The 57,671-nt window shown below is 39.4% G+C and carries 57 protein-coding genes and 1 pseudogene (2 of these 58 cut by a window edge); 29 read left to right on the top strand and 29 right to left on the bottom strand.

Going from position 1 to position 57,671, the window contains the following annotated elements; genetic code table 11:
* Nucleotides 1-1,109: the 5' portion of a Re/Si-specific NAD(P)(+) transhydrogenase subunit alpha gene (locus IMO47_RS14655; RefSeq protein ID WP_196076457.1), read on the bottom strand. It extends 19 nt beyond the left edge of the window; 1,109 of the gene's 1,128 nt are visible here — the first part of the coding sequence; the start codon lies at nt 1,107-1,109; its stop codon lies off the left edge, out of view.
* Nucleotides 1,110-2,038: 929 nt separating this feature from the next.
* Between IMO47_RS14655 and IMO47_RS14650 the strand changes: the two genes are divergently transcribed.
* The 4 genes from IMO47_RS14650 to IMO47_RS14635 all read left to right on the top strand — a co-directional run bounded on the left by IMO47_RS14650 (nt 2,039) and on the right by IMO47_RS14635 (nt 5,855).
* The gene (locus IMO47_RS14650) at nt 2,039-2,965 is read left to right on the top strand and encodes a DMT family transporter (protein WP_196076458.1); all 927 of its coding nucleotides are present in this window, start codon (nt 2,039-2,041) and stop codon (nt 2,963-2,965) included.
* A 24-nt stretch (nt 2,966-2,989) separates the two neighbouring features.
* Nucleotides 2,990-3,862, top strand: a complete 873-nt coding sequence (locus IMO47_RS14645) for an LD-carboxypeptidase (protein ID WP_196076459.1) — start codon at nt 2,990-2,992, stop codon at nt 3,860-3,862.
* A 348-nt stretch (nt 3,863-4,210) separates the two neighbouring features.
* The gene (locus tag IMO47_RS14640; RefSeq protein ID WP_004827725.1) at nt 4,211-4,642 is read left to right on the top strand and encodes a RidA family protein; all 432 of its coding nucleotides are present in this window, start codon (nt 4,211-4,213) and stop codon (nt 4,640-4,642) included.
* A gap of 22 nt (nt 4,643-4,664) precedes the next feature.
* Nucleotides 4,665-5,855 (top strand): MFS transporter, encoded by a 1,191-nt coding sequence (locus IMO47_RS14635; protein ID WP_196076460.1) that lies wholly within the window; start codon nt 4,665-4,667, stop codon nt 5,853-5,855.
* 277 nt (nt 5,856-6,132) lie between these two features.
* On the opposite strand, the gene IMO47_RS14630 is transcribed toward IMO47_RS14635, so the two are convergent.
* Nucleotides 6,133-6,312 carry a hypothetical protein gene (locus IMO47_RS14630; protein WP_227552231.1) on the bottom strand — a complete coding sequence of 60 codons (180 nt, stop codon included), beginning with the start codon at nt 6,310-6,312 and terminating at the stop codon, nt 6,133-6,135.
* A gap of 37 nt (nt 6,313-6,349) precedes the next feature.
* Between IMO47_RS14630 and IMO47_RS14625 the strand changes: the two genes are divergently transcribed.
* Both IMO47_RS14625 and IMO47_RS14620 read left to right on the top strand, forming a co-directional pair.
* Nucleotides 6,350-6,769 (top strand): lysozyme inhibitor LprI family protein, encoded by a 420-nt coding sequence (locus tag IMO47_RS14625; protein ID WP_196076461.1) that lies wholly within the window; start codon nt 6,350-6,352, stop codon nt 6,767-6,769.
* A gap of 68 nt (nt 6,770-6,837) precedes the next feature.
* Nucleotides 6,838-7,257, top strand: a complete 420-nt coding sequence (locus tag IMO47_RS14620; RefSeq protein WP_196076462.1) for a hypothetical protein — start codon at nt 6,838-6,840, stop codon at nt 7,255-7,257.
* Nucleotides 7,258-7,273: 16 nt separating this feature from the next.
* On the opposite strand, the pseudogene IMO47_RS19720 reads toward IMO47_RS14620, so the two are convergent.
* Nucleotides 7,274-7,493 (bottom strand): annotated as a pseudogene (locus IMO47_RS19720) (IS3 family transposase); the annotation flags it as partial.
* 153 nt (nt 7,494-7,646) lie between these two features.
* Entirely contained in the window at nt 7,647-8,291 is a 645-nt protein-coding gene (locus IMO47_RS14615) for a HEPN domain-containing protein (protein ID WP_196076463.1), read from the bottom strand.
* A gap of 454 nt (nt 8,292-8,745) precedes the next feature.
* On the opposite strand from IMO47_RS14615, the gene IMO47_RS14610 reads away from it, so the two are divergent.
* The 9 genes from IMO47_RS14610 (at nt 8,746) to IMO47_RS14570 (ending at nt 18,258) form a co-directional block, all read left to right on the top strand.
* Nucleotides 8,746-10,092 carry an amidase gene (locus IMO47_RS14610; protein ID WP_196075195.1) on the top strand — a complete coding sequence of 449 codons (1,347 nt, stop codon included), beginning with the start codon at nt 8,746-8,748 and terminating at the stop codon, nt 10,090-10,092.
* A gap of 56 nt (nt 10,093-10,148) precedes the next feature.
* On the top strand, nt 10,149-11,033 hold the full coding sequence (locus IMO47_RS14605; protein ID WP_196075194.1) for a polysaccharide deacetylase: 885 nt from the start codon (nt 10,149-10,151) through the stop codon (nt 11,031-11,033).
* A 22-nt stretch (nt 11,034-11,055) separates the two neighbouring features.
* A complete protein-coding gene (locus IMO47_RS14600) occupies nt 11,056-12,435 on the top strand; it encodes an MFS transporter (protein WP_242052672.1) in 1,380 nt (459 codons plus the stop codon).
* Between the two features lie 10 nt (nt 12,436-12,445).
* Complete coding sequence (locus tag IMO47_RS14595) at nt 12,446-13,216, top strand: SDR family NAD(P)-dependent oxidoreductase (protein ID WP_196075193.1); 771 nt, start codon at nt 12,446-12,448, stop codon at nt 13,214-13,216.
* A gap of 86 nt (nt 13,217-13,302) precedes the next feature.
* A complete protein-coding gene (locus tag IMO47_RS14590; protein WP_196075192.1) occupies nt 13,303-14,052 on the top strand; it encodes an SDR family NAD(P)-dependent oxidoreductase in 750 nt (249 codons plus the stop codon).
* A gap of 19 nt (nt 14,053-14,071) precedes the next feature.
* On the top strand, nt 14,072-14,368 hold the full coding sequence (locus IMO47_RS14585) for a hypothetical protein (protein WP_196075191.1): 297 nt from the start codon (nt 14,072-14,074) through the stop codon (nt 14,366-14,368).
* A gap of 2 nt (nt 14,369-14,370) precedes the next feature.
* Nucleotides 14,371-15,339, top strand: coding sequence for a GTP-binding protein (locus IMO47_RS14580; protein ID WP_196075190.1), 969 nt, complete (start codon nt 14,371-14,373; stop codon nt 15,337-15,339).
* 268 nt (nt 15,340-15,607) lie between these two features.
* Complete coding sequence (locus IMO47_RS14575; protein ID WP_196075189.1) at nt 15,608-16,837, top strand: carbohydrate porin; 1,230 nt, start codon at nt 15,608-15,610, stop codon at nt 16,835-16,837.
* 230 nt (nt 16,838-17,067) lie between these two features.
* Nucleotides 17,068-18,258: an extracellular solute-binding protein gene (locus IMO47_RS14570; protein ID WP_196075188.1), complete on the top strand. Its 1,191-nt coding sequence runs from the start codon at nt 17,068-17,070 to the stop codon at nt 18,256-18,258.
* Nucleotides 18,259-18,285: 27 nt separating this feature from the next.
* Here the strand turns inward: IMO47_RS14570 and IMO47_RS14565 are convergent, their stop codons facing one another.
* The 9 genes from IMO47_RS14565 to IMO47_RS14525 all read right to left on the bottom strand — a co-directional run bounded on the left by IMO47_RS14565 (nt 18,286) and on the right by IMO47_RS14525 (nt 27,499).
* A complete protein-coding gene (locus IMO47_RS14565) occupies nt 18,286-19,290 on the bottom strand; it encodes a GntR family transcriptional regulator (protein ID WP_196075187.1) in 1,005 nt (334 codons plus the stop codon).
* Between the two features lie 293 nt (nt 19,291-19,583).
* Nucleotides 19,584-20,900, bottom strand: coding sequence for a carbohydrate porin (locus tag IMO47_RS14560; RefSeq protein WP_196075186.1), 1,317 nt, complete (start codon nt 20,898-20,900; stop codon nt 19,584-19,586).
* 87 nt (nt 20,901-20,987) lie between these two features.
* Nucleotides 20,988-22,220: an L-fucose:H+ symporter permease gene (gene fucP, locus IMO47_RS14555; RefSeq protein ID WP_196075185.1), complete on the bottom strand. Its 1,233-nt coding sequence runs from the start codon at nt 22,218-22,220 to the stop codon at nt 20,988-20,990.
* Nucleotides 22,221-22,245: 25 nt separating this feature from the next.
* Nucleotides 22,246-22,581 (bottom strand): L-rhamnose mutarotase, encoded by a 336-nt coding sequence (locus IMO47_RS14550; protein ID WP_196075184.1) that lies wholly within the window; start codon nt 22,579-22,581, stop codon nt 22,246-22,248.
* A gap of 29 nt (nt 22,582-22,610) precedes the next feature.
* A complete protein-coding gene (locus tag IMO47_RS14545) occupies nt 22,611-23,393 on the bottom strand; it encodes an SDR family oxidoreductase (RefSeq protein ID WP_196075183.1) in 783 nt (260 codons plus the stop codon).
* A gap of 36 nt (nt 23,394-23,429) precedes the next feature.
* Entirely contained in the window at nt 23,430-24,254 is an 825-nt protein-coding gene (locus IMO47_RS14540; protein WP_196075182.1) for an amidohydrolase family protein, read from the bottom strand.
* Between the two features lie 232 nt (nt 24,255-24,486).
* Nucleotides 24,487-25,764, bottom strand: a complete 1,278-nt coding sequence (locus tag IMO47_RS14535; RefSeq protein ID WP_196075181.1) for an L-fuconate dehydratase — start codon at nt 25,762-25,764, stop codon at nt 24,487-24,489.
* A gap of 113 nt (nt 25,765-25,877) precedes the next feature.
* Nucleotides 25,878-26,720, bottom strand: a complete 843-nt coding sequence (locus tag IMO47_RS14530) for a fumarylacetoacetate hydrolase family protein (RefSeq protein WP_196075180.1) — start codon at nt 26,718-26,720, stop codon at nt 25,878-25,880.
* A gap of 26 nt (nt 26,721-26,746) precedes the next feature.
* Nucleotides 26,747-27,499, bottom strand: coding sequence for an SDR family oxidoreductase (locus tag IMO47_RS14525; RefSeq protein WP_196075179.1), 753 nt, complete (start codon nt 27,497-27,499; stop codon nt 26,747-26,749).
* 128 nt (nt 27,500-27,627) lie between these two features.
* On the opposite strand from IMO47_RS14525, the gene IMO47_RS14520 reads away from it, so the two are divergent.
* Entirely contained in the window at nt 27,628-28,350 is a 723-nt protein-coding gene (locus IMO47_RS14520) for a FadR/GntR family transcriptional regulator (RefSeq protein ID WP_196075178.1), read from the top strand.
* A gap of 444 nt (nt 28,351-28,794) precedes the next feature.
* Here IMO47_RS14520 and IMO47_RS14515 read toward each other — a convergent pair whose 3' ends face one another.
* The gene (locus IMO47_RS14515) at nt 28,795-29,499 is read right to left on the bottom strand and encodes an SDR family oxidoreductase (RefSeq protein ID WP_196075177.1); all 705 of its coding nucleotides are present in this window, start codon (nt 29,497-29,499) and stop codon (nt 28,795-28,797) included.
* Nucleotides 29,500-30,505: 1,006 nt separating this feature from the next.
* Here IMO47_RS14515 and IMO47_RS14510 point away from each other — a divergent pair.
* The 8 genes from IMO47_RS14510 (at nt 30,506) to chrA (ending at nt 40,396) form a co-directional block, all read left to right on the top strand.
* Nucleotides 30,506-32,026: an aromatic amino acid ammonia-lyase gene (locus IMO47_RS14510; RefSeq protein WP_196075760.1), complete on the top strand. Its 1,521-nt coding sequence runs from the start codon at nt 30,506-30,508 to the stop codon at nt 32,024-32,026.
* A gap of 295 nt (nt 32,027-32,321) precedes the next feature.
* On the top strand, nt 32,322-33,878 hold the full coding sequence (locus tag IMO47_RS14505) for a BCCT family transporter (protein WP_196075761.1): 1,557 nt from the start codon (nt 32,322-32,324) through the stop codon (nt 33,876-33,878).
* Nucleotides 33,879-34,021: 143 nt separating this feature from the next.
* A complete protein-coding gene (locus tag IMO47_RS19715) occupies nt 34,022-34,291 on the top strand; it encodes a hypothetical protein (RefSeq protein WP_227552250.1) in 270 nt (89 codons plus the stop codon).
* A 107-nt stretch (nt 34,292-34,398) separates the two neighbouring features.
* Nucleotides 34,399-35,223 carry a hypothetical protein gene (locus IMO47_RS14500; protein ID WP_227552251.1) on the top strand — a complete coding sequence of 275 codons (825 nt, stop codon included), beginning with the start codon at nt 34,399-34,401 and terminating at the stop codon, nt 35,221-35,223.
* An 824-nt stretch (nt 35,224-36,047) separates the two neighbouring features.
* Complete coding sequence (locus tag IMO47_RS14495; protein WP_101237090.1) at nt 36,048-36,731, top strand: hypothetical protein; 684 nt, start codon at nt 36,048-36,050, stop codon at nt 36,729-36,731.
* 11 nt (nt 36,732-36,742) lie between these two features.
* Nucleotides 36,743-37,888 carry an XRE family transcriptional regulator gene (locus IMO47_RS14490; protein ID WP_101237089.1) on the top strand — a complete coding sequence of 382 codons (1,146 nt, stop codon included), beginning with the start codon at nt 36,743-36,745 and terminating at the stop codon, nt 37,886-37,888.
* Between the two features lie 232 nt (nt 37,889-38,120).
* Nucleotides 38,121-39,041 carry a chromate resistance protein ChrB domain-containing protein gene (locus IMO47_RS14485; protein WP_190977869.1) on the top strand — a complete coding sequence of 307 codons (921 nt, stop codon included), beginning with the start codon at nt 38,121-38,123 and terminating at the stop codon, nt 39,039-39,041.
* Between the two features lie 2 nt (nt 39,042-39,043).
* A complete protein-coding gene (gene chrA / locus IMO47_RS14480) occupies nt 39,044-40,396 on the top strand; it encodes a chromate efflux transporter (RefSeq protein WP_190977868.1) in 1,353 nt (450 codons plus the stop codon).
* Between the two features lie 36 nt (nt 40,397-40,432).
* On the opposite strand, the gene dmeF is transcribed toward chrA, so the two are convergent.
* Nucleotides 40,433-41,368: a CDF family Co(II)/Ni(II) efflux transporter DmeF gene (dmeF, locus tag IMO47_RS14475; protein ID WP_144583001.1), complete on the bottom strand. Its 936-nt coding sequence runs from the start codon at nt 41,366-41,368 to the stop codon at nt 40,433-40,435.
* Between the two features lie 55 nt (nt 41,369-41,423).
* Here dmeF and IMO47_RS14470 point away from each other — a divergent pair, with 55 nt between their 5' ends.
* Nucleotides 41,424-41,693: a metal/formaldehyde-sensitive transcriptional repressor gene (locus tag IMO47_RS14470; RefSeq protein WP_144582998.1), complete on the top strand. Its 270-nt coding sequence runs from the start codon at nt 41,424-41,426 to the stop codon at nt 41,691-41,693.
* A 31-nt stretch (nt 41,694-41,724) separates the two neighbouring features.
* On the opposite strand, the gene IMO47_RS14465 is transcribed toward IMO47_RS14470, so the two are convergent.
* From IMO47_RS14465 to IMO47_RS14405, 13 genes are all read right to left on the bottom strand, one after another.
* Nucleotides 41,725-41,850 (bottom strand): YHYH domain-containing protein, encoded by a 126-nt coding sequence (locus IMO47_RS14465; protein WP_000733641.1) that lies wholly within the window; start codon nt 41,848-41,850, stop codon nt 41,725-41,727.
* A gap of 91 nt (nt 41,851-41,941) precedes the next feature.
* Nucleotides 41,942-43,249, bottom strand: a complete 1,308-nt coding sequence (locus IMO47_RS14460) for an MFS transporter (protein WP_101237085.1) — start codon at nt 43,247-43,249, stop codon at nt 41,942-41,944.
* An 80-nt stretch (nt 43,250-43,329) separates the two neighbouring features.
* On the bottom strand, nt 43,330-43,968 hold the full coding sequence (locus tag IMO47_RS14455; protein WP_190981866.1) for a transmembrane anchor protein: 639 nt from the start codon (nt 43,966-43,968) through the stop codon (nt 43,330-43,332).
* 11 nt (nt 43,969-43,979) lie between these two features.
* Nucleotides 43,980-44,693 (bottom strand): HupE/UreJ family protein, encoded by a 714-nt coding sequence (locus IMO47_RS14450; RefSeq protein ID WP_004828379.1) that lies wholly within the window; start codon nt 44,691-44,693, stop codon nt 43,980-43,982.
* A 5-nt stretch (nt 44,694-44,698) separates the two neighbouring features.
* Complete coding sequence (locus IMO47_RS14445; protein WP_101237084.1) at nt 44,699-45,070, bottom strand: hypothetical protein; 372 nt, start codon at nt 45,068-45,070, stop codon at nt 44,699-44,701.
* Between the two features lie 11 nt (nt 45,071-45,081).
* Complete coding sequence (locus IMO47_RS14440; protein ID WP_190977865.1) at nt 45,082-48,210, bottom strand: CusA/CzcA family heavy metal efflux RND transporter; 3,129 nt, start codon at nt 48,208-48,210, stop codon at nt 45,082-45,084.
* Nucleotides 48,211-48,224: 14 nt separating this feature from the next.
* Nucleotides 48,225-49,700, bottom strand: a complete 1,476-nt coding sequence (locus IMO47_RS14435) for an efflux RND transporter periplasmic adaptor subunit (protein ID WP_101237082.1) — start codon at nt 49,698-49,700, stop codon at nt 48,225-48,227.
* A gap of 10 nt (nt 49,701-49,710) precedes the next feature.
* Nucleotides 49,711-50,910, bottom strand: coding sequence for a TolC family protein (locus tag IMO47_RS14430; protein WP_190977864.1), 1,200 nt, complete (start codon nt 50,908-50,910; stop codon nt 49,711-49,713).
* Nucleotides 50,911-50,957: 47 nt separating this feature from the next.
* The gene (locus IMO47_RS14425) at nt 50,958-51,413 is read right to left on the bottom strand and encodes a hypothetical protein (RefSeq protein ID WP_101237125.1); all 456 of its coding nucleotides are present in this window, start codon (nt 51,411-51,413) and stop codon (nt 50,958-50,960) included.
* A gap of 154 nt (nt 51,414-51,567) precedes the next feature.
* Nucleotides 51,568-52,458, bottom strand: coding sequence for a hydrolase or metal-binding protein (locus IMO47_RS14420; protein WP_190977863.1), 891 nt, complete (start codon nt 52,456-52,458; stop codon nt 51,568-51,570).
* Between the two features lie 225 nt (nt 52,459-52,683).
* Entirely contained in the window at nt 52,684-53,796 is a 1,113-nt protein-coding gene (locus tag IMO47_RS14415) for a lambda-exonuclease family protein (protein WP_190977862.1), read from the bottom strand.
* A 164-nt stretch (nt 53,797-53,960) separates the two neighbouring features.
* A complete protein-coding gene (locus IMO47_RS14410) occupies nt 53,961-55,010 on the bottom strand; it encodes a DUF932 domain-containing protein (RefSeq protein WP_190977861.1) in 1,050 nt (349 codons plus the stop codon).
* 36 nt (nt 55,011-55,046) lie between these two features.
* Nucleotides 55,047-55,280: a hypothetical protein gene (locus tag IMO47_RS14405; protein ID WP_005193976.1), complete on the bottom strand. Its 234-nt coding sequence runs from the start codon at nt 55,278-55,280 to the stop codon at nt 55,047-55,049.
* A 723-nt stretch (nt 55,281-56,003) separates the two neighbouring features.
* Between IMO47_RS14405 and IMO47_RS14400 the strand changes: the two genes are divergently transcribed.
* From IMO47_RS14400 to IMO47_RS14385, 4 genes are all read left to right on the top strand, one after another.
* Nucleotides 56,004-56,282: a hypothetical protein gene (locus IMO47_RS14400; RefSeq protein WP_190977860.1), complete on the top strand. Its 279-nt coding sequence runs from the start codon at nt 56,004-56,006 to the stop codon at nt 56,280-56,282.
* Nucleotides 56,283-56,291: 9 nt separating this feature from the next.
* Nucleotides 56,292-56,441 carry a hypothetical protein gene (locus IMO47_RS14395; protein WP_005258418.1) on the top strand — a complete coding sequence of 50 codons (150 nt, stop codon included), beginning with the start codon at nt 56,292-56,294 and terminating at the stop codon, nt 56,439-56,441.
* Between the two features lie 51 nt (nt 56,442-56,492).
* Nucleotides 56,493-56,918 (top strand): hypothetical protein, encoded by a 426-nt coding sequence (locus tag IMO47_RS14390; protein WP_190977859.1) that lies wholly within the window; start codon nt 56,493-56,495, stop codon nt 56,916-56,918.
* 111 nt (nt 56,919-57,029) lie between these two features.
* On the top strand, nt 57,030-57,551 hold the full coding sequence (locus IMO47_RS14385; RefSeq protein WP_190977858.1) for a hypothetical protein: 522 nt from the start codon (nt 57,030-57,032) through the stop codon (nt 57,549-57,551).
* Between the two features lie 105 nt (nt 57,552-57,656).
* Here IMO47_RS14385 and IMO47_RS14380 read toward each other — a convergent pair whose 3' ends face one another.
* On the bottom strand, nt 57,657-57,671 hold the end of the coding sequence (locus IMO47_RS14380) for a hypothetical protein (RefSeq protein WP_190977857.1). The gene runs 1,410 nt beyond the window's last position; only the last 15 of its 1,425 coding nucleotides appear in the window; its start codon lies beyond the right edge, outside the window — the gene reads right to left on this strand; its stop codon occupies nt 57,657-57,659.

Here is a 57,671-nt window from a genome sequence, read left to right as displayed (position 1 = left end):
ACTTGACCGCCATGAGTTACTAGAAGTGCTTTTTGAATTTCGTCTTCCTGATTGATCGCAAAATTTTTCTCTTTATCAAACAGGGTTTCAACAAAATTAAATACGTTACGTGCATACAAAGCTGAAGCTTCTGTTGAAACTGTAGAAGGAATATTTGGAATGCCCAAAATGGTCACACCATTATCCGTGACAACATTTTCACCATTTTTGGAGCCTTCAACGTTTCCACCCGTTTCCACTGCCATGTCCAGAATGATTGAACCTGGTTTCATTTTGGCAACGGTTTCAGCCTTAATTAAACGTGGAGCATCACGACCTGGCAGCAACGCAGTTGTAATCACGATGTCTGCATTTGATACCGCTTTATCTACGATGACAGCTTGATCTTGAATATATTGCTCACCCGGCATCCAGCCATAACCATTTTTAGCAGCATCGGCAGCCTTTTGCTTCTCTTCGTCAGACATCGGAACATCCAGCCACTTGCCGCCCAACGATTCAACTTGATCACGCGCAGTTGGTCGTAGATCTGTGGCTTCAACCACAGCGCCCAAACGTTTTGCTGTTGCAATTGCTTGAAGACCTGCAACCCCAACCCCCATAATGACGACACGTGCTGGTTTAACTGTACCAGCAGCAGTCATGAGCATAGGGAACATTCGTTGATATTCCGCAGCGGCAAGAAGCACTGACTTATAACCTGCAAGGTTGGCTTGAGAGGACAATACATCCATATTCTGCGCACGTGAAAGTGTACGAGGCAAAAGCTCTAACGCAAATGCAGACACTTGTTGTGACGCAAATTGGTCAAGTTCAGTATTGCGATACGGGTCAAACATTGCGACAACGGTTGTACCCGCAGCAAGTTTTTGAATTTCGTCTCCTTGCGGTGAGCGAACTTTCAGAATCATTTGACTGCCCGTATAGGCATCATCCGTGATCTTGGCGCCCACTTGTTCATAAGCACTGTCAATATATGCAGCTTTTTTACCGGCTCCACGTTCAATGACAATGCTATGACCAGCACCAATCAACTTTTTTACTGTCTCTGGCGTTGCAGCTACACGGTTTTCACCGACGACAGTTTCTTTTGGGATTCCAATCTGCATGAGCGTTCCTCAAGCTAATTTTTCTTTAAGTCAACATCGTCGATAAACGATGCTTCCCCCAGATGCGTTTGTTATGAATTTTTGGATTCTAATTGAACTTTTTTAAAATACCACCCAATATTTATTTAATAAATACCCATATTTTGAACTGATGATTCATAAATATCATTACAAGATATACCTACTATTCAATTTATTGTATTTTTCCTGTAATACTCAGCGTGCATTTTTGGTCCTCGATTGACTCCTGTTCGTATAATTGATGTTTTTTCCACCACTTCCTTGCTTTTTTTCAGCGAAACCCACTGTAATGGATTGGCATTTATGGCATTTTTTTCCCTATTTCCAGCATTTAATTTGCCGCTCAAATACACTATAAAACAATAGATTTAAGCTAGATTTCATTCCCAGTATTGGCATTTCTGACAATTTATAACTGTTTCAATCCAGCTTGAATTGGCTTTTTATGACATTTTTTTAGTCAATAATGTAAGTCTATTTTCATTCCATTTTTTAATTTCATTAATAAAAAAAAGTACTTGGAATAAATGATCTCATTAACCTAACTCTCAACCAAAACCACTTACAAAAATTTTTACTGTTTTTCGATTTGCCATTTTGTCAATTAATAGTACTGAATAGCATTCAAATGAACTGTATATAAATTGCACCACTTTTGTGCAAAAAACAATATCCCCTCCTCAAGTGCATTAAAACTAATTACTCTGCGTTGATTTTGATCAATTTTTCTATTTAATCCATGCCGATCGCCCAGTAAAAAATTGCACAGCGCATTATCTCCCTGCCGTATATTCCTTTTATTATGCTGATTGATTGCTTTTTTGCATTTCACCTGATGAAAAACAGCATTTATACTGCTTGTTCAAACATACATGTCGAATGACGACATCGTTAATGCAGTCAAATTCATGAAACTTTCTATCTCCAGCACACAGCTTGGTTCAATATTTGCTCTGGGTGCAGCGTTCTTGTTTAGTACTAAAGCTATTTTTATTAAACAAGCCTATGCCTTATCTCCATTAGTAGATAGCACAGTCCTTATGGCTCTACGAATGGCTAGTGCATTGCCCTTCTTTCTTCTATTATGTTGGTTCAATCGCCACCATAACAGAAACATCACCAACAAAGACTGGCTATTGTTAATGGCTGCCGGTCTGATGGGATATTATTTTTCCAGCTGGTTAGATTTCGCAGGCTTAATGTATATCAGCGCCTCACTTGAACGAATTATTTTATTCCTCTATCCAACACTCACTGTAATTGCCACAAGTTTTATTTATAAACAGAAGTTAAATTTTAGAACCATCATCGCAATTGCTCTAAGTTATGGTGGAACAGTCATTGTGATGTTACAGGAACAGAGCACGGTTCCACATGAAGGTGATTTCTGGTTAGGCGTGAGTTTAGTCTTTGCCAGTGCTGTATCCTTTGCCACCTATTTATTGATGACACCACGCTTGATCCAAAAATTCGGCTCATGGAATTACACAGGTTTGGCTTTGAGCATCGCCTGTTTTGGTACTTTAACTCATTTTGCTGTTGCGACCCCCCAGCCCATACAACTGCTTAAGCAATTGCCTATATCCGTGATTTGGTATGGTATTGCACTGGGTGTATTGGTTACTGTATTACCTACAATTTTAGTGGCTCAAAGTATTTCTCGCTTAGGCGCAGCTCAAGCCGCGATGATTGGTTCAATTGGTCCCATTCTCACCATTATTTTGGCAGTTGCTTTGCTGGGTGAACATATGAATGCGATACAATGGTTTGGTTGCTTGTTGAATATCATCGGTGTCATGATGATCACCTTGTCTAAAAAGAAACTGACACATTAAGTTTTGCAAAAGTTTGGAAGAAATATGCATTTTAAAATTGTATCGCCAAGTGCGTGCGTAGATATTGAAAATATCCTATTGGCTCAAACCCATTTACAACGCTTAGGTCATCAAGTCAGTTTAGGACCGCATGTTTTTGCACAATACCGTTATTTGGCTGGTACCATTGAGCAGCGTGTGGAAGATTTAAAACAAGCGAGTTTAGATCCCACTGTTGATGCCATTTGGTGTGGTCGTGGTGGCACAGGCGCCGCGATGTTATTGCCCTTTTTAGGTGAATGGATTTTAAATAAGCCGATTATTGGATATTCAGATACGACGGTATTGTTGAATTATGTTGCCATGCATGGTGGTCAAGCTTTACATGCACCTGTATTTCAAGAAATTGCGGTTAAAAACCTCGATAGCTCATCCATATCTTATGATGCATTAAAAACCATCAGCCTATTAACAGCAGATTCAAATAAACAAAATCTCTACGCGCTATCTGCTATAAATAGTTTTACTCAAAATCAAGTGCTTGAGAACCTGCAAGTATTAGGAGGTAATTTAACGGTACTCTGTAGTTTACAAGGAACACCTGATCGTTTGACACTTGATCAACCCAGTACCTTGCTGATCGAAGATGTTGGGGAGCCATATTACCGCATTGAACGCGCTTTCACTCAACTTTTACAAAGTATTGATACATCTCAGCTCAAAGCTGTGATGTTAGGTGATTTTTATCAGTGTCCACAGAAAAACGTCCCTCAGAGCATTACAGAAATTTTGGCAGAACACTTAGAACCGCTCCAGATCCCACTCTACCAATGCAATTGGTTTGGTCATGGTGCAGTCAACCGTCCTTTTTGGATCGGTAAAACAGCAAAAATTGTAGATTCACAACTCATTATTTAACCAATAGCTTATTTAAGTTCAGGACTATTTCAATAGATTGAATATAAAAATAGCCAATCGCTTGCTCAAGATATGTCCCTACGAAATTCTAGTCAGTACTGACTTACTGGAGTTTCATAAGATCATCAAAGCAAAGATAAGCAACCTATAGACTTGTTATATGCTGAACAATACTGCAATTATCTCCCTTTTCTGTTTATGACGATTTTCGTGGTCTAACAAGCTATTGATTGTTCATTGATAAATACGATCATTTACTTCGGTTTTTTCTTAGTCTTTTTACTTGACCTACAGTTAACTTGAGCTTTGATACTAGCAAAAGTTTCCCTTTGATAGAATGTAGCCAGTATGAATTCCAAATCAGATCTTCCACAAATCAAATCATTTCAAATGACCAACCCGAATACGCTTTATAATCCCACAGCATTTGCGTATAGTCATGTGGCTGAAGTACGTCATTACTTGCGTATTTTGCACATATCTGGACAAGGTGGTGAAAACCAACAAGGACAATTATCCAAAGATTTTGCTCAACAAGTTCATCAAGCTTTTATCAATCTGCAACATGCTTTACATGCAGTAGATGCATCATTAATGGATATTGCTGTTTTAAGAATACTCGTGGTCGATCATAGCCCTAAAAAACATCAGTTTTTAATTCAGGAAATGCAACAGCTTTGGAAAAATCAAAATTTTCCAGCCTGCACATTAATTCCTGTCCCGTGTCTTGCCTTACAAGGGATGCTCATTGAAATTGAAGCAACCGCTTATTGTATGTAACTTCAAGAACTAGGAAATTTTTATGAATGCTCAACTCGATATTAGCCAGAATAAAGCATTACTTTGGCTGATGGCGATTGCCTGTGGTTTATGTGCAGGAGCAAACTACTATAGCCAACCTTTAATTCACTCCATTCAACAATATTTTAATATGCCTGAGTCACAAGTTGCGCTTACTGTGACTTTTGCACAAGTATCTTATGCACTTGGGCTGTTATTTATTGTGCCTATGGGTGATATCGTCAATAAAATCAAATTCATTCCTTGGCTGATGTTTTGTGCTGCCCTTGGTTTATTGATGTGTGCTTTTGCCATTAATCTTCCCATGCTTTGGGCAGGAACCATCATTACAGGCCTATTTTCTGTTGCTGCACAAGTCCTCATTCCTCTTGCAACCATGGCCGTAAAACCTGAGAAAACAGGCGAAGTCGTTGGTTTCCTGATGAGCGGGCTCTTGGTTGGATTATTACTATCAACCAGTCTAGCAGGCTTGTTATCAAATTTATTTAACTGGAAACTGATTTATTTTGTCAGTGCCGTACTGATGCTGATTCTGGCTTATTTACTGAAAACCCGCCTACCGCATGTGCCTATTTTAAAAATGAGTTATGCCCGAATTTTTCATTCGATGGCATTGCTGCTTAAACAAGAGCGACGTTTAGTTTACCGCGCCATTATTGGTGGTTTTGTTTTCGCAGCCATGAGTATTTTGTTTTCTACTATTGCTGTTTTGCTGACCTCAAAACCCTTTAACCTGCCAGATGTATTGGTTGGTGTAGCCACATTGATTGGTGTCTTCGGTGCACTAGCGACTGCAAAAATTGGAAAAATCGCTGACCGGGGACACACCGCAGTTCTGACTTGGATTGGAATTGTTGTCATGATTTTAAGTTGGGGGCTACTCTATCTAGGGGGGACCTACTTAACCGCATATATTCTCGGTTATGGTTTGATTAGCTTTGGATTGGCTGTGGTACATACCAGCAATCAAAACATCATTTTCCGCCTACGCCCAGATGCAAAATCCCGCATTAATTCTATCTACATGACCGCCTACTTCACTGGAGGTGCCTGTGGTTCGGCATTGGGCGTTTATGCTTGGCATCACGGAGGTTGGACCATGACCTGTGTGGTTGGACTCAGCTTGGTATTTGGAGCTGCCCTGTTTTCTCTTTTAGATCGCCTATATCTCAATAGAGCACAGACCATTTAAAGTATTCTAAAATCAAAATCCTTCAAAATTTGAGGGATTTTGATTTTTTAAGAGACTTATTATTTTAATGAAAATACGCACACTGAAATCATTCTATTTGAATAATATTCACTATAACTATTGTGTGAAAAAATCGATCATAATATATTCACATTAATAGTCTGCGATAAAATTCCAAAAAAATGCGATGTACACAATTTAAATGGATATGCAGGTTACTATCTTGAAGCTATATGAATAAACAGTTGAGGAACAGTAATTATACGGAAGATAAATCTCAGACCTTTAAAGAAATTTGTACAGGACGATCAATATTTTTGAGAAAAACATCCACATATCCATGATTATTCAAATTTAAAGTTGGTACACTTTGTTCAAAATGATAACCCTGTCCTGTTTTTGTTAAAGCGTGATTGATGACATTCAACCAAGTTTTTTCAACTCGCACAATAACCAATATTCATCCTCATTGATCAACCAAGAGTTTATCCTTTATGAACAAAATACGATTAGCATACTTACCGATCAGTTTTTTATGTACTTTTTCAAGCTTGGTCTTCGCTGCACCAATAGGAAATGAAAACTTATTATTAAGCCAAGCTTTTATAAACTGTGACAACAGTGCCCAAGGCATTATTGAACAGGCAGCTTGTCTAAAAGATGAGGAGGAACGTCAAGATAAGCAATTGAATAATATCTATAAAAAATTACAATCGCATTTGAATGCTACCCAGAAAACGAAACTGGTTGCATCACAGCGTATTTGGCTACAATCACGTCAAAGTGATGCTGGACTGGAAACAACCTTGTATGGTCAATCACAGCCAGACAACTTGCAAATTTTACTTAATGATATACAACGTACAGCAGCCCGTACTGCACAATTGCAACGCTATCTGATTTTATTGCAATAATGCAAATCAAAGCATAGAAATACTCAAGAACGAACATCAAGATCAAGATAAAACTAAAGGTTAAACATATGAAAAAATTTAAAGGTACTACATTATTGTTTATCTCTTTTCTTCCTTTTGCAGCTTTTGCCGATGATGAAATAGCTCACCCTCTTCCAGATGATTCTTATATTCATGCCAAATTAAGCAGCAGTTATGGTCAATGCATCAAGCAAAGTGGTGCTGTAACATTTGAGATGCAAAGCTGTATGGACCAAGAATATGCTCAACATAAGAACCGCGTTGAACAGGCCGTTGCCAAAATTATCAGTCGTCCAGACAGTGTAAAAAAAGACCAGCAGATGGATGAGATCGCAGCATGGTGGGAAAACACCAGTAAGTATTGTAATTGGGAGCCTAAAACCGAAGGACAGGGACAAATGTTAGATGCACAGTCTTGCCGTCTGAACCGTATAGCTAATCTTGCGGATAAACTCAGCCACTATTGAGTCTCATAAATTAAAACTAATACCAACCAGTATTGTAGACAGGATTTCCCTTTAAACTCTTAAAATATTTTTGCTCAAATACTTCTGAGCTTAAGCAACCGTTTGCAGAATGCTTTCTGATTTGATTGAAATAAACTTCAATCTATTCAAACAAGACTGAATTGGTTTGTTGTAGCAAATATGCTGTCATGTACAGCATGTCTCTTTAGTGTATAAAATATGCTTGGCGTCACGGAGGCTGGACCATGACCTGTTTGGTTGGACTCAGCTTGGTATTTGGAGCAGCACTGTTTTCTCTTTTAGATCGCCTCTATATCAATAAAATAAAATCTGCTTAAAACAGTCTACACAACAAGCCCTCACCTGATGGAGGCTTGTTCACTTTTAATTCATGATACTTGTAATAATGGATAAAACGGCGTATCAAAATCAAAATTTTGAGGATTTTCCAAAATAATATGCATACATGCAGGGATGACTGCAATCAGGATATTACAACCATCTTGCAGCAATTTACGATTCATTGAGCTGTTACAGGTTGCTCCACCCAGTATAATTTGATGTTGTAAAGTCAATAAACGTTGAAAAACAATCCCCAATAAGCAGATTGAATCCTGTGCTTGTCGTGCTTCAGACACATGCTTTTTTTCTGCAAGAAATGCCTGTTTCCATACTTTCTGATTTATTTTTTGATTTTGATCATCCCAAAAATTTTGAAATGTATAGGGACTTTCAATCAGCCGAGTAATCGCATCATGATATCTGTCCCAAACAATATGCTGAATTTTTTGTTCTCGATCTAATCGCACTAGGGAACCGAAAAACTGGCTAAAATCTTGCTCGCCGTTATGGGTTTTAACCGGTTGCGGATTGATTGCACTTAAGGCGATCCATAAACTGAGGAATTTCAAATCAAGATCACTTTGCAGAATTACCGCTTTTTTGAGCCAGCTTAAGCCGCGATGTATACGTAAATTGAATTGCTCAGAATTTTCTGCTTTTTTACTTTTATAAACTTCTTCTAAAACCAACATCCCCAATACCTTAGATTATTTTTTTGATGATTTACCTTACGCAACGACAGTGCTGTGAGCAAGTTATTTATCTTAATTTTAAAACCATTGAGATAAATTTATCTTTATCACAAAAACATTCAACAAGAGAATCACTGGAAAAATCTTCAAAATTTCAAAGCCGTTAAATGATTCGTAAAAAAAATATCCACTTCGTCAAATTCAATCGTCTTATTTGGAATAGCAATAAATTGAGTGAAATTTTGAGTCACTTTTAATTAATGATTATTTTATTAAAGAATACATCTTAAAATAAATACTTTAATTTATTGATATTATTAAACATTAAATAAAAAATCAAAAATAAATTATTTTTTAATCGTACATTATTTACTCTTTACAAGTTTTGATTTAAGATTAAATTCAATTTAAAAATGTATTTATTATTAAAATATACAATTATCAGGAGTATAGCATGGATGATGCGATTTCCTTATCAAAGCAATATGCACAAGGAATAACCGACCCACTCCAAGAATTGGAAAGAGCATGTGATGTCATACAACAGGTCAATGACAGCACTTTTATTTCCTTGAGCTTGGAACGTGCTTATCGAGAAGCACGCGCTTCTACAGCGCGTTGGAAAGCCCATGTACCGCTATCTTTGTTTGATGGTATTCCCATTACTTGGAAAGACCTTTTTGATGTGCAGGGAACGATAACTACTGCAGGTTCAAAAACGCGAGAGCATCATGCCATTGCTCAGCATGATGCAGATGTCGTCATGCAATTGACTCGTATGGGCATGATCAATCTTGGAAAAACCAATTTGACAGAGTTTGCTTACTCTGGTCTAGGTTTGAACCCACACTTTGGTACACCCAAGAATGTAGCCGATCCACTATGCATTCCTGGGGGGTCGTCATCAGGCGCCGCAACATCTGTAGGACAAAAAATTGTGCCTATTTCTATGGGAACGGATACTGCAGGTTCAATTCGGATTCCTGCATCCTTTAATGGCTTAGTGGGTTATCGGAGTAGTGGTTCACGTTATAGTAAAAAAGGAGTCTTTCCTCTTGCAGCAAGCTTGGATAGCTTAGGTCCAATCAGTCGCAGTGTTCGTGATTGTATGGTCCTGGATCAGTTATTACTCGAGCAATATCACGCAAATATTCCTTCTGTGCCTAAGTCAAAGAACATTCAAATCCATATTGATTTAAAACTGCTTGAGCATCCAAACATTCAAGACGCTGTGAAGCAAAATTTCATACAAACAATTGAAATACTTCAACAGGCTGAGATACAGGTTGTGCATCAACGCATAGATGCTTTTGATCAGGCACAAACCTTGATTGACTCAGGTCAATGGTTAGGTGCTGCTGAGGCATATACCTTACATGAAGCCCTGTTACAAAGTAATCAAGCAGAATTCATGGATCCACGGGTACGAAAACGTCTGCTTTCGGCAAAAAATACATTGGCTTCTAGTCAAATCCATCTTTATCAGATGGCACAGCACTTAAAAGCAAAGTTAAAAATGGAACTGGCTGAAGGATTTTTACTGACGCCGACAACTGCACATACCGCCCCAGAACTTGCATCTTTAGAGTCAGATGAAGCCTTATTTACCCAAATAAATCTCAAGACACTCAGATTAACCATGCCAGGCAGTTATTTAGATATGCCAAGCATCTCACTTCCGAATGGAACCGACTCAAATGGGCGTCCTACAGGAATTCTACTCTCAAGCTACAGTGGCAATGATCAAAGTCTTTTATCCGCTGCTCTAGCTATTGAACATATTCTTAACAACACTGATTAGCGCAATCATTTTAATTCAATCAAACACTTAACCGTTTTTTTATCGAGGATGACGACATGGCTAAAAAGGAAATCTTAGTTTCATTTGGAATTGACGTTGATGCAGTCGCGGGTTGGCTGGGGTCTTATGGCGGTGAAGACTCGCCTGATGACATCTCACGAGGCTTATTTGCTGGTGAAGTCGGGGCAATACGTTTACTGAATCTATTTAAAAAGTATGGTTTAAAAACCACCTGGTTTATTCCGGGGCACTCTGTAGAAACATTCCCGGAACAAATGAAAGCAGTTGTAGATGCTGGACATGAAATTGGTATGCATGGATATAGCCATGAAAATCCGATTGCCATGACGCCTGAACAGGAGGAAGCCGTACTGGATAAAGCCATTGCGCTCATTACTGAATTATCGGGAAAACGTCCAACAGGATATGTCGCACCCTGGTGGGAGTTCAGTAATGTCACCAATGAACTTTTGTTAAAAAAAGGCATCAAATATGACCACAGTTTGATGCATAACGATTTCACCCCCTATTACGTACGAGTCGGGGATTCGTGGACCAAAATCGATTATAGCCAACAACCCGAAACATGGATGAAACCATTGATTCGTGGTGAAGAAACAGCATTGATTGAGATTCCAGCCAATTGGTATCTCGATGATCTGCCCCCAATGATGTTTATTAAAAAATCTCCAAATAGCCATGGTTTTGTCAATCCTCGTGACATCGAGCAAATGTGGAAAGATCAATTCGATTGGGTCTATCGAGAAATGGATTATGCCGTTTTCCCAATCACACTGCATCCAGACGTATCCGGTCGACCACAAGTTTTATTGATGTTGGAACGTCTGATTGAACACTTCAAAGCCCACGATGGGGTGAAATTCGTCACCATGGATGAAATTGCAAACGACTTCGCACAGCGCTGTCCTCGCAAAGGTTAAAAATTCCATAGAAGGAAAAGGAATGATGAGCGAAAACATAGATGTTAAAGGCAGCATTGATGTGAATCAGGCTGCTTCGCCAGACAAAACCATCAACTGGCAGCCTGAACAAATTCAGCAAAAAGATATCACTTATGCATCTTGGATTGCTTTTTTTGCATGGGTATTTGCAGTTTATGACTTTATTTTATTTGGCACCTTGCTGCCTGTTATGGGAGGACATTTCAACTGGAATGAGGCAGAACAAGCCAGTCTGGTGACTTGGATTGCAATTGGTGGAGCAATTGTCGCGTTTGCAATTGGACCAATTGTAGATCGTATTGGTCGACGCAAAGGGATTATTTTCACCATGACGGGTACAGCAATCGCTACTGCGATGACTGCAATGGCAGGGGTTGGAAAAAGTTCACTGGTTGCCATTCGGTCGATTGCCGGACTGGGCTATGCAGAAGAAGGGGTAAATGCAACGTACCTCACTGAAATGTATGCCACTTCAAAAGATAAACAGTTTCAAAAACGTAAAGGCTTTATCTACTCTTTAGTGCAAAGTGGTTGGCCTGTGGGAGCATTACTTGCAGCAGCATTGACTGCAATTTTACTTCCTTATGTGGGTTGGCAGGGTTGTTTCATCTTTGCCGCTATTCCTGCATTTATCATTGCTTTTCTAGCCAGAAATTTAAAAGAAAGTCCCCAGTTTCAAGTCGTGCAAAAAATTAATCAACTTAAACAGTCTGGAGAAAATGAACAAGCAGATCAATTGGCACGTCAGTACCATTTAGACGATCCCGAACAACAGAAAGTGGGCGTGATGGCTGCTTTTAAAGGTGCGGCATTACGTCCAACATTGGTTCTCAGTTTAGCGATCTTGCTGAACTGGTCTGCCATTCAAGTCTTTAGCGTATTGGGAACATCTGTGTTGGTGAATGTTCACAATTTGTCTTTTCAGAACTCATTAATCATTTTAATTCTCTCAAATCTGATCGGTTTTGTGGGCTATTTGGTTCACGGTTGGCTGGGAGATCGCATTGGTCGTCGCAATACTGTTGCCATGGGCTGGATGTGTGGCGGTGTTGCATTCTATACCATGATCGTTGCCTCTCATGACCTTGTCACAGTGGTCGCCCTTTATAGTGTCGGTTTATTTTTCTTGACAGGTCCTTACTCTGCAATGTTGTTTTTTATGGGGGAATCCTTTCCAACACGCATACGTGCAACAGGTGGCGCGATTGTACATGCGATGGGACCGATCGGTGCAATTCTAGCTGGTGCGGGTATCACCAGTATTCTTACTGGTGGTGGAGCCTGGGCAAGTGCCGCAATTTGGTTTGGCGCCCTACCTTGCTTCTTGTCTGGTTTGGTGATGCTTATGGCGCGCCACGTTAAACCTGAAGATGTGAAATAAGGAGATGATCATGACTTTAAGCAATACTCCAGTAGCATTTATTACCGGAGCTGCCAGTGGAATTGGACAAGCTTTGGCTGTTGCCTATGCAAAAACGAATGTTCGAGTGGTTGGTGGTTATTTTGAGCAAGATCCACATGATCCAAACATCACCAAACAACTGGTCGAAGAGGCAGGCGGACAATGTGTCATGATTAACGTAGATGTTAGCGATACGGAGTCTATGCAAAGCGCAGTACAAAGCACGATAACGCATTTTGGACGCTTGGATTATGCGATTGCCAATGCAGGTTTGTTACGCCAAAGCACAATTACAGACATGACAGATGAAGCATGGAATGAAATGTTGAATGTTGATTTAACAGGTGTAATGCGTACCTTCCGTGCAGCAAGTCAGTATATGCAAAGTTCAGGTGTAATGGTTGCCATTTCCTCTATCGCAGGAGGGGTTTATGGTTGGCAAGCACACAGCCATTATGCTGCGGCCAAAGCAGGTATCCCTGGCTTGTGTAGATCTTTGGCTGTTGAGCTTGCACCTAGAGGAATTCGTTGTAACGCAGTTATTCCTGGTTTGATTGAAACACCACAATCCCTGGATGCTCAAAACTCCCTTGGTCCTGAAGGTTTGAAACGTGCAGGACAAAAAATTCCGTTAGGCCGTGTGGGACGCGCAGATGAGGTGGCCAAACTGATTCGCTTCTTAACCAGTGATGATGCAAGTTACATTACGGGACAGAGCATTACTGTTGATGGTGGTCTAACCATTCGCTGGCCAGATTAATCAATAATCCCCTACACATATGTTGGACAGGCTTGATTTTGAAAATTGTAAATGAGGTCAAGCTGCTCTTTTCTTAGGAAGAAAACATGAAATTATTAAATGAATGTCGGGTTGTCGTGACGGGAGCCGCCAGCGGTATTGGTGCTGCGATTGCACAAGCATTTGCTAAACAAAACAGTCGTTTGCTATTAAGTGATTTAAATGCTGATGGTCTGGAACAAATTGCCCAGCTCTGTCGCCAATTGGGTACGCAAGTGACCACTATCGTCGCTGATCTGGGCACTGAACAAGGTGCGCATCAAACTGTGGATTGCTGTGTTGAAACATATGGTGGAATAGATGTTTTAGTGAATAACGCAGGCATTTTAACCCAAGCCCCATGTACAGAACTCAGCAAGAAAATGTGGGATGACATGCTGCGTATTGACTTGACCAGTGTATTTTTAACCAGTCAACGGGCATTGCCTCATATGATCAACCAAAATTGGGGACGAATTATCAATATTTCTTCTCAACTTGGGATTAAAGGTGGGATTGAACTGGCACATTATTGTGCAGCCAAAGCCGGTGTACTTGGTTTTACCAAGTCTTTAGCCCAAGAAGTGGCTAAAGACAATGTGTTGGTCAATGCGATTGCGCCGGGTCCAATTGCAACACCACTGGTCGATGGGATTAGTCAAAGCTGGAAAGATGAAAAAGCCAAACAGTTGCCTTTGGGACGTTTTGGGACTGCTGAAGAAATTGCTCCGACTGTAATTTTATTGGCGTCGGATCCCGGTGGCAATTTATATGTGGGTCAGACACTCGGACCAAACAGTGGCGATGTGATGCCTTAATCAATGGAGCAATCGTGCAATGTGTGGATTATGTGGATTAATGGGTGAACAACAGGATTGGACAGACAGCCTAAGATCTGATCTGCCTAGACGGCGAGAACGTTTACGTAAAATTAAACTGCTTAATCAGCTTACTGCACCCTATCGCTTATCAATTGCTGACTTTCAGGGTGTGAACTATCTGATCCAGACACCTACCGGCAAACAAAGTATTGCCAATGGGCTTGATCAATTATGGAACGAAATCCAGTACTTAACGGGACAAAAAATAGATGTTCTTGATCCTCGACTGTTATCACATTTAGAGGCTTTATAAATATGACGATCCCCGTGCATATTGTGACTGGTTTTTTAGGCAGTGGAAAAACCACGTTGATAAAAAAACTACTGACACAAACACAAAATGACAGCACGATTGTTTTGATTAATGAATTGGGTGAAGTCGGCATCGATCATCTGTTGGTACAAACCGTTGCTGATAATACCTATTTACTGGCCAATGGCTGTATGTGTTGCAGCGTTTTAACCGACTTAAAAGACAGTTTATTGAAGTTATTACAACAACGTAAACAGGGAAACATTCCTGATTTTAAGCGCGTCATTATTGAAACGACAGGTTTAGCCAATCCAGCAGCAATTTTGAATACAATTCATCATGATACACATCTTAAAAATCAGTTTTATGTGCAGGGATTAAGTACGGTGGTGGATGCTGAGTTAGGTCATTTACAAGCTGACTTGCATCCTGAATGGTTAACTCAAGTTGTTGCTGCGCATCAGATCATTTTGAGTAAGACTGATCGGGTTGACCTTTCAACACAACAGCTTCTGTCTGAGAAAATACAACAGGTTCATCCTGAAGTGAATATTCTCTCCCTCGACCAAGTGGCTTCCATTGATGATCTCTTTTGCCGTGATCTAGCCCAACAGCAGCATATTTCACGTCCGCAATTTTTTCTAAGAACACAACAAAAAGAACATGCAATGACTCAAAGTTGTGTATTGGAATGCAGAGAAAAACTGGATTGGATGGTATTGGGGCTATGGCTCAATCTATTACTCAAGCAATATGGGGAAAATATTCTACGTGTAAAAGGAATTTTAAACTTAACTGAATTTGACCAGCCTGTTCTGATTCACGGCGTACAACACTGTTTATATCCTCCAGAACATTTAACCCAGTGGCCCTGGGAGGATCACTATTCACGTATTGTCATGATTGTGAGGCATGTTGATCTTGAGCAGATACAAAAATCATTTCAAATTTTTATGGAAAAGTTGAACTAAGTTAATCACGAAAGCCTTCAAACTTCGATGTTTTTAAAAAACATGGAATAGGATTTCTACGCCTTGATTTAACAACTAAAAATACTTTCTTGGCTCTCAACTTTTAAGTTTTCATAAGGAGTTATCACCGCCTGCAAAGATAAATACAGCAATAATCAAGGAGTCATCATGAACTAGAACAATTCCAAAAGTAGGGATACTGAGGTTTTAAATTTTATGTTTTTTTATAGAGAAAAGAACATGAATCATCAAAAATATGGAGTAAAAAATGAGAAAAATAGTATGCATGATTGCAATATCAGGGTTATCTTCAACATCATCAATTTATGCAAAAAATGCTTTTTCAAATGACAGCCTATGGATGTTGGGTGATGGACAGGGTCAACGCAGATCTTTGATTGAAAAGGGTTATGATTTTGGCATAAGTTATACTGGTCAAGGTGCAACTGTACTTGACACCCAAATTAGCAGTGAGAAAGATTCAGCCTATGCGGATCAATGGAGTTTTTTAGGAAATTTTGATTTAAATAAAATTTTGGATTGGAATGATAATGAAGCGTTGATCAATATTACTTATCGAACAGGTAATCAAGTTGAAAATAAGTCACAGGTGCTGTCTCCACATATCAGTCAAGTTCAAGAAGTGTATGGTCGAGGGCAGACTTGGCGTCTAACGGACTTATGGATTAAAAAGAAATTCTTCGATCAAAAGTTAGACGTAAAAATCGGACGATTGGGTATCGGTGAAGACTTTGCCAGTTTTGATTGCGAATTTCAAAATCTTGCCCTATGCGCAGGTCAAATTGGGCATTGGTCGGGAGATCAATGGTATAACGGTCCTGTGAGTCAGTGGGCAACTCGCGTTAAATGGAATATTTCTCCAAATTTATCGGCACAAGTAGGTGCATATGAATACAATCCTGAAAATCTAAAAAGAAGTAAAGGCTTTAACCTCAGTACAGATGGTTCCAAGGGTGCACTGATTCCGATAGAGCTGATCTGGAAGCCTCAAAATTTAATTCAAAACTTGGCTGGTGAATATCGTTTAGGTCATTATTACAGCACTGCGGATGCAACAAACGTCCAAATCAAAGACGATCGTAAAGAACATAAGAATGGGACTTGGATTTCAGCCAAACAGCAGATCACCACCCATTCAGGTGATGTAAATCGCGGTTTAACATTGATGGGACAATTTGCTCTTTATGACAATAAAACCAGTATTTTTAATGATGTAGAAACACTTGCTGTGACTTATAAAGGTCTATTTGATCAGCGAAAACAAGATGAAATTGGGCTTGGTATATCACGAATTGCTGTCGACAGCCGGCAAAATCCTCAGTTGAATAACGAGATCAATGCTGAACTGTATTATAGTTTGCTTGCAACACCGTGGCTTAAAGTTCGTCCCAATCTTCAATATATTGACCATATTGGCGCAAATGAAAATCAGGGTGATGCTTGGGTGGCTGGGCTAAAGTTTAACCTTAATTTTTAAAATGCCTTTGATCTTATATCCGATCAGTTAGAAACGTAGTAACTGCAATACGCTACGTTTCACTCAAACTAAAGTGAGTAGTCAAAAAATCATGACATTTACAAAATAAACAAATCAGCATATACAATACTCAAGTTAGATCATGATGATCAGTTCTAAGGGTTTGGATCATGATTTTAGTTTAGAGTCAGCGTCTGTAATAAACGATTGTTCCCTAAAAAAGCAGGATAATGCATACTTTGAAAACATCATCTAAACCGACTTTAAGGGTCTTAGGTACTTCAGTCACCTTAATTGAAGCGATACGACAACAAGCTGAAAAAGAGCTTGGTTTTGATATTGAATATCAAATTCATGACCCGCAAACCGCACAACGTATTGCCGTATTAAATCCAGATCAATATGACCTTTACGATCAATGGTTTCATAATATTGATTTTGTTTGGCCAGTGAGATCCATTCAACCGATTGAAATAAAAAAAATTCACCGATGGAATGAAATTAATGATTTAGCAAAAAAGGGAACCTTGGTTGCCGATCAAAAACTGGCGAAAGGTGGCGTTCCAAGTCAACGATTATATGTACAAAAAGATGGTACGCTCGGTCGTCAGGAATCTGAACATATCAGCATGCTTCCCCTGACCCACAATGTAGACAGTTTTATTTATTTTCCAGAATTTTTACCTAAAAGCCTACATGATCAAGCTGAAAGTTGGGCATGGCTGTTAGAGCCAAATTGGAATGGTTGTGTCACCGTACAAAACGATGCCGCCATTGGTGCACTCGATTTGGCAATGGCGGTACAAGGTTCGGGACAATTACAGTTTAAAGATATCGGGAATTTATCTTTATCTGAAATTGATCAATTAACTTCAATTTTGCTTGAACTTAAACAGCAACAGCATTTTAAAGATTTTTGGGCAGACGATGAGCATGCCTATAATTTAATTGTTGATCAAAACATTCATATCGGCAGTTTATGGTATCCAGCACTGATCAAATTATTAAAAGCAAAACGGGACTTTAAAATTGCCAAACCCGTAGAAGGCTACCGTGCCTGGTTTGGAGGATTGGCATTATCTCGAAATTTACAGGGGCAAATGAAAGAACAGGCTTATGCATATCTCAACTGGTGGCTTGATGGTTGGGCAGGTGCCATGATGGCAAGACAAGGCATGTATATTTCCAATCCACTGCGAGCACGAGAATATTTAAGCTCGGCTGAATGGGATTTTTGGTACATGGGTAAACCTGCTGCAGAAGCATTGATGGGAATTGATCAGCAACCTTTAATTAAAAAAGGGATGTCGCGCCAAGGTGGATCATACATGGAAAGAATGGGACATATCGGGGTTTGGAATTCAGTCATGGATGAACACAACTACTTGGTCAGAAAATGGAAAAACCTGATGCAGCACTAAGTTACGACCATTATTCCATTCAAATGATTAGGAAATTCTTTCAAGGTAAGGAGGAATATTCGGTTCAGGAATAATTGAAAAGACCTTTAAATATTCAATCGAACGCTTTTTGGCATTGATGAGATGCTTTTCTAAATACTCTACGCCTTGATCAATCGAACCACACAACAAAGCTTCTAAAATGGCGCTATGTTCTTCTAACATCAACTCATAATTACTCAAATGAATTGCCTCATGAATTACTCGACTAATCAGAATAGAGCTTTGAGCATTGTATAAAATATTTGCCATTTTCTGATTATGCCATTTGATATTGCATAACGTTTGATGCAAATCTGCCTCAATCTGTTGAATCAATGAGGCATTCACGTCCTGTTTATGGGTTTGTGCATGGATAATACGATTTAACATCTGCTGAATATCATCATAAGAAACATGATGAATATTGGCTTTTAACGCCAATGGTTCAAGAATTAAGCGCAGTTCATAGTTTTCGATTACACTTTGTGCGGTTAATGGACCTGCAAGCCAATCGCCGTACGCTTCTTTTTCTACTAAGCCCTGTAAATGCAGGCTTTTTAATGCTTCACGAACAACATTTCGTCCCACATTAAAATGCTCAGCAATCCGTTGTTCATCGAGTCGATAATGTCCATGTAAAACGATATGGGAAATACATTGATAAAGCTCATCATAGACTTTGTCGCTTAATAAACGGGTATCAATAATTTCTTCATCAGATGCCAATCCCAATAACTCTCGTGTAATCTCCAGTCTGATCGGTTCAATATCTTTTAATTGTTTTGGGTTAACCAAATAACCACGACCTTCAAAACGCGAAATTAACTGTTGATCAAATAAAAGTTGTAGTGCTTTACGCACAGGAACACGGCTGGTGTTAAAAATATTGGAAAGAGGTCCTTCCAGTAAGACAACGCCTGTGGACAGCGTATGGCTGCCGATCACATTTTGCAAAGTCTCAAAAATACTCTGATAACGTGAATTTGCTTGAGAAAATGTTTGAGCCGTCATAACAGGATATACATTTAGGAAAGGACTGGAATCAAGTAAATCATAATTTACACCAATATTGACCAAGCTAAGCGATCTGATCGAAATAAATTAAGAAAAATCAATAATACAGCTTGTATACTGTCCCTTAGCTTAACGTTAAAGTAAAAAAAAGATCAATATAATCAAATATAAAAATTCATACCGGGTAGAAAAAGAAAAAGTTGCCTATTGTAATCACAGTGCGAAAACACCATGATTCAAGGCAACTTTTCTTTTTCGTCAAACAATAAAGTTTTTTAAATACGCTGGATTTAGAAATTCATATTAAATTTCACACCGCCTACCCATGCATCGCCATAGGCTTTATTGGCGCCAATATTTTTGACATATTGAATATTTGGACGCACTGTTAACCAAGGAGCTGCTTTTAAGCCATAATAAATTTCTGCATCCAATTCATCATCAAACTTTTCATTGTTGACTTTTCCTTTAAACTTTATAGCATCTGTATTTACACCGATCCTCGCTAAACCGATTCCAATTTCATCGCTTGGACGAGCATCAAATAGTCCCATGTAGACCAGTGCAATATTTTGCGCATCACTATAGGCACTGGTTTTATCATCATAAAAAGTAGCCTGCCCCATTAGAGTCAATCCACGAAATTCATCGCCATGGTGACGAGTCAATTGCTGTTTTGCTGAAAGCCAAGCTGCCCATTTATGATGATCGGCATCAAACTTTTGGGAAATTCCCGGAACGGAATAATCCACTTGAACATTCTGAGTATCTACGGTGCTGGCGAAATACCCCAGTCGGTACTCCCCCGGTAAACTCAAACCTGCACTGGTTTTTTTCGGTTGCCAGACGATTTCCAATGGAATCACTGCACCATCTGAACCATCTGTACTTAAGTTAAAACCATCACTGGCAGTCGTTGCATTGGCGTTGACCGTATTGCGTTCATATATTCCCATTTGGACTGCCAATTCAGGATGAATATTGTATTTGACGCGACCTGCCCATTGGCTGACTGGTCCGTTGTACCATTGGTCTCCTGCCCAATTCGCCACCTGTCCACCACATAAGGCTAGGTTTTGAAATTCGCAATCAAAACCGGCAAAGTCTTCACCGATACCAAAACGTCCCAGTTTCACATCTAAACGCTGATCTAGAAATTTCTTTTTAATCCATAAGTCAGTTAACCGCCAAGTTTGTCCTCGCCCATATACTTCTTGCGTTTGGTTAAATTGAGGAGCCATAACACCTGCTTCAGTATTCAGTGCTTTTCCACCACGATGGGTAATCACAATTTTTGCTTCTGTATCGCGCCAGCCGAGTATTTTATTTAAATCAAAGTTTGCACCAAAAGCCCACTGATCAGCATAAGCATTGCCTTTACCATCCCGATCAGCATTAACCACACCTGCAAACTCCCCGGTGTAACCGATATTAAAGTCATACCCCTGATCTTTTAATTCGCTTCTTTTACCATTCCAATCTCCCAGCATCCATGGACTGTCTCCACGGAAAGCATCGGATGCCATTGCAGTATTCATTGTTAAGCCACTGGATAGCGCAATAATTGCGAGTTGTACCTTTCTACTGTTTCCATTTTGAATTTTCATAATATTGTCCTTAATCATTTGATCTTCGCCCTTATGACTACATGGCGGTTTTTTATGGGTTATCGCGCTCGCTGCGATAAAATATAGCTATTCATCGACCTGTGCCAAGGTGATTTTTTGATCGCTTTTCGCATAGAGAATCACGATCACAAAACAGATCAATGGCAGTACGTAGGCAATATGGGTCCCGTAGTGATCAGCCAATTTCCCCATGAAAAATGGCATGATGGCCCCGCCGACAATCGCCATGATCATAAATGAGCTGCCAATTTTTGTTTTAGACCCTAAATTTTTTACTCCCATCGCAAAAATGGTTGGGAACATAATCGACATAAAGAAGAAGATCCCAATCGCTGCAATCACTGAAATATATTGAGCACCAGTTAAAATCAGCAAACATAATGCACTGTTAATCACGGCATAAATCAACAACAAATGATTCGCAGAAATTTTCGACATGATGCCCGTACTGACAAATCGTCCGATGAGGAATGCAAGCATAGCGATCGACAAGAAATATGCACCTTGTTGGCTTGAACTCTGTGGCCAAGTCTCAACCACCAAGTTGATGAAAAATGCACCTACACCCACCTGCGCTGCGACATAGAAAAACAGTGTGATGACACCAAATTTAAATTCTGAGTGTGACCACATCGACGCATTGTTATTTTGAAGATTTGCAGCATCCAGTTTCGCCTCATTTTCACGCAGATCAGGCAGCTTGGCTTTAGCAAAAAATACAATCAAAACAATGACGATTGCAGCAATACCGACATAGGTATAGGTTACAGCATCAAAACTTGCAGCACTGTCACCTTCTACTGAGTTAAAGAAAAATAAGCCGCCGATTAATGGACCAAAGAATTGCCCCAGGCCATTAAACGATTGAGATAGATTGAGCCGTTGTTCAGCAGTCGAAGGATGTCCCAACGCTGATGAATAAGGATTGGCGGCCGTTTCCAAACAGCCTAGTCCCAAAGCAAGCACAAATAATGCAAATAAGAAAAAGCCAAATGTCATCATATTTGCAGCAGGGACAAAAAGGAGCGCCCCGATTGCATAAAGGGAAAGACCGAGAATAATCCCCGCTTTATAGCCTCTTTTTTCGATAAATAACCCTGCTGGTAAAGCAATCACAAAATAGGCGCCAAAATACGCAGCCTGAATCAACCCGGATTGGGCTTTAGAGATATGTAAAGCTTCCTGAAAATGTTTATTTAAAACATCGACCAAACCATACGACAATCCCCACATAAAAAAGAGTGTCGTAACCAATATCAACCCCATCCTAAATTGGGGTTCTGTAATTTTTGCTTTCATGATTGAATTCCTTATCTCATTCAGATTATTGTTTTAGATCAAATATTTTTTCCATTTCGATCCATTTTTCACCACGTTTTGCACTGCCTAACACTTGTTGGTATTGCGACATCAAATGTTCCCACTCAAGATTTTTGGGCTCTGAATCTGCAATACTTTTTGCATGGTTGGGGTCATAGTCGTCTGTGGTATCCATGATCATAAAAAGACGATTTTCGACTTGCCAAATCTGCATATCCAATACGCCCCGATTACGAATATTGGTGATAATTTCGGGCCATACTTGTTGATGATACTGCTGATATTGTTGAATCTTTTCAGCATCATCCACGAGGTCTAAAGCCAAACAATAGCGTTTCATCTTCCACTCCATTTTGTGGCATTTCGGTCTTAGTCTGGATCTAAAGCTCGATCTAAATGGGTATAACCGCCATCGACAAATAAAAGCTGTCCTGTAGTATGTGAAGAGCGATCAGACAGTAAAAATACCGTGGTATCTGCAATTTCATTGACCGTCGTCATACGATGACCAAACGGAATATTTCGGGTAATTTGTGCTAACTTTTGGTTTGGATTGTCAAAGCTATCCACCCAACGCTGATAAAGCGGTGTCATGACCTCAGCAGGTAAAACCGCATTGACCCTCACCCCGTCATCTTTAAATTGCGCAGCCCATTCTCGTGTTAAGGCCAGTCGCCCACCATTTGCTGCTGCATAACCACTGGTATGCCCTTGCCCTGTAACTGCGACTTTAGAGCCAATATTGACGATGCTGCCTCTGCTCTGTTTAAGATGCGGTATACAAAAGTGAGCCATGGTAAAATAATGAATCAGGTTTTTATCTAAAGACTGTTTAAACGCTTCAATACTGTCTTCAAGTCCAACATTGTCATTTATTCCAGCGTTGTTGACCAAGCCATCCAGATGCCCATATAAATCAATCACCTCCTGAATTTTTTCTTGACAGGCCTTTTCATCAGTCAAGTCCAGTTGATGAAAGGAATAGTTTGCTTGTATTTCCTGTAAAGAAGCTTCAAATGCAGCACTCAGTGCTGAACGACCAAAAATGGCAACGGTAGCCCCTTCTTGTGCAAGCAGGAGAGAAATCGCTCCTCCAATTCCAGCTCCCCCACCTGTAACAATAAAGACTTTATTTTTAAGGTGTAAATCCATCTTGCTGCTCTCCTATATTTAAAAATCTTTTAAATCTCATAGCTTATATAAGCGTTTAGGTGTATCCGTTTCGACTTGTTTACGTTCCGAGGCACTCCAGTTGCGTGTCCATTCATCCCAAAATGCCAACAATGTTTCATAACGATGTGTCGCCAGAGACACGGGCCAGTCCGCCCCCCAAAGTAAGCGTTCAGGACCAAAGAGCTCTAATGCAGTATCAAGATAAGCTTGGAAATCCTGTGCTTTGCAGTGTGCGCCCGCCTCTGTCACCAAACCTGAAATTTTGCAGTTTACATGCGCTAACCCTGCTAACTCTCTCATCCTCTTTTTCCACACATTAAAACCATCACTGGAATACATCTGGGGTTTGGCTAAATGATCAATCACAAGCGCATATTGATCATGTCGTTGGGAAAATTTTACGGCTGCATGCAAATCTTTCTGATGAATTAAAACCCCATAAAGCAACTCAGCTTGCTGAATTTTTTCTACACCGACATTAAATTGATGATTGTTCAACATATAGGCGGTTGGATCAGGCTCATCTTGAATCATGTGGCGAAAGCCTTTTATCCGCTTATTTTGTTTGAATTTTTCCAGCTGCATCTGTACATCTTTTTCAAAATCAAACCATGCCACAATGCCTTTGATGATAGAATGTTGTTCTGCAAGTCCATTCAGATATTCATTTTCTTGCCAAGACGGTCGTGCCTGAACAGCAATTAACCCCTCTATTTTGGCAGGTAATTGTGGCAACAGATCTTCAGGTGACATATCTTTGGCAATAACACTTAAATCACCCGTCATCCAAGGGAATTCAATTGAATTGTATTTCCAAAAATGAATATGGCTATCAATCACTTATATACTCCTTGTGGCTTTATGCACGTTCATTCTTTCCAGACTGGATGAACTTTAAAAATCATCCCTAAAAACTCATCCACGATAAAACCACAAATCATCTCTATTTACTTTGTGAATCATGCCTTGTCATACTAGAGTCTAAATATCGTCTATCAGGCTGATCTCACAGTATTTGCCATGCGATATCCCTTGAGCACGAATAACTTTTTTGATCAAAGAAATCAGCGAATCAACCCTTAAATCTATATTTCTCAATAGATGCTTGTTTCATTTCAATTGAAAAACCTGCGAGCTTTGGAGGCATATAGGCTGCATTTTGAATCACACAGGGGTCGATAAAGTGCTCATGCAAATGGTCCACATATTCAGTGACACGATCTTCTTTAGACGCTGAAAACCATAAGTAATCAATCATGGAAAGATGCTGCACATATTCACACAAACCGACCCCACCTGCATGTGGACAGACTTTGAGTTTGTATTTTGCGGCCATCAACAATACTGCAAGCACTTCATTGATTCCCCCCATGCGACAAGCATCAATCTGAACAATATCAATCGCTTCACGCATAATGAATTGTTTAAACATGATACGATTCTGGCACATTTCACCTGTCGCCACTTGAATCGGCTGAATCGCAAATCGGATTGCACGATGTGCTTCGACATCATCGGGAGATGTCGGTTCTTCAATAAACCATGGGTTTGAAAATGCCAGCTGTTTCACCCAGTCAATGGCTTGTTCACGTTCCCAAATCTGGTTGGCATCAATCATCAAATGACGATCAGGTCCAATGATTTCACGCGCAATCTTGACACGACGTTTATCTTCATCAACATCGCGACCCACTTTTAATTTGATATAGTTAAAGCCTTCATCTACCGCCTCTTGGCAAAGTCGCGCAAGCTTTTCATCACTATATCCCAACCATCCTGCTGAGGTGGTATAGCAAGGATAACCTTCTGCAAGTAAAGTTTTCTCACGTTGTGCTTTACCGATTTCATTCGACTTTAATAAGTCCAACGCTTCATCCGGCGTAATACAATCGGTTAAATAACGAAAATCAATACAGTTCACTAACTGTTCAGGGGTCATATCTGCAACCAGTTTCCACACTGGTTTAGCTTCACTTTTTGCCCACAAATCCCAAATTGCATTCACTACTGCGCCAGTCGCGAGATGCATCGCGCCTTTGTCTGGACCAATCCAACGCAGTTGACTATCTGAAGTTAAATGTCGCCACATTAGCGCAGGATTTTTCTTGATCTCATCAATATCCAAATCTACCACCAGATGGCGCATCGCTTCGATTGCTGCACAGCAAATTTCATTACCACGACCAATGGTAAATGTGAGACCATGTCCAGTCAGCGCAGGATGATCGGTTTTTAAGATGACATATGCAGCTGAATAATCTGGATCTGGATTCATCGCATCTGAACCATCCAATTGCTGCGAGGTAGGGAAACGAATATCCAGTACTTCTAAATCCGTTATCTTTAACATTCCTATTCCTTTTTAAATGCTGAGCTTTTTTTAAAGACAAGCCTTCCTAAGACATCGACGTTGAATGCCTTTTTGAGTTACTTAAAAATTAAATCTATCGAGATAAAGCTGGCTTATTCAGCATTCACAACTTTTTGTTGTTGCTCGCCCAAGCCCTCAATACCTAACCGCATCACTTGCCCTGCTTTTAAATACACAGGGGGTTTTTGCCCAAGTCCTACTCCTGGTGGCGTGCCTGTAGAAATCACATCACCAGCCTGTAAACTCATAAACTGACTTAAATAGCTCACAATAGTCGGTATATCAAAAATCATGGTATTGGTATTGCCATCCTGATAGCGGTGACCATCCACTTCCAACCAGATGTTTAAATGATGCGGATCTTCGATTTCATCCTTGGTGACGAGCCATGGACCTGTTGGACCAAAAGTGTCGCAACCTTTGCCTTTGTCCCAAGTCCCTGTGCCTTCAAGTTGGAATGTGCGTTCAGAAACATCATTGATCACACAGTATCCTGCAACATAATCCATTGCCTGCTCTTTAGTGATATAACGCCCATCTTTGCCAATCACGACCCCCAATTCAACTTCCCAGTCTGTCTTAGATGAATTTTTTGGAATTTCCACATCATCATTTGGTCCAACCACTGCACTGGTCCATTTATTGAAAACTACTGGTTCGGCAGGCACTTCAGCACCTGTTTCTGCGGCATGATCAGAATAATTCAAGCCGATACAGATAAATTTACCGATGTTACCCACACATGCGCCAAGACGGACACCCTCGGCAACCAGCGGCAAACTCGATACCTCCAGATTGCGAATTTTTTCCAATTCTGTTGCGATCACTTGCCCATTGATATCCTGCACCACTGAAGACAAATCACGAATTTGTCCATGTTGGTCCAATGTCCCTGGCTTTTCCTGCCCTTTAATGCCATATCTTAATAACTTCATTGTTCTGTCCTAGATCTTTTCAAATTTTAATTTGACCAACCACCATCGATCATGTTGATGGTCCCGGTAGTAAATGCAGATTCATCACTGGCGAGATAGAGAGCCAATGCTGCTATTTCTTCTGCTTTACCAACTCTTCCCATCGGTTGACGAGCAACGAACTGGGCATAAACTTCATCGATGGTTTTATTCTGTTCCTTTGCTTGAGTTTCAATACGATCATGTAAGGATGGAGAGTCTACAGTTCCCGGACAGATCGCATTGCAACGAATTCCCTGACCAATAAAATCTGCTGCAATAGATTTGGTCATACCAATGACAGCAGCTTTCGTCACGCTGTAAGAAAAACGGTTCGGCACACCTTTAATACTGGAAGCTGCTGATGACATATTGATAATCGAGGCATTCGCTCTTTTCAGCATTGTGGGTAAGAAAGCTTGAATCATGTGGTACATCGAATCAACATTCATCGTAAAAGCACGTTGCCACTGTATTTCATCGCATTCTAGGATTGAACCTGCTGGAACCCAGCCTGCACAATTAAACAGCACATCGACTTGCTGATATTTTTTAGAAAATTCAATAATTTGATGACGATTGGTGATATCTAGATATTCCACTTGAATATTGTCGGAATGACTCTTGAGTTCTTCAAGCAGTTCTAAATTAATATCCGTTGCAATGACCTTTGCACCTTCCTTGGCAAAGCTTAATGCAGTGGCTCTACCAATTCCCTGAGCAGCCGCTGTAATCACACACGTTTTATTTATCAATCTCATTCCTTCGTCCCTGCTTTTTACTTTATACTATGGTAAATGCTAAATTGACTAGACCAATTAATTGGTCTAGTCAATTTAATGGATCAAACATGTTTTGGCAAGACCAATTTTTGTAAAAGTTAAAATTTATGACTCAGACTCGTCTCTATCAAAATATCTTCAATAAAATTCAAGAGGATATAAAAAATGGAATTTATCAGGTAGGTTCCAAGTTACCGCCTGAACGAGACCTTGCGCAGCAGTTAGGGGTAAGTCGTACCTCAGTGCGTGAAGCAATCATTGCACTTGAAGTCAATGGAATTGTTGAAGTGAAACTTGGAAGCGGTGTCTACGTCATTAAGGATCAACAAGATCAGGGTTTAGAACAAACGGGGTTCAATACCAATATTCATCCTTTATTGATTCCTCATTTAAAAGAAGATTCAGCAGTTACACCCTTTGAAGTTTTAGAAGCACGTCTGCACATTGAACCCTATCTCGCAGAACTGGCAGCAAAGCATCGGACTGATGAGCAATTAGAAGAGATTAAAGAAGCATTTTTTATGAATGTTCGAGATAATTTAGAACATTCCAGCGAGCATATTGGTGATCGTTTATTCCATATTCGTATTGCTGAAGCGAGCCAGAACAGTGCTTTTTGTTTTTTTCTCAAATACTTGCTAGGAAAACAATATACCGAGCTGTTCAGTCGTATGCGAAGTCTATACACCCCTGAAGATATGCCTTTAAGATCTCAGCATGAACATCAGGAAATCATGGCCGCGATCCAGAGTCAAGATGGGGATGCGGCGTATAAAGCCATGCAGAAACATCTACAGAATGTGATCAATATCTTTTCAAGAAAGGTTTAATTCAAGCACTGATTATTTGTTCAGAAGCGTATTTGCGATGGCTAAATCGTTCTTTAAAACAGAAAACACTAGCGAAATATTGATTCATGATATTTGAAAAAACTGCATGGAATCAGTAAAAGTAAAGCAATCAAATATTTCGCTAACACATACGGAGGGACTGTTCACGATCAATAAACAGAGCCGTATGGATCAATGACTGTAGTTTTAGACCACTTCTGATACATGACTCCATTCAATTTAAGTTTTTTTTATGACCTTGAAAAGAATAACTGAAAATACATGATTTCCTCAAATCACTCTAAAATGCTGTAACGAATGCTTCCCATATAAGAATAATGATTATGTTGCAAACTCTTTGAAAAAAACTACGTTTAAATCAAATCCTGAATCAAGGTACTTTTTCTAAAAACCGTCATCCATGGCATACCCGAATCGAAAAAATTAAATGTGTCTAGCTAGTCCGCCATCCACCCGGATATTTTGCCCAGTGATATAGCCTGCATCCGTTGATGCTAAAAAAGCCACAACGGATGCAACTTCTTGAGTATATCCATAACGCTTCATTGGCACGCTCTCGAGTCTATCTGCGACTGTAGGTAAGCTGTCAATCCAGCCACACAAGATATTATTCATTCTAATATTACGGGAGGCATAAGTATCTGAAAAAATCTTGGTGTATGCTGCAAGTCCCGCCCTAAACACTGCTGATGCGGGAAAACCTTGATAAGGTTCTAATGCAGCTATAGAGGAAAAGTTGATGATTGAACCTGATTCCTGCATCTCCATTATCGGTACAACCAGTCTCGTAGCACGTATAACATTCATCAGATAAATGTCCATACCCGCATGCCAATCTTCGTTTGAGAGTTCTAATATCTGCCCTCTTGGTCCATGACCACCACTGTTTACAAGTACATCGATACGTCCCCAGGTCGAAGTGACCTGATCAACAAATTGTTTTAAATCTTGATCAGACTGATTAGACCCAGTAAATCCAATCCCACCCAACTCCATTGCAAGCTTTTCACCTTTGCCTGATGATGAAAGAATCGCGATATTATAGCCATCGTTCGCTAAACGTTTTGCAGCTGCGGCACCTAATCCACTTCCACCTGCTGTGATTATCGCTACTTTCTGTTCTGACATCATTGAACTCCTGATCATGGATGAGTATGGTTATATCTGTGGTTATACATTTAAGTTATAGACGTGGTTTAAAAATCGCGACTGTTTTTGCATGGCATCGAATTTATTCAAATGGTCTGTTCATTGAACAAATTCGAGTATATTGAAAAAATGAATAGAATAAGCATTTGCTATCCTCAGCTGATTTTTCTCAAATAATTCATTGATTAAATAATTTAAAGCTGCCTTTAACTTGGCGTTTTGTTCCTTTAAATCACACTTGCCTTAACTCCATAGAACTCAAAACATCCAACCCTTCATAAAAAAATATGAAAACACTATAAATAAAAATTAAACAATGTTGTGTTATAGAAATATTAACTTTCAGCTAAGTTATTGTTTAGTTAAAAAACATGTTAATCATCTATTTAAAATACGGACGTTCAAATGCAGGATTTGAACTTTGCACATAGATATGCTTATCTGCACATGAAGGATATCAACTCATTCTAATTTATAATTATGCATCAATCTTGTTTCTGCATCCTGGAAAATAATATTAAATAGTTATATATGAGTTTATCGTTTTAGAACAAACAAAAGCTGAGTTTTGCTGCGCTATCCACAAGTGCATCCCCCCCTCTAACTAAACTATATGCCGTCCTATCAATACCAGAGTCTCGTTTGAAATCTACTCCCCCGTTTATGATCAAAATATTTTTGAGGGGGATAGGGTTCAATAAACTTGTATCAAAAAATAAAAAAGTGTTTGAAATTTAACTATGATTGAGTATAAATATGTATATACAAGTAAATACATATTCATTTATGGACAGGCGTCTCTCAAAAATCTTGACTTACACAGTGTAAGCATGTGGTGCTCTCAGTAAGCACTCGAAGATTTAAAACACGGCGTCAGGCAGTAAATTCAAATAATGAAAAGCGATGGAAATGCTTTTCTTATGGAATTTCAAAAAGAAAATACATCAACGCTCATATGCAAAAAGCAACGTATCAGGATGAAACGATGAATATTCAATTAGGCGACAATATTGATATCAATACCTTTATTCAAATTGCACGCTTTAAGACCCCAATCGAATTCTCAGAGAACTATGTTGCAAGAGTAAAAAAATCACGTGCTGTCCTCGAAGATATGATGACACGTGACGAACCAATGTATGGGATCACAACAGGATTTGGTTCCCTATGTTCAGAAAAAATATCACAACAACAGACAGCAGAATTACAAGAAAATTTAATTTTATCTCATGCCGTTTCTGTGGGGGAGCCATTAAATGAAGAACAGGCTCGTGCCTGTATGCTGATGATTCTACAAAACTTAGGTCAGGGTTATAGTGGTGTACGTTTTGAAGTACTGGATCAAATTCGTCAATTTTTAAACTTAAATTTAATCCCATGGATGCCGAAAGAAGGCTCTGTTGGCTATTTGGCTCCTGAAGCACATTTGGCACTTACACTAACAGGACGAGGGCAGCTTTATAAAAATGGAGAATTGCGTTCGGCTCAAGAAGTTTTGGCTGAAGAAAATATCACTTCTGTTAAACTGCAAGCCAAAGAAGGCTTAGCATTAATTTCTGGCACAACTTCAACCACCGCACTTGCAGCATTAGCATTGTATGATCTGCAAAATGCAGCCAAATCTGCTGATATTATTGCAGCTTTAAGCCTGGAATCCCTTGAAGGAATTCTAATCGCCTTTGATGAGCGTGTGATGAATGTACGACCTCATCCTGAACAAGCAAAAACAGCATCTAATATTCGACGTTTGCTTAAAAATTCAGAACTAGCTCAATCAAGACATCCTACAAAATTACAAGATGCACTTTCACTCAGGTGCATACCGCAACTTCATGGCGCTGTAAAAAAAGTTTTGAATGATGCATTGCTGACCATCGAAATTGAAATGAACGCTTGTTGCGACAATCCTATTGTTTGGCATGATCACAACCACCAAGAAATCATTTCTGCCTGTAATCCAGACTCATCCTATGTTGGTTTAGCAATGGATACAGCCGCAATTGCCGCAACAAATTTAGCAAAAATGTCTGAGCGCAGAAATAACCGTTTAATTGATGGAAGTCTTTCGGGGTTTTCATATTTTCTGATTCAAAAACCTGGCTTAAACTCAGGATTAATGATTCCACAATATACACAGGCAGGGCTTTTAAATGACATGCGCATTTTATCCCACCCTGCAACAATTGATAATACACCGACATGTGGCAACCAAGAAGATTATGTCGCAATGGGCTACAATGCTGCCAAAAAAGCACTATCGGTTGCCGAAAAGTTAGAATATATTCTGGCCATTGAACTATTATCAGGTTATTACGCTGATCAGTTCTTACCCAAAAATAAAAAACGAAGTCCTGCCATGCAAGCCGTTATCTCTGGGTTAAAAAAGCGTATCAAAATCTCAGACCAAGATACTTACTTATATAGCTTTATCAATGAAATCAAAGGAATGATCCATGATGGCATACTTTTAAAAATGATCGAACATGAAATTGAAAAATTAGATTAAATAGCAATGACGTTTAAATTTTATAAATCTAAACGTCATTTTTATTCTGTTTTCAATCTGAAGTCTAGCATTACAACTCATTTCATTTGATCCATTTATTCATTAAATTTGGATACAAACCCATTCAATCACATTATTTTAATTCCATTAAAAAACATTGGGTTAATATGCAATTCATAGTTGTATATACATGCTAAAACAGGTAAGGTTTAATTCGAGCAAAAAACAATCGCCACATGGATGAACAAATGGCATGTGCTGCGCTTATTTCCACCACATACATAAGGATGAGTATATGGAAGGTGTTTCAAAAGAGGTAAAGACCGTACGTTTGGGGGTTTTCATTCCCTTATTCTTATTAATTTCTTCCGCAGTTGTTTTAGGCATTTCACATAGCAAATCTCTCATCGATCTAACCAAAGATTTCTTTAATTGGTCATTACAAAATTTTGGTTGGCTATATCAATGGATTTCAATGATTTCATTGATCTTGGTTGGCATCTTGTTGGTATCACGTTATGGACATATCCGTATCGGAGGAAAAGACGCCAAAGCAAGTACCAGTTTTGGAAGATGGTTTGCAATGGCACTGAGCAGTGGTGTTGCGACAGGATTAATTACTTATGGTGTTAATGAACCGATTATTTATTTTGGTAATATCTATGGAGAACTCAACCAGGTTGGTGTTGAACCACTTACACATGGTGCAGCGATTTGGAGTCTTGGTCGGGTATTCTACAATTGGGGTTTTATTCCTTATTCAATGTATACATTATCAGGTTTGATCGCTGCGTATATGTATTACAACAAGAAAAAGGGCTTATCTGTTGCAGCAACTCTGGAACCATTACTGGGAAAATACGCACAGAATCGGATTATTGCAGATTTCATTGATGTCCTCGCAACGATGGCGATTGTTTTAAGCCTGGCATCAGGCTTGGGTACAGGTTTAACTGTTGTTGTGACAGGGCTCAAAGTCGCTTATGGGTATCATGCCACCACGATTCTATGGGTATTCCTTGGTGCATTGACCACCTTTTTATTTACCTTTTCTTCTTATCTGGGTTTAGACAAAGGTTTTAAAATCTTAGCGAGCATTAAATCCAAAGTTTTATATTTCTTGCTGATTCTTTTATTCATTACAGGACCTACATTTTACATTCTTCGATCATCCACCGCAGGCATGGCAATTTGGTTAGACAACTTCTTTCTCTGGGGGCTTGATCCAATTGATATTGGCGGTCCTGCCTTAACACAATGGTGGACTTTATTCGATTGGGCAGTATGGGTTGCTTATGCGCCATTGATGGGAATGTTCCTCGCGCTGATTGCATATGGTCGTACTTTAAAAGAATTCATTATCGTCAACTGGATTCTACCTTCTTGCTTTGCCCTCATCTGGTTTTCAGTTTGGGGTGGCACATCACTTTACTTACAACAAAGTGGCGCATTAGATTTAGTTCAAATCATTAAAGACAATGGTGCAGTTTCTGGACTATGGGCTTTCTTACAACACCTTCCATTTAAATTAGGTATTGTCATTGTACCGCTGATCCTTGTTTTAACATTGTTTTCTTCAGCCGTGGCTGCAAACAGCATCACCACCACAATTGCAGGTATGTGCAGCAAGAATGTACCTATTGGTGAAGAAGCTCCATCGTATCAACGTATTATCTGGGGTGTACTGATTGGTTCAATTGCAATCATCATGAGTGCATTCGGCGGTGGTAGCCAAGGGATTGATGGCATTAAATATTTAGCGGTTTGTGGCGGCTTCTGTGTGCTGTTTATTTTTATGCTGCAACTGCTTGCAATTATTAAAACCTTTTTTTATGACAAACCTGTTGAGTAACAAGCGACTCCCCCTCCCGATTAAACTGGATTTAGTCGGGAAAATTGCACTGAAAATTAAAAATACAATTTAAAAAAACTCGATTTATTAAGTAGATATGTCTTGTCATTTAAAGGCATATCCAACATATTTAAGGACGAAATATGCCAACTTTATTCAATACATCAGCATGGATGAGCTGTGCTTTACCGACGCAAACATTTCAATTTAAAACTTTTTCTGCCCTATTCTTGCTTTGTACATGCACACTGATGAGTACGCCGAGTGATGCTGATGAAATAGCGGATAACACTCAAAGCGTCCAAAACCGTATAGAACTTGGCAGAGCTGTACGTATGCGCTTTGATTATGATCCAGATCGAGATATCCGGAAGTTAAGTTTTGATACTGCCATAGTCAACCTTGATTTTTAGGTGGCGCATATCCCTATGACTATACCCAGCATATTGGCGATATTAACTTCACTAAAAAAGCCTATCTTGAATATGCGGTAGATTCACGGCAATCCGTTCAAGTCGGTTTGAATCAAGTTCCTATTGGTCTTCAGCCCTATTACACCAGTACCATTATTGAGTCGCTGGCTTATATCGCAGGAATTGAAGATTTATATCGTGTCGGCGCCAAATATCATTATAAACAAGACCGTTACGAAATTTATGCGGCTTACTATGCAAGCAATCCCTGGAAAGGGAAAGGAACAAGTCAGGGTACCTACTATTCCAATCAAATCATTCCTGCCGATGAAAACCTAGACAATGGTACATCTTATAAAGAACAAGATGCTTTGGCTTTACAGCTTAACTATTCTCAACAGTATGAAAATTGGTCATCCAACTATGGGGTCTCTGGATACTATTCTCGGTTAAAGTCAAAACTGGCTGAAGATAAAGATGGGTATAGAGAAATCTACGCTTTGCACTATGGTATAAATAAAGATCGCCTAGGGCTGAAGTTCGTCAGCTTGTTCAATCATATTGATACTCCCTATGATCAGACTACTTTTGGCGCCTATGATGGAACCTTCAATGTCGCCAATAAAGGCATACTCTACAGTTTAGATTTAAACTACAAAATCCCCGCATTTAATATAAATGATGTTAATGATTTCAATGTATATATGCATTACAGCCTATATGACAAATCAAAAAAAGCATTTTTAGATTCCAGCCAATTGGTATTCGGTTCAGCATTTACCTATAAGAAAAATCTATATATTGCAGCCGAATGGTTATTTGGAAAAAATAGTCCGTATATCGGCGGAAGTAGTTATAGCCAGAGTCTTGCAGCAGGTGGAAGCAACCAGTGGGAAAATCAAGTCAATGTTAATATTGGTTATTATTTTTAAGTTTATATAATGAGAGAGTTATGGGGAAGAGACATGATACTCCATATGCAAGAATTGGAACCTAATAAAAAATCATCTTTTCTTCATAATTTTCAAAATCTTGAAAATATGCTGTGACAATCCGTATCTAAATACAGGCTTTAATTCTATATGGCGACTATTTGCTCATTGTTCTACTGTTAAATACTCCTCACTTTTTCTAAGACAAACAGCATTCGTTTTCTTCAGGCGATCTTCTTATTCAAGGTACCATTTTATTTTATCAGTTTGGTAAAACAGATAACTCTTTAATGAGTATAAATAAATCATTTTCTACTTCTCTAAAATATTCCCCAGCAACAAACTGTTAATTTATTTTACAAACGCTATCTTTGGGGATCACTATTGATTTTAAAATAAAGTACGTATAATCCATTCTTCGTTTTTTTATTTTTTTCAGGTTTACTTTATGTCTGAGCTCCAATCTCTAACGCCTCGTATTTCGGTTGCCCCGATGATGGATTGGACAACAAAATTATAAATAACAATAAAAATCAAAATATTAAGATTAAAAAAATTAATTTCGGTGTAAAATTGGTGTAGAGTTTTCTAATAGATAACTTTTAATCAATCGCTCTTTTGAATATAAAAAACACCTCTTCAGATGCTAACAACCTCATGAATTATCCACAATTATGTCCTAGCTTTCAAAAGTCCTTACTACTCTATATAAATCTTGATACAATTTAATTTCTATTTTTCCAACCAAAAACTATGATCATTTCTATTTTTTCAACCCCAAAATATGTATTATAAATAAACGATAATTTATTAGAGCTAACTTGATGCAACCATTATACTTAACAATTGATGATCCACTTCACGCCCAAAATAGATTAAAGGAAGTGTTTAACTGTGACTCGAAAGTGTTACTTGGAGTTATAGAAGATGGTTTTTCCGCTAGAAACGAAACAACGGGCAATCACCCTAAAATTTATGGCGGCTATAGACATTTTGCTGAAGGAACAGCTTTTCTAAGAGAGCGATTATTGTCTAAAGGTTATTCAAAATATACTCAAGGTAACTCTGAATGGGTCCGTAATGAAAAGTTAGGCATTTTAATTAGCTTTATGGCAGGAAATGCGTGTGTTGGATTGAAGGGACAAGTTCCATCTAATACAGACAGTTTAAAAATAGAAAAAGTTGCTAGGAACAGAAACCCTAAAGGAAGCATGTTTTCAAGAATTGCCAATGCCCAATTACATGGTGATATGTTAACTGTACATTCAGCTATAGATACGTGGTGTTGGGTTTTGATGTACTATATTGATTATAAAAATAAAATTATTAGAAGTGAGCTATCATGTCCATCAAAGCTTACTGATAACGGTAAATTCTTTGCCGAATATCATGAAAGAATTATTCTAAAAGAAATTAGTTTCGATCCTGAGTCTGAATTTGATAGTATTCGTTCCCCTGCACCAACTTCGCCGTCGATTGACTTTGAAATCAGACGCAAAAATGCTTAAGAGGCAACATTATGTTTAATATGGGTCGTTTCGATCTCGCTCGTCAACGTCGAGGTTTGACTAAGAGAGATTTGGCTCATCGTTTAAAAGTAACCGATAGAACTGTTTCAAACTGGTATAACAACCAAGAGATTGATGAAAAAACTTTAGAAAAAGCGGCTGAGATTCTTGATTTTCCCCTCAGCTTCTTTTATGGAAATGACGTAGAGAAGATTCAAGCAGAATCCGTAAGCTTTAGAGCTCTCAGTAAAATGACAGCTAAAAAAAGAGATATGGCAATCAGCCAAACTATTTTAGCTGAAATGATAAGTGATTGGATTGATCAAAATTTTGAGTTACCTCATCCGAATGTACCCGACTTGCATGAATTAAGAAGTGACTTTTCTATAGCCACTATTGAATCAATCGATGAAGCCAATGAAGGTGAAATCAATTTTTATCTTGAATATTCTTACCCTGAAGCATGTGCAGATACTGTAAGAAAAGCTTGGGGGTTAGGTGAACAACCAATTCCAAATTTGATTGCACTTTTGGAATCAAAAGGTATTCGGGTTTTTTCTCTTACAGACGAAGCACAAGACGTAGATGCATGTTGTAGATGGACAAGTGGTCGCCCATTTATCTTTCTCAATACATCAAGGACTGCCGAAAGATGTCGATTTGACTTAGCACATGAGCTAGGCCATTTAGTTATGCATAAGCACGGAATAATTGAGGGTATCCACGTAGAACAAGAAGCAAATGCTTTTGCTTCTGCATTTTTAATGCCACGTAGAAGCCTACTTGCAGATCCATTAAGAATCCCATCGTTAAAAAGTATTTTATCGAAAAAAGAGATTTGGCAAGTTTCTGCTGCTGCTTTAACTTATCGTTATAATAAGCTAGGAATTATTACAGATTGGAATGCCACAAGTATTTATAAACAATTAGCTCAAAGGGGGCGAAATAATGAGCCTAACCCGATTAGTCATGAATCCTCTCTTTTACTCGATAAGGTTTTTCAAGCATTAGCTCAAGAAAACTTTGATCTGTCTAAACTAACAAATGATCTATGTCTCAATCTAGTCGAGGTTAGCAACCTTACCTTTAATCTAGTATCTAAATATCAAAATTTAGAGGCTCTAAGGCGCCGAAGTCAATTGACAGTTTTGGACTAAAATTTATTTAAAAAGAGAACTTCTATAGTTCTCTTTTTTTATTACTACAAAATTATAGTCATTACAGAAAGCTTCAAACTAGAAATAAACATACTAAATTTTTCTGCTCCCTCAATTAATTAAACACTCTCGTTCATCTTAATATCTTTTCTAATATAAGAAATCGGTTCTTCATATTTGTATCCACCTTAAATAAATGTTACATATTCAACAAATAAGTTGAGTATACAACATGAAAATATCATTACTCATATCCTCTCTGCCTACACAGAACACATCTACACGTATGAGAGTATGGCGTTCTCTTAAAGCAAGTGGAGCCGCAATCCTTAGAGATGGTGTGTATTTGCTTCCTATTTCTCATAGCGAGAAATTTGATCCTATTGCAAGTGACGTTATTTCAGAGCAAGGCTCTGCGTATGTATTCCATGCGGAGCAACCTTTAAACCTTGAATTAGCTCCTTTCTTCAGTCGAAAAGAAGAATACGATGTCCTCTATAAACAACTCTCTGAGTTAAGAGATCGTGAGTCTAAAGATGAAAAGAAAGAGCTGCTCAAGCAAATCCGTAAATTAAGAAAAAGTATCGATGCACTCGTAGAAATTGACTATTACCCCGATGAGACTCAAGCACAGGTACTAAATGAACTTTCTGCTCTAGAGCTTTCAATAGCACGTCTTGGTGAAGTGAATGAGCCTCAAGCGATACAAGCACATATTCAACTTTTAGATATAAATAGTTATCAAAACAAAGTATGGGCAACTCGTAAAAGACCTTGGATTGATCGCCTAGCCTCTGCATGGCTAATCAAGACTTTTATTGATTCAACTCCTACATTTATTTGGTTAGAAACACCAAGTGAATGTCCAGAAGAAGCTTTAGGATTCGATTTCGATGGTGCAACTTTCAGTCACATCGATCACTGGGTGACCTTTGAGGTTCTTATACACAGTTTTAATTTAGAAACACCCGCGCTAAAGAAAATTGCTGAAATTGTTCATTACCTAGATGTAGGGGGAATTGAGCCTCCCGAAGCGGTAGGTATTGAAAAAGTCATTCAAGGTGTTCGCAGTCAGATAAGTGATGATGATCAACTATTTGCATTATCGAATCATATTTTCGATGGCTTATATGCCAACCTATCAAGAGAATAATCATGGAACAAGAACTCGTTGTACAACCAGAACAAGAGATACAACCGATTTCATTTTGGCAAGCATTTCTGTTTTGGCTAAAATTGGGGTTCATAAGTTTTGGCGGCCCAGCAGGACAAATTGCTGTTATGCACCAAGAACTCGTTGAACAAAAAAGTTGGATTTCTGAGAAGCGTTTTTTACACGCTTTGAACTATTGCATGTTGTTGCCAGGGCCTGAAGCACAACAATTAGCAACCTATATCGGTTGGTTAATGCATAGAACTATAGGTGGTATCGTCGCAGGTGTTTTATTTGTTCTACCTTCACTATTTATCCTTATTGGTCTTTCTTGGATCTATGTAAAGTTTGCTGATGTGCCTATCATTGCTGGACTCTTTTATGGAATCAAGCCTGCGGTAGTTGCTATCGTTTTTCACGCGACTTATCGGATAGGTAGTCGATCATTAAAGAATAAGTTCTTATGGGGGATTGCTGCACTTGCATTCATCGCAATCTTTGCATTTAACTTACCTTTTCCGCTGATCGTTTTCGCTGCTGCTGCCATTGGTTATTTTGCCAGTAAGAAATATCCAACCCTATTTGCAGGTGGTGGTTCACACCAACAAAGTAAAAAAGATTATGGCCCCGCTATCATCGATGATGATACACCTACACCAGCACATGCTGTTTTTAGCTGGAAACATCTTGGGAAAATAATTTTAATAGGTGCAGTTTTATGGTTTACCCCAATCCTAGGTCTAAGCCTAACTCTGGGATGGGATCATTCGTATACCCAAATGGCATGGTTCTTTACCAAAGCAGCACTCCTAACCTTTGGGGGAGCATATGCGGTATTGCCTTATGTATATCAAGGTGCAGTCAATTTTTATGGTTGGTTGAGCCCAACTCAGATGATTGATGGCCTCGCACTAGGTGAAAGTACCCCAGGTCCTCTGATTATGGTGGTTGCATTTGTTGGTTTCTTAGGTGGCTTTAATCATGCATTACTCGGAAATGAACATTTATTCTTGGCTGGGGCAATTGGTGCCATCATAGTTACTTGGTTTACATTCCTCTTTTCTTTCATTTTTATTCTTGCTGGCGCCCCGATTATCGAATCGACTCATAATGAATTAAAATTTACCGCCCCGTTAACAGCAATCACTGCCGCTGTTGTTGGCGTAATTTTAAATCTTGCACTTTTCTTTGGTTATCATGTCATGTGGCCACACGGATTCAGCCATCCTTTCAATTATGAAGCTGCTTTCATCGCAATTGCTGCATTTATTGCCTTATTTCATTTCGAGGTTAAAGTAATGTATGTCATTCTAGCTTCAGCACTATGCGGTTTAATTCTATATATTGGCGCATAACCCTAAGTGGAGCCTTAAACGGCTCCACTTGATTCACTAAATAAAATGTATTTCAACACTTGCATGCACAATTTCTTCATGGATAGAGAGTGCTTGTTTCACTACATCTGGTGTTAAATCTACACCTGTACTCTCTAAGGCCAAGATGCAAGAAAACTTGCCTCTACCAACTTTCCAAACATGTAAATCAGTAATATTAACTTGAGGAAACTCTTCAATAACCTCTTTGATTTCTTCAACCACAGGGTGAGACATTTCCGCATCGAGTAGTGTCTTCCCTGTCTCATTTAATAATCCCCATGACCATCTAGCGACAAGAATAGCTCCAACTACACCTAATAATGCATCTAAGAAACTCCAACCGAAATATTTCCCCGCAAACAATGCAACAATTGCCAATACAGAAGTCACAGCATCAGCTACTACATGCAGAAACGCCGCCTTTTGATTTAAGTCATGATGGTCGTGGTGATGGTCGTGTTCATGGTGATGATCATGCTCGTGGTGATGGTGGTGGCCTCCGTCATGTAATAACCATGCACAAACCAAGTTTACCAATAAACCAACAATTGCAATTGGTATTGCCTCATTGTAATGAATATTCACGGGATTCATTAATCGATCAATAGATTGAATACCCATTAAAAGTGCTACAACCATAAGTAAAATAGCACTACTGTACCCTGCTAGAATCTCAATTTTCCAAGTACCAAAACTAAATCGCTGATCATGAGCATAATGTCGAGCCATTCGATATGCGAAATAAGCTAAGCCGAGAGCAACCATATGTGAACTCATATGCCAGCCATCTGCGAGTAAGGCCATCGAATTAAAAATCCACCCCCCAAATATCTCTAGTACCATCATGATTGCTGTAAGAATTGTCGCAATCAGTATTTTCTTTTGTGCTAAAGGATTTCCTTCATCGAATTGATGAGAATGACGACGATCTAAGTTACTATGAAGTTGCATAAATTTTATCTTTCCAAGATACTCCCCCCAGTATATATTTTTTTTAGGAAAAATCATGTCTCATTTGCATCAAGATAAAAAAATACTTAATCGCATCAAGCGGATTCAAGGACAAGTTACTTCTGTAGAAAAGTCATTATTATTACCTGAAAGTTCTTGTCTTGAAGTATTACAACAAGTTGCAGCAATTAAAGGTGCTGTTAATGGGTTAATGCAGCAACTTCTTGAACAACATTTAAGAGAACATGTATTGAAAGGGGATCAAAATTTTGACGAAGAAGAAATGAAACAGTATTTATTATTATTAGATCGTTATTCAAAATGAGTAGAACAAAATGTTCTACTCATTTCTATCATTAGTGGCAGTGACGATCCCCTGTCTTGCTATTCGTGTGGCAGCCTGAAGAATCAGTACCACCTGAATGAGCAAAAGCATTTGTTACCGCAAGCCCCATTAAACATACCAAGATTAGTTTTTTCATGTTGTTCCCCTTTTTTATTGAATAATAAAACAAGATTAGAATTGTACAACAAATAAACGGAATCTTTCTAAGTCATTAGTCGAAAAAAGAATTATTTAGGCCACTTTTCATGATAGTCATCAATAACATATTCATGGACGTGTACTCCATTGATTCGATGCTGCTTCAAATGCTCATGATCTGGAGATAAATCATCATGACTGTGTGGTAAAAGAGCCTCATCCTGTGATGGCCACAAACGCATTGCAAGTAATAAAGAAATCGTTGCAATCACTGCCATCGGTATAAAAGTTTGTAATGTTCCTATGTTAGTACTGAGCCATCCAACCAAGGGATAAGTCACTAACCAGCAAGCATGTGAAAACGCAAATTGCGCTGCGAATAAAGAAGTCCTATTCTCACTCGATGCAGATTTTCGAATCAAACGGCCTGTAGGTGTTTGTGAAACAGAATATCCAATACCAAGCACAAACCAAAGTGCAAGCAAACCATTATAAGATGTAATGAAATAACCACTTAACAGCCCAATTACAAGAATTGTTGTTCCCGTCAACATCACTGATCGATCTGGGAACTTATCCAATATCTTAGGCAAAATGAAAGCCGAAAGCATTGAACCAAATCCAAATAAACCAAAAGCCCAAGTAGTCGCATTTTCAGTTAGCTTAAATGTCGATTGAACCAATACCACGGTATTTACAATCACTACAGCGCTTGCTGACGCAATTGCTAAATTGAGAGCAAGCAATGCTTTAAGTCTAGGCGTATTAAAATAAATTTTAGCTCCCTGCTTAATACGGCTATAAACACCTTTAAACGCAGGTACTTTTGCAACTGGTAATTTCGCACTTACCACAAACAAAGCCGAACCGATAAAACCTAATACTGTTCCTAAAAACAGATTATGGTAGCTCATGACAGTGAGTAAGAAACCTGCCAGCATTGGACTGATAATATTTTCCAAATCATAGGCTAAGCGAGACAATGACAAAGCATTGGTATAGTCTTTTTCTTCTGGAAGAACATCTGGAATCATTGCCTGAAATGTTGGTGTAAATGCAGCAGAAGCGGATTGCAAAATAAAAATGAGAATATAAATTTGCCAAATTTGCGTCACAAACGGTAGACACAATGCTGTTAATGCTCGAATAACATCTAGTCCAACCAATACTTGTTTTCTTGGTAATCTCTCAGCAAATGCAGATGCTATAGGTGCTACACCGATATAAGCAATCATCTTAATTGCCAATGCAATACCGAGAACTTGGGCTGCTTCTCCCTTTGCAATATCGTAGGCCTGTAAAGCTAGGGCGATTGTGATTAACCCCGTTCCGATTAGTGCTATTACTTGGGCCAAAAACAAATGCCGATATGTTGTGTTTTTTAGTACTTCTAGCATCTTATGGATTCCTTTTAGAACCTGACTTCTTTAGCAATTCAATCTCCTTGGAATAATATTCCAAGGAGATTGATCAAAACTTAAAAGACTTTCTTCATTTCACTAAACTGCCCTTCTACAAGTAGAGTTACAGTCACTGGATTTTCAGTACGGTTACGCCAGAACCAACCATGTTTGCCATCAAAAGCTGCCTTTAAGACGCCCTGCTGAGTTGTCTCATTCTTTCCTTTGCCATAGCCATGATAGAACCCTTTAGGAGCATTCACTGGATCACCATGAGTATCATAGTTAAGACCGCCTCCTACTGCTTTCCAATCAAAGTTGACACTTGCACTTTGTGGCATTGTCAGTTTCACTTCGGTTGCTTGGCCCGGTTTAAGCTCAATACTAATGCTCTCTTTATTAATAGCAGGCATAATCATTTGAGCATTATCAGCTGCCGTTTGAGTCGAAGTTTCTACTGATATTTGTTCAACACTATTCACTGCCTGTGCAGCATTGATACCATTTTCTGACTCTTCAGCTAGTGATTGTTTGATTTCTCCCATTTTCGTTAAACCAAGCACTTTACCCATACCTGTCGGATCAATTGCATACTCCGCAGGCATGACACAGGTAACTAGCACAACAACGGCACTTACGGCAGCAATTGCTGTTGATTTAATTAACTTTTTTGATGAAGGTAATTCGATATCTTTTGGAATTTCAGAGTTATACATAATTTAGATCCTTATTGAGTAATGAAGCCAGTAAGTTGATAGCCAACAAGCAAAAAACCGAGGAACATGAGGAAGACATTGCTTTGATAAGCTGTTTTAAAGAAATAAGGTGTCTTTCTCCAAAACGTCATTAATAACAAGATGATGCACAGAGCCATAAACTGACCTAATTCAACCCCAATATTGAATGAGATTAAATTTGCCAACAGTCCATCACTCGGAACTTCATATTCCTGAATTTTTACTGCGAGTCCAAAACCATGAATCAGACCAAAAATTAAAGTCGCGATTTTCGTGTTTGGTTGAAAACCAAACCAACGTTGATAAGCCCCCAAGTTATCAAGAGCCTTATAAACAATTGAAAAACCAATGATTGCATCAATGATGTAGGCGTTTATCGAGATGTTGTAATAAACACCTACCAGCATCGTAATCGAATGCCCAAGTGCAAATAGGCTGACGTATAAGCCGATATCTTTCATTCGATATAAAAAGAAGATAATGCCAACAAGAAATAATAGATGGTCATATCCAGTGACCATATGCTTCGCACCCAAATAGATGAATGGAATTACATGAACGCCATAAATTTCTTGAATATAGCCCTTATCACCTTCTGCTACTCCATGAGCAAAAAGTGTAGGACTTACCAATGTAATGAATAAAGCAAGTAATAGCTTTATGTAAGCACTTAATTTCACAATGTGTGAAGCAATAATTTGCATGTATATCAAACTCCAAAATTTAAAATGAATTGAAAATCCATTAACTTTTTGGGCGGTTTAAAAATACGACTCACCATCAGATAAACATATTCTTTTGACCAATCTAGAATCGATATCCCCTTTAAGAGATGGGCTAAAACGGTCGATTTAAGTGCGTCATAGCCAACAAAATGTTCATAGTAATTATCTTGGTGACTATGTGAATGTTGTTGGCTTATCTCATGGTGGTGAGAGTGAATTGCATCAATTGAAACGTGTCTCTGAAATTCATTTTCAGTTACATGCTCATTAAAGTGTAAACATAAAGCGAGACTGATCATGCAGACTAGCCACATCATCACAAGTTTGCTTTGTTTATCTCGCAATATATTTGTCATTAAAGATGTCCCTAAACTACCTGTTCAGTGGCATCGTTTGATTTTCTTGACCTACCTTGGTTAAACCACACATATAAGGTCGGCAAAATAATCAAAGTAAGTAAAGTCGATGAAATAATCCCACCGATAACAACAGTTGCAATCGGGCGCTGAACTTCAGAGCCAATGCCTACGTTTAAGGCCATCGGAATAAAACCTAATGAAGCGACCAAAGCTGTAATCAACACAGGACGGAGTCTTTCCATTGCACCGTGTTTCACTGCATCAATGACACTTTCACCTTGAATTCTAAGTCGTTGAATGGCTGAGACAAGAACCAAGCCATTCAGCACAGCAACACCCGATAAGGCAATAAAACCCACAGCCGCAGAAATTGAGAATGGAATATCACGTAGTGCTAAAGCAATCACACCACCTGTTAGTGCAAATGGCACACCTGTGAAAACCAAGATACTGTTTCTAATATTACCTAAAGCCATATAGATCATGGCAAAGATCAGAATTAAAGCAATCGGTACTACAACCATAAGACGATTTGAAGCAGATTCCATTTGCTCAAACGTACCGCCCCAAGTCAACCAATAACCATCTGGTAATTTAAAATCAGCATTCAGCTTAGATTGTGCTTCTGAAATGTAACTACCAATATCAGTTCCACGAACATTTGCTGTAATGACGATACGACGTTTACCATTTTCGCGAGAAATCTGGTTTGGTCCTTGAACATTTTTTAACTCGATCAATTCCGATAAAAGAATACTCGAACCATCAGCTAAACTCACAGGAATCTGATAAAGCTTCTCTAGGTCTGTTACCGAGTTTTGGTCCATGCGTACCACAATGTCGAACTTTCGATCTCCTTCAAACACCTTACCTGCTGTCTCGCCTGTAATTAGACTAGAAACCTGTTTTTGTACATCCTCTGCATCAAGCCCATAGTTGGCAATCATGTCTTTTTTCAGCTCAACAGAAACCATGGGTAAACCAGACATCTGTTCGACTTTAAGGTCAGCAGTACCATTGACTCCCTCTAAAATCTTAGCGGCAGCGTTTGCTGATTCAAGTAACTGTTCCAAATCATCACCATAAATTTTTACGGCAACATCTGTTCGGACACCTGAAATAAGTTCGTTAAAACGCATTTGAATTGGCTGTGTAAACTCATAATTGTTTCCATATACGCCCTTAGCTACACGTTCAATTTCAGCAACAACCGCAGACTTTTCCTTATCAGGATTAGGCCACTGACTACGAGGTTTCAGCATGACAAAGTTATCTGCAACGTTAGGTGGAACAGGATCAGTCGCAATTTCAGCAGTCCCCACTTTGGCAAAAATAGTCTGAACTTCTGGAATTTTCTTAATCTCTTTTTCTAACGCGTATTGCATTTCAATTGCTTGAGTCAACGATGTGCCAGGAATACGCAAGGCATGCAGTGCTACATCTCCCTCATCCAAGGAAGGTATAAACTCTGAGCCTAAACGAGTCGAAAGACTTGCACTAAAAACAAAGAAAATAGAGACAAAAGCAATTAGCAAATATCTGTGATTTAAAGACCAATCTAAAATTGGGTTATAAAATCTTTTGATGCCATGGACGATTTTTGACTCTTCTTCTTTAATTTCACCGGTAGTGACCAATGCCACCATTGCAGGGACAAATGTAATTGAAAGAATCATTGCTGCCACTAAAGCCATAACCACTGTTGCAGCCATTGGTGTAAACATCTTTCCTTCAACACCAGTCAGAGTCATTACAGGTAGATACACCAAGATAATGATCAATTGACCATAGAGAATCGCTTTGCGGGATTCTTTAGTCGCCTCAAACACAGTCGTAAAGCGTTCTTGCCTTGTTAAAACTCGCCCTAGCTCTTTTTGTTTAATTGCCAACTTTGCTAAGGAAGCCTCAACAATTACAACAGCACCATCTACAATAATCCCGAAGTCTAGTGCTCCAAGACTCATAAGGTTGGCACTAATTTCTTGGTTCACCATACCTGTGATTGTCATCAGCATGGATAATGGAATAACTAGAGCTGTAATCAGCGCAGCACGGAAATGACCAAGAAATACAAACAGAACAACGATTACCAGAATCGCACCTTCTAAAAGATTCTTTTTCACCGTCTGTATCGTTGCATCAACCAAAGTTGTACGGTTATAGACAGCTTTTGCTTCTACACCTTCTGGTAATGATTTTTGAACTTGCTGTAGCTTTTGATCTACCGCATGAGCAACATTTCGTGAGTTCTCACCGATAAGCATGAATGCTGTACCCAGTACAATTTCTTGCCCATCTTTAGTTGCGGCACCTGTACGTAATTCGTGACCAATAGATATTTTGGCAACATCTTTCAATCTGAGGATATAACCATTGCTCGTCGTAATCGGGATATTCTGGATTTGCTCAATCGAGTTAATTTGAGAATCAGAACGAATTAAATACTGTTCACCATTTTTCTCAATATACCCCGAGCCTTTATTCATGCTGTTCTTAGAGATAGCCTCTAAAATCACCTTCTGATCCAGCCCTATGCTACGTAAATAAGCATAATCAGGTTGAACTACAAATTGTTTGAGATAACCACCAATGGTATTGATTTCATTAACACCTTCTACATTTCGAAGCTGAGGTTTAATTACCCAGTCTTGTAAGGTACGTAATTCTGTTGGTGAAAGTGGATTAGGATTATTCTTGGCATTTTCAACGGTATACATGAAGATTTCGCCAAGTCCTGTAGAAACAGGCCCCATAGAAGTTGAAATTCCAACGGGAAGATTTGGTGTCACCCCTTGTAGCTTCTCATTCACTAATTGTCGGGCAAAATAAATATCCGTCCCTTCTTTGAAAATTGCCGTCACTTGTGACAGGCCATACCGAGAGACTGATCGGGTATAGTCTAAATTTGGAATACCAGCCAAAGCCGTTTCAATAGGATAAGTCACCTGAGACTCCATCTCCATTGGAGAGAGTCCTTGAGCTTCACTATTAATCTGAACTTGTACATTCGTAATATCTGGAACAGCATCAATTGGTAGCTTAAAATAGTTATAAGCCCCCAATGCACCAACAAATAGGAATACGATGAGTACAAGCCAACGATTCTTAATCGAGAGTTTAACAATCTGATCAAACATATTCGCTACCCCCCTTAATGGTCATGAGTAGCGCCAGATTTACCTAGCTCTGCTTTTAAAAGATATGAATTTCCTGCGGCATAAACCTGTCCTATTCGTAATCCAGATTTAACTTCCACATACCCATTGTATTTATCGCCAAGCTCCAAAGGTCGAGCTTCAAAATCGTTACCAACACGAATGAATACCACGTCCCAATCACGAAAATTCTGTAACGCATCTTCACGTACAACCATTGGCTTTTGACTTTGATTTTCAAAAATTTGAGCCGTGATTAACTGTCCAGAACGCCACTTAAACTGATTTGGTATCTCAATAAATACCTGCGCTGTACGTGTTTTAGTATCGATGACATCACTAATATATTTGATCTTGCCCAATGCCTCTTCTGTGCCTGTCGGACTTTGAGGTTTAACTTTGACTCTGTTTGTAGGGTTTATAGCATTAAGTTTGTCAGCAGGAACATTTACTACCGCCAAGAGTTGCGAAGTATTTGCGATTTTAAAAATAGGGGTTGAAGCGCTTACATTAGATCCAACAGCACCAAGGATTTCTAATATTGTTCCAGACATTGCTGCACGAACTTCAACTGTTCCATTACCTGAACCGCCATAAGAGCTTATTAAGTTATTCAACTCATTTGCACGAGTTTGAGCAGCATCAAAATCTCTCTTTGCAGAAATATAATCAATCTCAGGTGATACGCGCTTTTGCCATAATGCTCGTTCTTGTTCCATTTTTTGGCGAGCAAACTGTAGAGTATCCAAAGCAACTTTACGATCCGCATTCAAACGAATTAAATCTTGGCTTTGGACAACAGCAAGTAAGTCTCCTTGACTTACTTTATCCCCAATATTACGGTAGGTTTTTATCAGTGTTCCACTAGCTTTTGGTGCAACAAGGCTTTCAAAATTATCAGGAAACTTCAATTCACCTTTCAGTTCCAAAGCATTTTCAAACATCATTGGTTCAACTTTTAGGAGCTCTAAACCACTGCTCTTAATACTACTGTCTAACATGGTGACACGACCTTCTTTCGTATCCCACTTCCAAGTATGTTTTTTCCCTTGATAATCGACATTTACAACCATTAGAAACGAATGTGGCTCATAGACAATTTCATTTCCAATCAAGTAATCACTCTCTGGTTTAAATTGAATATTCTGCTCAGCATCTAAACGCTTAATGTATATATTCGCTTTTAAGTCTTCAGGTTTAAGCGGCTTGTCTTTCAAATACCCATAAACACGGAGGTGTGGTTCCACTCCTTCTTCAAATATCTTAACCTCAGCAGAGAAATCTCCATCTCGATACAAACGACCACCGTGAGGTCCTTTCTCATCTCCAGCTACAGCTACTTTTTCTTCGGCGACCTCACTATGTCCACTCACTTGTGTCTTATTACCAGTTTTATACCAAGCAATAGCACATAAGACGATAAGTAAGGCAACGACACCAGTTGCAATAAATGTATTGGTTTGTTTATTCATATTCTTGCCCTTATTCTTGATCTAAATGAGTAATGTAGTTGCGCTCGACTTCTGCAATTTCTGTCTGCAAAGCCAACCACAAATCGAATCGAGCAAGATGTTTGTCTAGCCAAATTTGCTTGATGTTATTGAACTCAAGTAAAGAGTTTTTCCCTGCTTGGTAACCCATCTCTGCAATTCGCAGACTTTCATTTGTTGCGGGCAAAACGGTTTGATCGTATTGCTTAATCGCATCAATTAAATTGGAAACCTCAATAGATTTGTTTTCCAATTCAATTTTAGAGTTACGACTCACAAGCACAGACTGTGTTTCTGCTTTCGTATGATCTGCTTGAGCAATCGCAATATTGCCCTTATTTCGATTAAAGATATTGAGAGGTATTGACGTCGAAACTTGGAAAACTTTGTCATTGGTTTCTTGGTAGTTCCTAACCCCGACTCCCAAAGTAATATCAGGTATTGCTTCTTTACGGACCAGTTCAAACTGAGTCTTTTTCAGTTTTGAACTCAGCGTTGCTTCTTGCTCAGACAAACTTATTTTGTTTGTGAAATTAAAGCTTAGCGGAACCTCCAATGCATTACTTGGCAGGTTGGAAGTGAACTTAGTGCATAGATTTTTCTGGAACTGAATCTTCTTCACTTCATTTTGATGGCGCAATTTCGATTCAGAAGAAAGTGCTATGCTTAGTTGAGCATCGGAAGGAATTACTCGCCCGTACTTAAGCCGTTCGGAAAGAACGTTAGCTTGTCTGGCATTCAATTTACTCTCAGAAGAATAAATTTCAGCACGCTGAGTAGCTACGTACCAGTTCGCCATACAGATTCTTAAATCTGCTTTGAGTTCAGCCTGACGCTTTGCTATTTCGAACTGATTACGATCACCTTGAAAACTCGCAATCTGTTTTCTCAAGGAAAGTTTATTACTAAGAGGAATCTCTTGTGACAGTCCCAATAAGGTTGTTGGGCCATCCAAATCCTTCAGTTTAGAATTACCGAGATTATCCAACTCCACATTGAAAGTTGGATTATTTAATCTACCAGCAAACTTTTGATTGATTTCATAAGCTTGCTCGGACTGCTGTAAGCTATTGAGTACAGCATCACTTGCGATTACCTGCTTTTGTAGTTCAGCATAATTCGTTTCTGCGAATACATTTGCTGCTGTTGCTACAAATCCACAGGTAAGAAATATCTGATATTTTTTAGACATGACTTTACCTATACAAAAAAATTAAAATTAATTTTTGTATAGAGAGATCAATTACGTAGGACTATTAAGTCTTTAGAGTAGGTATAAGAATTACTAAATATTAGAGGGGATCGCCGCTTTAAAAAGGCTCGATAAACAGGCTTTTCAAAAAGCTGGAAAAAGAATAAAACTAGTGGAAGTGCGAAACTCAGAATAAAGACTGGATCTATGCTTAGATCACTATCAGAAGAAATTGGTTTTACTGAGTGATGATAGATTGGCTCATCAAAATTCTTCCAAGTGTGTGTTTCTACATCATGATCAATAGTACTTGTAAAAGAATCACCTGAGTGCTGCAAAGACCAATTACTAGAGGCATCATCTTCCACAACAATGCTTAATTCATGTTGGTGTTCTATATTTTCAAGTAAGACAGGCGCCCACGCATGAATCCCCGTAATTGTTATCGTAAACAAAAACAGGACAAATGCGAGTATAAGCTTAGACAACCTACTTGAACGCATGGCGATGGACATACTACTGATTTGTTAACAAAATACTAAAAAGCTTTATTAAAGTAAATCCATCTCTTCAACATTCAAGAATGAATATGTTCGAATCTATTACCAAAACTGCAAAAAAAAAGAGTACGAATACTCTTTTCTAATTAAACTCATTTTAGTTGAGAGCTTGTACCGACTGCTGCAAACCTTTCTGAATATCCTGAACATGACTTTGTCCATTCTGCTCTGGTCTAGACTCATCTGCATAAAACTCCTCAACAATATCTAAGCCCTCTTCACCGTCCATCTCAAAACTAGTATTACCATAGCCCTGTCTTGCCACATGATCCAATGCTTCCTGATAAAACCCTGCCGCTTTACTTGTTTCATTAATCTGCTTGGCCGAAGTAATGGCTTCTTGTAGATTGATTCCATCACGTAAGGTTAAGTCCACGTAATAAATTGGAGTGCGATAGCTCTGCGTCGTGCTCTTACCCCTTAAAGTCAGTTGCAGAGGCAAACATGAGAGTAAGTCACCTGAAGCCGCATGGTAATAACGAAGCCGTGCAGCTAAGGTACGAATGCTATTGAAACCTGTAGTCCTAAAGATGAACGTCCCTAGCTCATCCGATTCATCCAAGTTTACATACAGCCTGCCGTAAGGTTTACACAGTCCACCCTGTGCCAACGGACATAAATCAGGTGATGGACATGGGTGTTGTTCAATGCCATTTTGTCCGAGTCGCTGACAGGTTTCGCCATTACCCGTACATATTGGTCGCCCTGTTTGACGATCAAACAAAGTGTATTCTGCTCTTAGGCTTAGTTCAGGATCATTAAAGATCATCCGTATTGGAATACTTCTAAGCTTTTGGTTTTGATTAGGTGCCTTAGCGCGTAACTGTTCATCCAATGGATGTTTCACCCAACCATCTTTGTTTTGGATTTGGCTGGTAATGGTAAATTGATCGTCCTTTTCAGGGACACGCTTGCCATTTTTCTCGACGATCTTACCAATACTGATACGACCTAATACGGGTGGCGTGATTGCTAAACCTTTAATCATGTTGTTTTCCTCTGCGGTAATTTTTGACGATTGCCCCTTTGATATGTGTAAGAAGCAAACATTTTTAAATGCATAAATTCTGCGCAGAACAGTCCATTTAGTCGTCAGTAAGTACTTCACGGTACTTGCTGGCGACGGGGGCTGTTTTGCGCTTTTTTGATGAAATGGGATTTGGGGAAGTGTTATAGAAATTCAGAAGGATTTGCTTAGGCTAATTCGGTTGGATTAATCAGCATCTTTATAAATCTGAAATCTACGTGTGCCCTGTTTGTTTTGTGGGAACTGTTGTAGAAACTCAGGATGCTGTTCCAGTAAAGCTTTACTGTCTAAGCGAACTGAATCTTTAGATTTCTTCCACGTAACTGAACCCGCCTTAAATATGGCTCGTTCTGAGTCCTGCATCTTGATTTGGATTTGATGCTTCAACTGATCAAAACTGATCTGGTGTTGTTCCAGCAAATGTCGTTGTTGCAGTAGTTGCTCAAAGCACTGATTGGCTGTGACATCCTCAGATAGATCCGTAGTGCTCAGTGGTATATGGGCTGGATATAAAAGTTGTAGCGCTTTAGCTGCTGATTCAGATGCATCGACATCAGGTGGTACATCATTTTCTACACATTCCCAGAAGTAACGCTCTGCATCCACAATGTATTTAATCACTGTTTCACTGCGTGTGACTTTAAAGATTCGGGTTTCATGTCCACAAATCAGAGCACAAATATGGGCTGCCTGTTTTCCTGTGACTGCCAGTTGATGTTGTACCTGGCATAAAACATAAAGCGGTACACCATCCCGCCATAGCTTTGAACCATATTCACCTACTGTTTTACACTCCAATATCTGGACTTCTTTATGACCCACCACGGCATAGTCCAAGTTAGCCAACATGAAGTGTTTGTCTTCGTCAGGGTGCTGTAGCACGGCATTAACCCGACGGACTTTATGATTGGTATGCATGCTGTAGTATTGCGCCACCAATGGTTCCAACTGCTTGCCCCAATATAAAGGTGCATAGCCTGCACTTTCGTCTTCAATGTTTTGCTGCATCCGACCTGTCTTGATCATCCACAGCTCCAACATCGACATATAGGGATTGAGTCCACAGGCCGTTGCCGCATCACTGCTGCCAATGCCCTGTTTTCTCACCTCCAGCCATTGTTGGTAGTTCAGTTTTTTGGTGTTGGCAAGACGTTTGGCTGCGGGTAGTTGACTGGTTTTCTTTGGCGTTTTCTTGGTTCGTGTGCCCACCTCAACTTTATGTTCAGTTTCAATCTTGATGGGATACGGTTGTAAAGGTGGATGATTTAAAGTGTTTTGAATATGAGTATGACTATTCATAATAAATATTCCTGTATCGGTAAAATCGTAAAAGCTGAATTTTGGGCATAAAAAAAGCCACGTCGGGGGTGACGTGGCGAAAAGGGTTTTGCTGCTTGATGTTTTACCTAAAAGTTAAATTAAAATAGAGAGCTTAAATAAAGCTGAAGAAATAATGGGTCTGTTTAAACCACCATTCTTAAAGCTTGTTCAAGACCTCGTTGTTTAATCGCTGCACCTGCCCCAAACCATGCAGAATCTAAACGATGATCCGTACTCATAGCTCGACGTTCATGATCACAGAACTCGGTAATTGCACACAGTAAACCATACGCTGTGTCTTTGGCTGAACTGAGTTCTGCCCCTCGTCCATGTCCGTTAAACATGGTCATGACTTTAGACATGGCTCGTCCATTCGGTTCGGTTTTATTGTCTGATCTGGATGGCTGTGTTTGCTTGGGCATCGCTGCATTTCGATAAAACTGAATGATGCTTTCATCCTGTTCTGCCATACTCAGACTGGTATTGTTAAATACTGCATCAAAGTAGGCCGCCGCTTCTTGTTGAGTCACCTTACGCTGACTCAGTTGTTTCATTTCATACATGTGTTCATCCCATGCACGGACTGAGATACCCAGTTGCTGCTTGACTTTCTCTGCATCAAATCGGGTACTATGCGGAACTTTGACTATGCCTGCACTCCCTTGCTGACCACGTAAAGCAATAGCTAAGGTGTTATTACACACCACTCGAATGCTGGTGAACTGTGCTGTCGTTGCCAATGTTCCATCGCAGGCAGTTGCCAATAAAATGTAGCCGTTGCTGACATCCTTGCCTTTTAAGGCTGAGGTCTGTCCAGTCTTCGCCAAGGCCCAGAATTTCTTGCCGCCTTTGAGTACGCCTGCGGTTTCCAGTTCAAAGCCTGATTGTTCTGTGAGGTCTCGATAGAACTCCAGAATTTCCGTCGGCTGGACTTCCTGAAAGCGCTGACTGACTACGGATAATGGTGCATGGGTATCTGAACGGTATAAAACGCGCTGTTCTTCAAAAGGCATAATGATGCTCTGCCCTCGATGGTTTTGTGCCATATAACTGACATCAGAAGATTCAATCTGCCAGTCCATCCCTGCCTGCTCTGCCCATACCTCTAGCGGTTGGTTTGGTGTCAGTTGATTGCCTAAACCATGCCAAGGGGTTTGTCCAGTGAATGCCATTGTTTCAACTAAATGTGCCATAAGATATGTCCTTTAATTCTGTTGTTAATTGCGTACTCAGTATTTAGCTGTGCTGATATTGGATCGGGTTTGATCTGCCAGCACTAAAATCACCCCACCTAATGCTGCGCCAGCAACACCACCAATCAGTGGTGAGAATCCCATCGACTTGGCTAAGCTCATACCTAGCACGGCCAAAGTCGTGGGGGCACTGGCAAGGCTCAGTTGCAAAGGTTGGGCTTCACGAAAGCGTGGGTTATAGATTTCTTCCTCGTTATCCAGATACGACATGGTGTTTCTCCAATGTTTGAAATGACTGTTTAAAACGCCGTTGCAGACCTCATTAGGACCCTGCTTGGCGTTACTTCATTTCAGTAATATGTATTTGAAATAATTTGGAATCGTATGCTTGTTCATTTTTTACTGAGTTGTACAAAACATCAGGGCAAATCGAATTGACCTATGAAATTGTTATGATTATGATGGGCTTGCTGACCTACATCGTCAGTCGGTTTTAGCAGACCGTTGATCCGGACAAAAAATAGTTTCGACTATTTTTTGGGAACTCTCTCGTCCCCCTTTTTTCTTTATGGTAGGACGGAAGGGGGACACCTCCGGGTGTGCTGGTTCCTTGGATCCCAGTCTGCTAACCCCTTTTCGTTCTGCCACCATTATTTAGCAGTGATGCGGTAGAACTTCTTAATTCCAAGGAGTCAATCATGACTGTTTCTTTTTTAGCATTTAGCTTTATTCCAATTCCATCTCGTCTATTCAGGTCGTACAGCATTCCTTTGCTTCGACTGTGAAGATTTTTGCACGTCTGATTTTAATTATTGGTGTCGTGATCTGGCTTGGCCCTGCTTTTCTGGGTTTTGTGGCCTTAGTGATCCTGTTCTATATATTGATGGCATTAGCGGGCTGGAATAAACAACCACCGCAATAAACCAAGCAATCCATAGTTACACCTATTTATAAGTCAGGCATCGATCATCCTCTTTAATGACGAGAATCATCATGTCTCTTTTTTATCGTCTACCCTTTATGGGTGCTGTACTGCTGACAGCTGTTGCTATGACAGGTTGTGAAAGCAAATCCAAACGTGACTTCAATGTTGGCTGTCAATCTGGTGGCACAGATCGTTCCACCTGTTCCTGTGTCTATGACAAGTTGGAAGCACATTATTCACCTGATGTGATGGAAAAGCTGGGGCAACAGAATGTGAGCCAACTCGATCTACCACGGGACTTTACCGAGCAAATGCTTCGTGCTGCTCAAGCCTGTCAGTCACGCTAGGAGTTCAGCATGCAAATCAAACATTATCTAATCGGGATTTATATTGTGATTGCCCTGCTGTTCTCAGCCTACTTAAAAGGTTGCAGTGCCACAGCAGATCGTAGCTATGCCTATAACTTGGGTAAAGCCATCGTCTGGCCGATCTCAATGTTTAACTAACCGTAATAAAGCAATAACCGATTCAACAACAATAATCAGGATTCTTTGTTTATGAACAGACATATCAATCGTTTTTTACAAGGTGGGACACTCATCATCGGACTACTCGGCGTAACCCTGAGTCATGCGGATGTGGGGAGTATGAGCAAAATCTACACTAACCCTCAATCAGCACCGCAGGTTAAACGCTGTAAGGGCAATACCCAATGTAATGCCTTCTATGCCCTGGCAAAGGATTGGCAATCTATCCCCAACAATTTCAAGATGGATGGAATCAATGTGAAAGCTTATGCCAAAGATGGGGATGGCTATGGGCTCTGGAAAGGTTTCACACTGAATTCTAATCGTGCCATTGCCTTAGCAAATGCAGGTGATGCCGTTTTTTTCAAAGGCGGTGATAGCTCTAAGGCAGATGAGCGCATCTATGCACAAGGCATGGCTGTTCTGCTCTACCTCGAGAATAAGTCAGCTCGATAAAGGTCAATCCCATTACGCTTAAACTTCTGCTCTTCGATCCAGCTTCTTGATCAGCGCAAAATATCAAAATTCCTTGGAATTAAAGAGCAGAAAACATTTTAGGAGGTTGTCATGCCGAACATGAAGCCCTTTCTACTTTCAGCTTTGTTAATGTCCTTGCTAGGTGGATGTAGCCCATCCCATAAAGCGGAACAAGCTAAATCAGCTCAACAAGAACAAACAGAAGTTGATCCAGAAACCAAACGTATCCTTGAGACTGATCTTAGTGAATTAGAGGTCAGTGTGCCTCAAGCAGAAACCAATGAACAGGAATATGCTAATCCCGCCCTTGAACCGATTACAGAGAATCGACCAGTACAGGAAGAATTCGACATTAAGGTTTATCGTGCTGAATCTCAAGGCTCAATGACTGGCTATATTGACAAAATTGACATCATCTCACTCAATGATGCGCCTACGACCATCACAGGCATTCAAGTCAATCGTGGTAATTGTGGGGTAACCAGAATGTATGACTATAGCAACATGCGTTATGGCTCAGTTGCGCTCGCTTACCCACGCTGTAAAGCTGAATATATTCGTGAGGTCAGTATCAGTACTGCCAATGGTACTTACGCATTCCAGATAGGTTAATTTCTACATACGATGTGTAATACTGTAAGGAATTACACATCACAAAGTAAGGTTTGAATAAGCATTTCCAAAGGGGTGCAGCAGTTGAAAATATAGCTCCGAAGCCTAGAACTGTATTAC

The sequence above is a fragment of the Acinetobacter sp. Res13-Abat-PEC15-P4-01 genome (assembly GCF_015676285.1).
GTDB classification, from domain to species: domain Bacteria; phylum Pseudomonadota; class Gammaproteobacteria; order Pseudomonadales; family Moraxellaceae; genus Acinetobacter; species Acinetobacter nematophilus.
Note: the sequence above shows the minus strand (reverse complement) of the source record. Positions and strands in the feature narration are given on the sequence as shown.

What these genes read in the sequence shown, in the direction of transcription:
- IMO47_RS14465 (WP_000733641.1), bottom strand. Translation starts at nt 41,850, where the DNA reads ATGAAAAAACTAATCTTGGTATGTTTAATGGGGCTTGCGGTAACAAAT.
- IMO47_RS14390 (WP_190977859.1), top strand. Translation starts at nt 56,493, where the DNA reads ATGAACAGACATATCAATCGTTTTTTACAAGGTGGGACACTCATCATC.
- IMO47_RS19715 (WP_227552250.1), top strand. Translation starts at nt 34,022, where the DNA reads ATGCCAACTTTATTCAATACATCAGCATGGATGAGCTGTGCTTTACCG.
- IMO47_RS14525 (WP_196075179.1), bottom strand. Translation starts at nt 27,499, where the DNA reads ATGAGATTGATAAATAAAACGTGTGTGATTACAGCGGCTGCTCAGGGA.
- dmeF (WP_144583001.1), bottom strand. Translation starts at nt 41,368, where the DNA reads ATGCAACTTCATAGTAACTTAGATCGTCGTCATTCTCATCAATTCGAT.
- IMO47_RS14460 (WP_101237085.1), bottom strand. Translation starts at nt 43,249, where the DNA reads ATGCTAGAAGTACTAAAAAACACAACATATCGGCATTTGTTTTTGGCC.
- IMO47_RS14505 (WP_196075761.1), top strand. Translation starts at nt 32,322, where the DNA reads ATGGAAGGTGTTTCAAAAGAGGTAAAGACCGTACGTTTGGGGGTTTTC.
- IMO47_RS14610 (WP_196075195.1), top strand. Translation starts at nt 8,746, where the DNA reads ATGGATGATGCGATTTCCTTATCAAAGCAATATGCACAAGGAATAACC.
- IMO47_RS14405 (WP_005193976.1), bottom strand. Translation starts at nt 55,280, where the DNA reads ATGTCGTATCTGGATAACGAGGAAGAAATCTATAACCCACGCTTTCGT.
- IMO47_RS14385 (WP_190977858.1), top strand. Translation starts at nt 57,030, where the DNA reads ATGCCGAACATGAAGCCCTTTCTACTTTCAGCTTTGTTAATGTCCTTG.
- chrA (WP_190977868.1), top strand. Translation starts at nt 39,044, where the DNA reads ATGGAACAAGAACTCGTTGTACAACCAGAACAAGAGATACAACCGATT.
- IMO47_RS14520 (WP_196075178.1), top strand. Translation starts at nt 27,628, where the DNA reads ATGACTCAGACTCGTCTCTATCAAAATATCTTCAATAAAATTCAAGAG.
- IMO47_RS14400 (WP_190977860.1), top strand. Translation starts at nt 56,004, where the DNA reads ATGTCTCTTTTTTATCGTCTACCCTTTATGGGTGCTGTACTGCTGACA.
- IMO47_RS14590 (WP_196075192.1), top strand. Translation starts at nt 13,303, where the DNA reads ATGAAATTATTAAATGAATGTCGGGTTGTCGTGACGGGAGCCGCCAGC.
- IMO47_RS14445 (WP_101237084.1), bottom strand. Translation starts at nt 45,070, where the DNA reads ATGACAAATATATTGCGAGATAAACAAAGCAAACTTGTGATGATGTGG.
- IMO47_RS14625 (WP_196076461.1), top strand. Translation starts at nt 6,350, where the DNA reads ATGAACAAAATACGATTAGCATACTTACCGATCAGTTTTTTATGTACT.
- IMO47_RS14570 (WP_196075188.1), top strand. Translation starts at nt 17,068, where the DNA reads ATGCATACTTTGAAAACATCATCTAAACCGACTTTAAGGGTCTTAGGT.
- IMO47_RS14545 (WP_196075183.1), bottom strand. Translation starts at nt 23,393, where the DNA reads ATGGATTTACACCTTAAAAATAAAGTCTTTATTGTTACAGGTGGGGGA.
- fucP (WP_196075185.1), bottom strand. Translation starts at nt 22,220, where the DNA reads ATGAAAGCAAAAATTACAGAACCCCAATTTAGGATGGGGTTGATATTG.
- IMO47_RS14470 (WP_144582998.1), top strand. Translation starts at nt 41,424, where the DNA reads ATGTCTCATTTGCATCAAGATAAAAAAATACTTAATCGCATCAAGCGG.
- IMO47_RS14620 (WP_196076462.1), top strand. Translation starts at nt 6,838, where the DNA reads ATGAAAAAATTTAAAGGTACTACATTATTGTTTATCTCTTTTCTTCCT.
- IMO47_RS14635 (WP_196076460.1), top strand. Translation starts at nt 4,665, where the DNA reads ATGAATGCTCAACTCGATATTAGCCAGAATAAAGCATTACTTTGGCTG.
- IMO47_RS14640 (WP_004827725.1), top strand. Translation starts at nt 4,211, where the DNA reads ATGAATTCCAAATCAGATCTTCCACAAATCAAATCATTTCAAATGACC.
- IMO47_RS14650 (WP_196076458.1), top strand. Translation starts at nt 2,039, where the DNA reads ATGAAACTTTCTATCTCCAGCACACAGCTTGGTTCAATATTTGCTCTG.
- IMO47_RS14490 (WP_101237089.1), top strand. Translation starts at nt 36,743, where the DNA reads ATGTTTAATATGGGTCGTTTCGATCTCGCTCGTCAACGTCGAGGTTTG.
- IMO47_RS14515 (WP_196075177.1), bottom strand. Translation starts at nt 29,499, where the DNA reads ATGTCAGAACAGAAAGTAGCGATAATCACAGCAGGTGGAAGTGGATTA.
- IMO47_RS14455 (WP_190981866.1), bottom strand. Translation starts at nt 43,968, where the DNA reads ATGTATAACTCTGAAATTCCAAAAGATATCGAATTACCTTCATCAAAA.
- IMO47_RS14550 (WP_196075184.1), bottom strand. Translation starts at nt 22,581, where the DNA reads ATGAAACGCTATTGTTTGGCTTTAGACCTCGTGGATGATGCTGAAAAG.
- IMO47_RS14575 (WP_196075189.1), top strand. Translation starts at nt 15,608, where the DNA reads ATGAGAAAAATAGTATGCATGATTGCAATATCAGGGTTATCTTCAACA.
- IMO47_RS14645 (WP_196076459.1), top strand. Translation starts at nt 2,990, where the DNA reads ATGCATTTTAAAATTGTATCGCCAAGTGCGTGCGTAGATATTGAAAAT.
- IMO47_RS14450 (WP_004828379.1), bottom strand. Translation starts at nt 44,693, where the DNA reads ATGCAAATTATTGCTTCACACATTGTGAAATTAAGTGCTTACATAAAG.
- IMO47_RS14615 (WP_196076463.1), bottom strand. Translation starts at nt 8,291, where the DNA reads ATGTTGGTTTTAGAAGAAGTTTATAAAAGTAAAAAAGCAGAAAATTCT.
- IMO47_RS14420 (WP_190977863.1), bottom strand. Translation starts at nt 52,458, where the DNA reads ATGATTAAAGGTTTAGCAATCACGCCACCCGTATTAGGTCGTATCAGT.
- IMO47_RS14560 (WP_196075186.1), bottom strand. Translation starts at nt 20,900, where the DNA reads ATGAAAATTCAAAATGGAAACAGTAGAAAGGTACAACTCGCAATTATT.
- IMO47_RS14415 (WP_190977862.1), bottom strand. Translation starts at nt 53,796, where the DNA reads ATGAATAGTCATACTCATATTCAAAACACTTTAAATCATCCACCTTTA.
- IMO47_RS14510 (WP_196075760.1), top strand. Translation starts at nt 30,506, where the DNA reads ATGAATATTCAATTAGGCGACAATATTGATATCAATACCTTTATTCAA.
- IMO47_RS14595 (WP_196075193.1), top strand. Translation starts at nt 12,446, where the DNA reads ATGACTTTAAGCAATACTCCAGTAGCATTTATTACCGGAGCTGCCAGT.
- IMO47_RS14565 (WP_196075187.1), bottom strand. Translation starts at nt 19,290, where the DNA reads ATGACGGCTCAAACATTTTCTCAAGCAAATTCACGTTATCAGAGTATT.
- IMO47_RS14425 (WP_101237125.1), bottom strand. Translation starts at nt 51,413, where the DNA reads ATGCGTTCAAGTAGGTTGTCTAAGCTTATACTCGCATTTGTCCTGTTT.
- IMO47_RS14605 (WP_196075194.1), top strand. Translation starts at nt 10,149, where the DNA reads ATGGCTAAAAAGGAAATCTTAGTTTCATTTGGAATTGACGTTGATGCA.
- IMO47_RS14440 (WP_190977865.1), bottom strand. Translation starts at nt 48,210, where the DNA reads ATGTTTGATCAGATTGTTAAACTCTCGATTAAGAATCGTTGGCTTGTA.
- IMO47_RS14435 (WP_101237082.1), bottom strand. Translation starts at nt 49,700, where the DNA reads ATGAATAAACAAACCAATACATTTATTGCAACTGGTGTCGTTGCCTTA.
- IMO47_RS14535 (WP_196075181.1), bottom strand. Translation starts at nt 25,764, where the DNA reads ATGTTAAAGATAACGGATTTAGAAGTACTGGATATTCGTTTCCCTACC.
- IMO47_RS14580 (WP_196075190.1), top strand. Translation starts at nt 14,371, where the DNA reads ATGACGATCCCCGTGCATATTGTGACTGGTTTTTTAGGCAGTGGAAAA.
- IMO47_RS14410 (WP_190977861.1), bottom strand. Translation starts at nt 55,010, where the DNA reads ATGGCACATTTAGTTGAAACAATGGCATTCACTGGACAAACCCCTTGG.
- IMO47_RS14530 (WP_196075180.1), bottom strand. Translation starts at nt 26,720, where the DNA reads ATGAAGTTATTAAGATATGGCATTAAAGGGCAGGAAAAGCCAGGGACA.
- IMO47_RS14430 (WP_190977864.1), bottom strand. Translation starts at nt 50,910, where the DNA reads ATGTCTAAAAAATATCAGATATTTCTTACCTGTGGATTTGTAGCAACA.
- IMO47_RS14395 (WP_005258418.1), top strand. Translation starts at nt 56,292, where the DNA reads ATGCAAATCAAACATTATCTAATCGGGATTTATATTGTGATTGCCCTG.
- IMO47_RS14495 (WP_101237090.1), top strand. Translation starts at nt 36,048, where the DNA reads ATGCAACCATTATACTTAACAATTGATGATCCACTTCACGCCCAAAAT.
- IMO47_RS14485 (WP_190977869.1), top strand. Translation starts at nt 38,121, where the DNA reads ATGAAAATATCATTACTCATATCCTCTCTGCCTACACAGAACACATCT.
- IMO47_RS14600 (WP_242052672.1), top strand. Translation starts at nt 11,056, where the DNA reads ATGATGAGCGAAAACATAGATGTTAAAGGCAGCATTGATGTGAATCAG.
- IMO47_RS14585 (WP_196075191.1), top strand. Translation starts at nt 14,072, where the DNA reads ATGTGTGGATTATGTGGATTAATGGGTGAACAACAGGATTGGACAGAC.